The organism is Mesorhizobium sp. WSM2240 (assembly GCF_040438645.1).
Taxonomy (GTDB): Bacteria; Pseudomonadota; Alphaproteobacteria; order Rhizobiales; family Rhizobiaceae; genus Allomesorhizobium.
Genome location: NZ_CP159253.1, coordinates 284,314 through 341,061 on the forward strand (window position 1 = coordinate 284,314; position 56,748 = coordinate 341,061).

At 61.9% G+C, this 56,748-nt stretch carries 53 protein-coding genes and 3 pseudogenes (1 of these 56 only partly in view); 29 read left to right on the plus strand and 27 right to left on the minus strand.

The genetic code is table 11. The features are described 5' to 3' along the window. On the plus strand, window positions 1-1,185 hold the 3' portion of the coding sequence (locus tag ABVK50_RS01375) for a trimethylamine methyltransferase family protein (protein ID WP_353643146.1). Its footprint begins 417 nt before the window's first position; only the last 1,185 of its 1,602 coding nucleotides appear in the window; its start codon lies beyond the left edge, outside the window; it ends in the stop codon at window positions 1,183-1,185. Between the two features lie 9 nt (window positions 1,186-1,194). On the opposite strand, the gene ABVK50_RS01380 is transcribed toward ABVK50_RS01375, so the two are convergent. Then, window positions 1,195-1,734 carry a helix-turn-helix domain-containing protein gene (locus tag ABVK50_RS01380; RefSeq protein WP_353643145.1) on the minus strand — a complete coding sequence of 180 codons (540 nt, stop codon included), beginning with the start codon at window positions 1,732-1,734 and terminating at the stop codon, window positions 1,195-1,197. Window positions 1,735-2,011: 277 nt separating this feature from the next. On the opposite strand from ABVK50_RS01380, the pseudogene ABVK50_RS01385 reads away from it, so the two are divergent. The 5 genes and pseudogenes from ABVK50_RS01385 to ABVK50_RS01405 form a co-directional block, all read left to right on the plus strand. Further along, window positions 2,012-2,377: pseudogene (locus tag ABVK50_RS01385) on the plus strand (alpha/beta hydrolase); the annotation flags it as partial. Then, window positions 2,371-2,757 carry an alpha/beta hydrolase gene (locus ABVK50_RS01390; protein ID WP_353643144.1) on the plus strand — a complete coding sequence of 129 codons (387 nt, stop codon included), beginning with the start codon at window positions 2,371-2,373 and terminating at the stop codon, window positions 2,755-2,757. The pseudogene ABVK50_RS01385 and the gene ABVK50_RS01390, both read left to right, overlap by 7 nt. 22 nt (window positions 2,758-2,779) lie before the next feature. Continuing rightward, on the plus strand, window positions 2,780-3,247 hold the full coding sequence (locus ABVK50_RS01395; protein WP_353643143.1) for an SRPBCC family protein: 468 nt from the start codon (window positions 2,780-2,782) through the stop codon (window positions 3,245-3,247). Window positions 3,248-3,258: 11 nt separating this feature from the next. Beyond that, entirely contained in the window at window positions 3,259-3,885 is a 627-nt protein-coding gene (locus ABVK50_RS01400) for a glutathione S-transferase family protein (RefSeq protein ID WP_353643142.1), read from the plus strand. An 81-nt stretch (window positions 3,886-3,966) separates the two neighbouring features. After that, window positions 3,967-4,551 (plus strand): dihydrofolate reductase family protein, encoded by a 585-nt coding sequence (locus ABVK50_RS01405; RefSeq protein ID WP_353643141.1) that lies wholly within the window; start codon window positions 3,967-3,969, stop codon window positions 4,549-4,551. Between the two features lie 170 nt (window positions 4,552-4,721). Here the strand turns inward: ABVK50_RS01405 and ABVK50_RS01410 are convergent, their stop codons facing one another. From ABVK50_RS01410 to ABVK50_RS01425, 4 genes are all read right to left on the minus strand, one after another. Further along, on the minus strand, window positions 4,722-5,279 hold the full coding sequence (locus ABVK50_RS01410; protein WP_353643140.1) for a DUF308 domain-containing protein: 558 nt from the start codon (window positions 5,277-5,279) through the stop codon (window positions 4,722-4,724). Between the two features lie 72 nt (window positions 5,280-5,351). After that, window positions 5,352-6,122: an META domain-containing protein gene (locus ABVK50_RS01415; protein ID WP_353643139.1), complete on the minus strand. Its 771-nt coding sequence runs from the start codon at window positions 6,120-6,122 to the stop codon at window positions 5,352-5,354. Window positions 6,123-6,345: 223 nt separating this feature from the next. Further along, window positions 6,346-6,750, minus strand: a complete 405-nt coding sequence (locus ABVK50_RS01420; protein WP_353643138.1) for an MliC family protein — start codon at window positions 6,748-6,750, stop codon at window positions 6,346-6,348. A gap of 180 nt (window positions 6,751-6,930) precedes the next feature. Then, entirely contained in the window at window positions 6,931-8,631 is a 1,701-nt protein-coding gene (locus ABVK50_RS01425; RefSeq protein WP_353643137.1) for a long-chain-fatty-acid--CoA ligase, read from the minus strand. Window positions 8,632-8,650: 19 nt separating this feature from the next. Between ABVK50_RS01425 and ABVK50_RS01430 the strand changes: the two genes are divergently transcribed. The 6 genes from ABVK50_RS01430 to ABVK50_RS01455 all read left to right on the plus strand — a co-directional run bounded on the left by ABVK50_RS01430 (window position 8,651) and on the right by ABVK50_RS01455 (window position 14,895). Beyond that, window positions 8,651-9,313 carry a hypothetical protein gene (locus ABVK50_RS01430; RefSeq protein WP_353643136.1) on the plus strand — a complete coding sequence of 221 codons (663 nt, stop codon included), beginning with the start codon at window positions 8,651-8,653 and terminating at the stop codon, window positions 9,311-9,313. Window positions 9,314-9,583: 270 nt separating this feature from the next. Then, window positions 9,584-11,179: an ABC transporter substrate-binding protein gene (locus tag ABVK50_RS01435; protein ID WP_353643135.1), complete on the plus strand. Its 1,596-nt coding sequence runs from the start codon at window positions 9,584-9,586 to the stop codon at window positions 11,177-11,179. A 106-nt stretch (window positions 11,180-11,285) separates the two neighbouring features. Next, window positions 11,286-12,290: an ABC transporter permease subunit gene (locus ABVK50_RS01440; protein WP_353643134.1), complete on the plus strand. Its 1,005-nt coding sequence runs from the start codon at window positions 11,286-11,288 to the stop codon at window positions 12,288-12,290. Between the two features lie 13 nt (window positions 12,291-12,303). Further along, a complete protein-coding gene (locus tag ABVK50_RS01445; protein WP_353643133.1) occupies window positions 12,304-13,212 on the plus strand; it encodes an ABC transporter permease subunit in 909 nt (302 codons plus the stop codon). Between the two features lie 4 nt (window positions 13,213-13,216). Then, window positions 13,217-14,071: an ABC transporter ATP-binding protein gene (locus ABVK50_RS01450; protein WP_353643132.1), complete on the plus strand. Its 855-nt coding sequence runs from the start codon at window positions 13,217-13,219 to the stop codon at window positions 14,069-14,071. Further along, the gene (locus tag ABVK50_RS01455) at window positions 14,068-14,895 is read left to right on the plus strand and encodes a dipeptide ABC transporter ATP-binding protein (RefSeq protein ID WP_353643131.1); all 828 of its coding nucleotides are present in this window, start codon (window positions 14,068-14,070) and stop codon (window positions 14,893-14,895) included. The genes ABVK50_RS01450 and ABVK50_RS01455 overlap by 4 nt, the downstream gene beginning before the upstream one ends. A gap of 63 nt (window positions 14,896-14,958) precedes the next feature. Here ABVK50_RS01455 and ABVK50_RS01460 read toward each other — a convergent pair whose 3' ends face one another. The 3 genes and pseudogenes from ABVK50_RS01460 to ABVK50_RS01470 all read right to left on the minus strand — a co-directional run bounded on the left by ABVK50_RS01460 (window position 14,959) and on the right by ABVK50_RS01470 (window position 17,899). Further along, complete coding sequence (locus ABVK50_RS01460) at window positions 14,959-16,593, minus strand: MFS transporter (RefSeq protein ID WP_353643130.1); 1,635 nt, start codon at window positions 16,591-16,593, stop codon at window positions 14,959-14,961. Between the two features lie 205 nt (window positions 16,594-16,798). Next, window positions 16,799-16,960, minus strand: a pseudogene (locus ABVK50_RS01465) (polysaccharide deacetylase); the annotation flags it as partial. A gap of 87 nt (window positions 16,961-17,047) precedes the next feature. Continuing rightward, the gene (locus ABVK50_RS01470) at window positions 17,048-17,899 is read right to left on the minus strand and encodes a LysR substrate-binding domain-containing protein (RefSeq protein WP_353643129.1); all 852 of its coding nucleotides are present in this window, start codon (window positions 17,897-17,899) and stop codon (window positions 17,048-17,050) included. A gap of 391 nt (window positions 17,900-18,290) precedes the next feature. Between ABVK50_RS01470 and ABVK50_RS01475 the strand changes: the two genes are divergently transcribed. The 4 genes and pseudogenes from ABVK50_RS01475 to ABVK50_RS01490 all read left to right on the plus strand — a co-directional run. After that, window positions 18,291-18,827 carry a hypothetical protein gene (locus ABVK50_RS01475; RefSeq protein WP_353643128.1) on the plus strand — a complete coding sequence of 179 codons (537 nt, stop codon included), beginning with the start codon at window positions 18,291-18,293 and terminating at the stop codon, window positions 18,825-18,827. A 158-nt stretch (window positions 18,828-18,985) separates the two neighbouring features. Beyond that, window positions 18,986-19,411, plus strand: a complete 426-nt coding sequence (locus ABVK50_RS01480) for a hypothetical protein (RefSeq protein WP_353643127.1) — start codon at window positions 18,986-18,988, stop codon at window positions 19,409-19,411. A gap of 125 nt (window positions 19,412-19,536) precedes the next feature. After that, on the plus strand, window positions 19,537-20,289 hold the full coding sequence (locus ABVK50_RS01485) for a hypothetical protein (protein WP_353646992.1): 753 nt from the start codon (window positions 19,537-19,539) through the stop codon (window positions 20,287-20,289). Next, a pseudogene (locus ABVK50_RS01490) lies at window positions 20,288-20,554 on the plus strand (integrase); the annotation flags it as partial. The gene ABVK50_RS01485 and the pseudogene ABVK50_RS01490, both read left to right, overlap by 2 nt. A 439-nt stretch (window positions 20,555-20,993) precedes the next feature. Here the strand turns inward: ABVK50_RS01490 and ABVK50_RS01495 are convergent. The 9 genes from ABVK50_RS01495 to ABVK50_RS01535 form a co-directional block, all read right to left on the minus strand. Then, a complete protein-coding gene (locus tag ABVK50_RS01495; protein ID WP_353643124.1) occupies window positions 20,994-21,656 on the minus strand; it encodes a DUF202 domain-containing protein in 663 nt (220 codons plus the stop codon). 62 nt (window positions 21,657-21,718) lie between these two features. Continuing rightward, window positions 21,719-22,720 (minus strand): HAD family hydrolase, encoded by a 1,002-nt coding sequence (locus ABVK50_RS01500; protein WP_353643123.1) that lies wholly within the window; start codon window positions 22,718-22,720, stop codon window positions 21,719-21,721. A gap of 62 nt (window positions 22,721-22,782) precedes the next feature. Beyond that, on the minus strand, window positions 22,783-23,589 hold the full coding sequence (locus ABVK50_RS01505; protein WP_353643122.1) for a transporter: 807 nt from the start codon (window positions 23,587-23,589) through the stop codon (window positions 22,783-22,785). Between the two features lie 7 nt (window positions 23,590-23,596). Next, on the minus strand, window positions 23,597-23,983 hold the full coding sequence (locus ABVK50_RS01510) for a DUF1622 domain-containing protein (RefSeq protein WP_353643121.1): 387 nt from the start codon (window positions 23,981-23,983) through the stop codon (window positions 23,597-23,599). A gap of 1 nt (window position 23,984) precedes the next feature. After that, window positions 23,985-24,896, minus strand: a complete 912-nt coding sequence (locus tag ABVK50_RS01515; RefSeq protein WP_353643120.1) for a formylglycine-generating enzyme family protein — start codon at window positions 24,894-24,896, stop codon at window positions 23,985-23,987. 50 nt (window positions 24,897-24,946) lie between these two features. After that, window positions 24,947-25,843, minus strand: a complete 897-nt coding sequence (locus ABVK50_RS01520) for a bile acid:sodium symporter (protein ID WP_353643119.1) — start codon at window positions 25,841-25,843, stop codon at window positions 24,947-24,949. A gap of 30 nt (window positions 25,844-25,873) precedes the next feature. Further along, a complete protein-coding gene (locus ABVK50_RS01525) occupies window positions 25,874-28,240 on the minus strand; it encodes an arylsulfatase (protein ID WP_353643118.1) in 2,367 nt (788 codons plus the stop codon). A 95-nt stretch (window positions 28,241-28,335) separates the two neighbouring features. Continuing rightward, on the minus strand, window positions 28,336-30,666 hold the full coding sequence (locus ABVK50_RS01530; RefSeq protein ID WP_353643117.1) for an arylsulfatase: 2,331 nt from the start codon (window positions 30,664-30,666) through the stop codon (window positions 28,336-28,338). A gap of 117 nt (window positions 30,667-30,783) precedes the next feature. Next, window positions 30,784-30,912, minus strand: a complete 129-nt coding sequence (locus tag ABVK50_RS01535; RefSeq protein WP_353646993.1) for a hypothetical protein — start codon at window positions 30,910-30,912, stop codon at window positions 30,784-30,786. 494 nt (window positions 30,913-31,406) lie between these two features. Here ABVK50_RS01535 and ABVK50_RS01540 point away from each other — a divergent pair, with 494 nt between their 5' ends. The 4 genes from ABVK50_RS01540 to ABVK50_RS01555 all read left to right on the plus strand — a co-directional run bounded on the left by ABVK50_RS01540 (window position 31,407) and on the right by ABVK50_RS01555 (window position 37,703). Then, a complete protein-coding gene (locus ABVK50_RS01540; protein WP_353643116.1) occupies window positions 31,407-33,950 on the plus strand; it encodes a PAS domain S-box protein in 2,544 nt (847 codons plus the stop codon). Then, on the plus strand, window positions 33,832-34,566 hold the full coding sequence (locus ABVK50_RS01545) for a response regulator (RefSeq protein WP_353643115.1): 735 nt from the start codon (window positions 33,832-33,834) through the stop codon (window positions 34,564-34,566). The genes ABVK50_RS01540 and ABVK50_RS01545 overlap by 119 nt, the downstream gene beginning before the upstream one ends. 71 nt (window positions 34,567-34,637) lie before the next feature. Next, window positions 34,638-35,027, plus strand: a complete 390-nt coding sequence (locus tag ABVK50_RS01550) for a response regulator (RefSeq protein ID WP_353646994.1) — start codon at window positions 34,638-34,640, stop codon at window positions 35,025-35,027. 531 nt (window positions 35,028-35,558) lie between these two features. After that, window positions 35,559-37,703, plus strand: coding sequence for a mechanosensitive ion channel family protein (locus ABVK50_RS01555; protein WP_353643113.1), 2,145 nt, complete (start codon window positions 35,559-35,561; stop codon window positions 37,701-37,703). 89 nt (window positions 37,704-37,792) lie between these two features. Here the strand turns inward: ABVK50_RS01555 and ABVK50_RS01560 are convergent, their stop codons facing one another. Next, on the minus strand, window positions 37,793-38,602 hold the full coding sequence (locus ABVK50_RS01560; protein ID WP_353643112.1) for a hypothetical protein: 810 nt from the start codon (window positions 38,600-38,602) through the stop codon (window positions 37,793-37,795). Window positions 38,603-39,156: 554 nt separating this feature from the next. On the opposite strand from ABVK50_RS01560, the gene ABVK50_RS01565 reads away from it, so the two are divergent. From ABVK50_RS01565 to ABVK50_RS01585, 5 genes are all read left to right on the plus strand, one after another. Then, a complete protein-coding gene (locus tag ABVK50_RS01565) occupies window positions 39,157-40,539 on the plus strand; it encodes a DUF3300 domain-containing protein (RefSeq protein ID WP_353643111.1) in 1,383 nt (460 codons plus the stop codon). 22 nt (window positions 40,540-40,561) lie between these two features. Further along, complete coding sequence (locus ABVK50_RS01570; RefSeq protein WP_353643110.1) at window positions 40,562-41,557, plus strand: DUF2950 family protein; 996 nt, start codon at window positions 40,562-40,564, stop codon at window positions 41,555-41,557. A gap of 65 nt (window positions 41,558-41,622) precedes the next feature. Continuing rightward, on the plus strand, window positions 41,623-41,892 hold the full coding sequence (locus tag ABVK50_RS01575) for a hypothetical protein (protein WP_353643109.1): 270 nt from the start codon (window positions 41,623-41,625) through the stop codon (window positions 41,890-41,892). 84 nt (window positions 41,893-41,976) lie between these two features. Further along, window positions 41,977-42,183 carry a hypothetical protein gene (locus tag ABVK50_RS01580; protein ID WP_353643108.1) on the plus strand — a complete coding sequence of 69 codons (207 nt, stop codon included), beginning with the start codon at window positions 41,977-41,979 and terminating at the stop codon, window positions 42,181-42,183. Between the two features lie 517 nt (window positions 42,184-42,700). Beyond that, window positions 42,701-43,333 carry a tyrosine-type recombinase/integrase gene (locus tag ABVK50_RS01585; RefSeq protein ID WP_353643107.1) on the plus strand — a complete coding sequence of 211 codons (633 nt, stop codon included), beginning with the start codon at window positions 42,701-42,703 and terminating at the stop codon, window positions 43,331-43,333. A gap of 1,256 nt (window positions 43,334-44,589) precedes the next feature. Here the strand turns inward: ABVK50_RS01585 and ABVK50_RS01590 are convergent. The 9 genes from ABVK50_RS01590 to ABVK50_RS01630 form a co-directional block, all read right to left on the minus strand. Further along, entirely contained in the window at window positions 44,590-44,982 is a 393-nt protein-coding gene (locus ABVK50_RS01590; RefSeq protein WP_353643106.1) for a DUF3307 domain-containing protein, read from the minus strand. 77 nt (window positions 44,983-45,059) lie between these two features. After that, a complete protein-coding gene (locus ABVK50_RS01595) occupies window positions 45,060-46,904 on the minus strand; it encodes an adenylate/guanylate cyclase domain-containing protein (RefSeq protein WP_353643105.1) in 1,845 nt (614 codons plus the stop codon). Window positions 46,905-46,938: 34 nt separating this feature from the next. Beyond that, window positions 46,939-48,240, minus strand: coding sequence for an NAD(P)/FAD-dependent oxidoreductase (locus tag ABVK50_RS01600; RefSeq protein WP_353646051.1), 1,302 nt, complete (start codon window positions 48,238-48,240; stop codon window positions 46,939-46,941). 33 nt (window positions 48,241-48,273) lie between these two features. Continuing rightward, window positions 48,274-48,747 carry a DoxX family protein gene (locus ABVK50_RS01605; RefSeq protein ID WP_353643104.1) on the minus strand — a complete coding sequence of 158 codons (474 nt, stop codon included), beginning with the start codon at window positions 48,745-48,747 and terminating at the stop codon, window positions 48,274-48,276. A gap of 22 nt (window positions 48,748-48,769) precedes the next feature. Then, window positions 48,770-49,540, minus strand: coding sequence for a DNA-binding domain-containing protein (locus tag ABVK50_RS01610; protein WP_353643103.1), 771 nt, complete (start codon window positions 49,538-49,540; stop codon window positions 48,770-48,772). Beyond that, the gene (locus tag ABVK50_RS01615) at window positions 49,527-50,552 is read right to left on the minus strand and encodes a DUF692 domain-containing protein (protein ID WP_353643102.1); all 1,026 of its coding nucleotides are present in this window, start codon (window positions 50,550-50,552) and stop codon (window positions 49,527-49,529) included. The genes ABVK50_RS01610 and ABVK50_RS01615 overlap by 14 nt, the downstream gene beginning before the upstream one ends. Before the next feature lie 33 nt (window positions 50,553-50,585). After that, window positions 50,586-50,855, minus strand: coding sequence for a DUF2282 domain-containing protein (locus tag ABVK50_RS01620; protein WP_353643101.1), 270 nt, complete (start codon window positions 50,853-50,855; stop codon window positions 50,586-50,588). Between the two features lie 238 nt (window positions 50,856-51,093). After that, on the minus strand, window positions 51,094-52,161 hold the full coding sequence (locus ABVK50_RS01625) for a patatin-like phospholipase family protein (protein WP_353643100.1): 1,068 nt from the start codon (window positions 52,159-52,161) through the stop codon (window positions 51,094-51,096). Window positions 52,162-52,201: 40 nt separating this feature from the next. Beyond that, window positions 52,202-53,032, minus strand: a complete 831-nt coding sequence (locus tag ABVK50_RS01630; protein ID WP_353643099.1) for a 3-hydroxybutyrate dehydrogenase — start codon at window positions 53,030-53,032, stop codon at window positions 52,202-52,204. Between the two features lie 129 nt (window positions 53,033-53,161). On the opposite strand from ABVK50_RS01630, the gene ABVK50_RS01635 reads away from it, so the two are divergent. From ABVK50_RS01635 to ABVK50_RS01650, 4 genes are all read left to right on the plus strand, one after another. Then, the gene (locus ABVK50_RS01635) at window positions 53,162-54,076 is read left to right on the plus strand and encodes a LysR family transcriptional regulator (protein ID WP_353643098.1); all 915 of its coding nucleotides are present in this window, start codon (window positions 53,162-53,164) and stop codon (window positions 54,074-54,076) included. 193 nt (window positions 54,077-54,269) lie between these two features. Continuing rightward, a complete protein-coding gene (locus ABVK50_RS01640; protein WP_353643097.1) occupies window positions 54,270-54,770 on the plus strand; it encodes a cupin domain-containing protein in 501 nt (166 codons plus the stop codon). 116 nt (window positions 54,771-54,886) lie between these two features. Then, a complete protein-coding gene (locus ABVK50_RS01645) occupies window positions 54,887-56,086 on the plus strand; it encodes an MFS transporter (RefSeq protein WP_353643096.1) in 1,200 nt (399 codons plus the stop codon). 148 nt (window positions 56,087-56,234) lie between these two features. Next, window positions 56,235-56,720 carry a DUF302 domain-containing protein gene (locus tag ABVK50_RS01650; protein WP_353643095.1) on the plus strand — a complete coding sequence of 162 codons (486 nt, stop codon included), beginning with the start codon at window positions 56,235-56,237 and terminating at the stop codon, window positions 56,718-56,720. Window positions 56,721-56,748 lie beyond the last annotated feature (28 nt).

Below are 56,748 nucleotides of genomic sequence, written 5' to 3' on the forward strand. Positions count from 1 at the left end.
GGCACGGCGGGTGCCGCCGTGCATCTCGTCGATGTTGAAAAGCGCGAGTACCGTGAATCGCTGCTGCAGGACATCTACGACGCGGCGCGCATCGTCGACGGGCTGGACAATATCCATTTCTTCCAGCGGCCGATGGTGCCGCGCGACGTTCCCGACCCGCTCGCTATGGATTTCAACACACTCTACGCCTGCGTGATGGGCACGTCGAAACATGTCGGCACGTCCTTCACTGTTCGCGAGAACGTCGCGCCAGCGCTAGAAATGCTTTACGCCATCGCCGGCGGCGAGGAGAATTTCCGCGCCCGGCCCTTCGTTTCCAATTCGAACTGCTTCGTCGTGCCGCCGATGAAATTCACCGAGGACGCCTGTGGCGTGCTGGAAGCCTGCGTGGAAGGCGGCATCCCGATCCTGCTGCTTTCCGCCGGCCAAGCCGGCGCCACCGCGCCGGCTGCCATTGCAGGCGCCGTCGTGCAGGCGGTGGCCGAAGTGCTGGCGGGGCTTGTCTATGTCAACGCGCTGAAACCCGGCCACCCCGCAATCTTCGGCACATGGCCGTTCGTCTCGGATCTGCGCACCGGAGCCATGTCGGGAGGCTCTGCCGAGCAGGCGCTGCTCACCGCCGCTTGCGCGCAGATGGCGCAGTTCTACGACCTGCCGGGCGGATCGCCGGCAGGCATGGCGGATTCCAAGCTGCCCGACATCCAGTCGGGCTACGAAAAGGGCATCACCAATGTGATGGCCGGCCTGTCCGGCCTGAACCTCGTCTATGAATCGGCCGGCATGCACGCTTCGCTGCTGGGTTTCTGCCTGGAAAGCCTGATCATCGACAACGACATGCTCGGCCACTGCCAGCGCTGCGTCCGCGGCATCGAGGTGACCGACGCCGCACTTTCGATCGACACCATCGCCGAAGTCTGCCTCAATGGTCCCGGCCATTATCTCGGCAACGAGCAGACGCTGCGGCTCATGCAGACCGAGTATTTCTATCCCGCTGTCGGCGACCGCTTCTCGCCCAAGGAATGGAACGAGAAGGGCAAGCCGGACATACTCAGCAGAGCCATTGCCGAGAAGAAGCGCATTCTCGCCGAGCGTTTCCCGCGCCACGTGCCGAAGGCGATCGACGATCGCCTGCGCGCAAGGTTCGGCGAATTGATCAAATTGCCGCGGAGCGGCATGGGCGGCTGAAGGCGATCGTCAATTCGCGGCATCGGCGCGGGCTGCAGCTGATCCGCCGGTCTTGCGCCTGACGATCTCCTCGTAAGCAGCCTGCAATCTGGCGCGGACCGGAACCATGCCGGCATATTTGGGGTCCCGCGGCTCTCCGAGATGCTCTTCGCGCAGTTCGGACATGAACTGCTCCCACATGGCCGGTCCGCCCTCCTCCATCAGTTTCGCACGGATGCTCAACTCCTCGCTGACGGGCAGCCATCTGCTGCCCCACGCGCCGAGATGCGCCATGATCGGCACTAGCGCGATCGACATTTCGGTCAGGCTGTAGATCGCTTTCTGCTTGTGACTGGGATCGTCGGCCCTGGTCAGCATACCCTGCTCGACCAGCATTTTCAGGCGGTCGGCCAGAATGTTGGACGAGATCGCCTCCTCGGAACGCAGCATCTCGCGGAAGTGCCTCTTCCCGCCGAAGATCATGTCGCGGAGGATCAGTAAGGACCATTTGTCGCCAAACACCTCGACCGAAAGATTGATCGGGCATCCCGACCGGCGATCCGCATCCATTTTCACATTCCCCAAAAAACCGGTTGCATTGTCGCATCAGTCTTCATATAGTGCAACCGATTGCAAAATGCAATCGGATTTGTGATGGCGAAAGAGGTGAGGGATGGCGGACGCAGAAATCATTGCCGGCCGGCCAAATGGCAGGGCAGGACCATCTGAGAGGAAGTCGCCCTCGCGTGAACGGGTGATCCGCGACAGCGGTGTGGAAATCGCCACCGAAGCGTTCGGCGACCCCGCAAATCCTCGCGTGCTTTTGATCATGGGCGCGATGGCTTCAATGCTCTGGTGGCCCGAGGAATTCTGCCGGCGCCTGGCCGCACAGCAGCGCTATGTTATCCGCTACGACAACCGCGACACCGGCCTGTCGACTACCTACGAGCCGGGCCCGCCACCCTATACGGAAGATGACATGATTGCCGACGCCATTCGCGTTCTCGATGGCTATGGAACCCGGTCGGCCCATATTGTCGGCATGTCGGCGGGCGGCATGATCGCTCAATACGTCGCTCTTGAGTATCCGGGGCGCGTTACCTCATTGACGGCGATCAGCACATCGCCGGTTGGAGCCGACACTTCCGATTTACCGCAAACGACCGACGCCTATTCGGCGCATTCGTCGGCTGGCGCAGAAGTCGATTGGTCGGACCGGGCGCAAGTTATCGAGTTCATGGCCAGGGAAGCACAATGCTCGCCGGCACCACCCATCCGCACGACGAGGAGGATGCACGCAGGCTTATCGCCCACGACTATGATCGTGCGAAAAACTTCGCCAGTGCAACCAATCACTTCCTGCTGAGAGGCGGCGACCAATGGAAGGGCCGCCTGCGCCAGATGAGGGCGCCGCTGCTCGTCATTCATGGCACGGCGGACCCGATCTTTCCGGTCGAGCATGGCGTCGGGCTCGCCGAAGCCGTTGACGATGCGAGGCTCGTCCAGCTCGAAGGCGGCGGCCACGAGATCCACCGGAACGATTGGGGCGAAATCATCGCCGCAATTGTACAACACACCACCCGAAACAGTTAAGCGCAGACTGAAGGAGAAAGCCATGACCCATCGTTCCGTTACGCACTCCACCTTTGCAATAGAACGCACCTATGACGCGGCGCCGGAAAAGGTGTTCGCCGCCTGCGCAGATCCGGCAAAGAAGCGCCGCTGGTTTGTGGAAGGCGAGGGCTGGCACATCGACAAATTCGAAATGGACTTCAGGCCGGGCGGCATCGAATCGAGCGTTTTTCGCTTCGGTGACGGGCCGGAGGGCCGCAACGACACGGTCTACCTCGACATCGTCGAGAACCGCCGCATCGTCAGCGCCTACACGATGGTCATCGGCGGCAACCGCATTTCGGCTTCGCTCGGGACTATGGAGTTCGAGCCGGCTGGCGACGGGACGCGGCTGAAATACACCGAACAGGGCGCGTTCCTGGACGGCCACGACAATGCCGCGCAGCGCGAATCCGGCTGCCGCGAATTGTTGGAAGCGCTCGCCGTAGAACTCGGCCGGCAGGCCGCTTGAGGAGAATCGACATGCAGAAACTCGAAGGTATAAAACTCCACCAGGGCGACGGCCCGAACTCCTACCGAGTGCGCATCTTCCTGGCCGAAAAGGGCCTCGAAGTTCCGCTGGTCCGGATCGATTTCGGCGAGATGGAGCACCGCGCGCCAGAATTCCTCAAGCTGAATTCGCTCGGCCAGATCCCGGTGCTCGAACTCGACGACGGCACGGTCATCACCGAAAGCGTCGCCATCTGCCGTTATTTCGAGGCGCTCCATCCAACCCCGCCGCTGTTCGGCGCGAATGCGGTCGAACAGGGCAAGGTCGAGATGTGGAACCGGCGCGTCGAGATCGAGATATTCGGCACGATCGGCAACGTGGCGCTGCACACCGCCGAACTCTTCAAGCATAGGCTGACGCAGTTTCCGGCATTCGCGGAAACCCAGCGCGCGCTCGTGCCGCGCAAATGGGAATGGCTCGACCGCGAAATGGCCGACGGCCGCCCGTTCATCGCCGGCGACAAATTTTCGGTCGCCGACATCACCGGCATGACCGTCTCGTGGTTGGGGGAGTTCTTCGGCATGCCGATCCCTGACGGCCTGCCCAATGTCGGCCGCTGGAACGAGCGCGTCCGGGCGCGGCCGAGCTGGAATGCGTAGCGCAGACCGAACAGCGGCGCCTTCGCCGACAGCGCAACTGAATCGGACTTCAAACGCCGCGCAATGTGGGAGGAGGTATTCGTGACAAAAGTAGTGCTGTCGTTTTCGATGTCGCTGGACGGCTTCGTCGCCGGTCCGGATGTCGGCATAGACGAGCCGATGGGACGCGGCGGCGAGCGGCTGCACGACTGGCTGTTCAAATCGTCGAGTGAAATCGACGCGGAAAAAGCGCGGGATATTTCGCAAAGAGTCGGCGCGACGATCATCGGCCGCCGCACTTTCGATGTCGGGATCGGGCCGTGGGAGGACGCGCCCTACCCCGTTCCGAGCTTCGTGCTCACGCATGAGGAGCGCCAGCCGCTCGCCATGAAGAGCGGTACGTTCATTTTCGTCAGTGACGGCGTTGAGAGTGCGCTGAGGAAAGCGCGCGAGGCGGCGGGTGACAAGGACATTGTGGTGATGGGCGCGGACATCGCCCGGCAATATCTGGCTGCCGGGCTCGCAGACGAGATCGTCATCCAGTTGGTGCCCGTGCTTCTCGGCGCCGGCACACGGCTGTTCGACCGACTGAACGATGGGACGATCGAGCTTGAACAAACCGGCGCGGTCCAGTCGCCGTCCGTCACGCATCTGAGATACGCAATTCGACGGAATTCTGAACAATAAGAATGATCTGGAGGCGGCACGTTCCTCCCACAAGGGGGCCCAGCGAGGCATCGCCGACGCCCGAGCCTTTCCGGGCCAAAAAGTAAACTGTCCCCCATCGCTCTGACGATGTTCGGGCGGATGGCCTGGCACTACCAGAGATTTCGTGGCTGGCGATCGAACAGGCGCTTTTACGCGCTGGTCGCCGCGCGCATCGCCCGGGCCCGATAGAACAGGAGCAGCGCGTAAACGACCATCAGCGCAGTGACGATGCGGACTAGAACGACCGCGCTGGAAAGCGGAATGAACAGCAGGGCCAGGCCGAACACTATGTAGAGCCCTCCACCGATCATTGCGGGCCACAGCCTCGAGCCGCGCTCATGGCCGATGAAGCCGGATAGAAACTCCATTATCCCGACGAGGATGGCGAGCAATCCCACCAGGCTCGTCATGAAGCCCAGGCTGAAGATGCCGAGCAGCACCGGACTGAACAGCACGATCAGACCGGCCGCGATCGAGAGGCCGTTGCGTACGAGTTCGAACCAGAAAATGCTGGTCCTCGGACCCGAGAATTTCATCGCCGCCAGGCCGAGCGCGCCATCGATCAGCAGCAGGCCGCCGCCCGCCAGAACAAGGAACCTGACCGCTTGGGCGGGATAGATGAATGCAAGCAGCGCCGCCACCGCCATAAGCAGTCCGCGCAATGCCGTGAGTAACGCATCGATACGATCGGATTCCCCCACTGCCATGATGCTCTCCCGAGTTGCGCCGTCGCGACCATCGTGCCGGCCTCTTTGCAATTGCTATCTCTCCAGCTGTACTCACGGCGCCGCCTTCAGCGTGGCCAGGGCAGTTCCGGAGCCGTCGAGCAGGGTAAGCGTGCCGTCCTCGACGGTGTAGGACGCGGTTTTCGCCAGCGCGGCCAAAAACGCCGCCTCCTGTTTCACCTTGGGCTGTTCGCAGGCCATCATGGTGGAAAACACGTCGCTTATCTTCAGCTTCGCGCCATCGAAACTCGCCTGGCCGCCGAAGCTGTTGCAGCCGCCATTGCCGCTGATCTTGCCCTCCTCGTCGAAGGTAAGCGTCGAAGCTACGCCCGCGGCCGTGTCGTCGCGCCCGAGGCTGGACAGGCGCCAGCTTGTGCCCTTGAGCGATCCTGTCCCGGTCGAGTTTTCAGGCGCGGATTTTTCGGCTACACGGACCAGCAGCACGGATATGGGTGTAGCCGGCTCCTGCGCATCGATTGGCGCAGGCGTTTCGTTCGCGAACCAGGTCGCGCCGTCGACCTCGATGCGGGCCATGAGCCCGTGCGCCTTTTCAGGCATCAGACGTGCGGCATCGACGACAAGAGAGAAAGCGATCGGAACCTGGCCGGTTGGATGGACCGAAGCCTCGCCGATCACGTCGGGCGGCGTTTGCGTCGTGTCCACCAGTTGCAGCACCAGGGTGGTGTCATCAGATAGGGCCATGCGTTCGCGATAGAAAACGCTGCCGCCGATGGTGAGGTCCGCCGCCTGCGTTGCCGAAGGCAGGAAGGCGGCGACCACGGCGAAATCGAATGCTGCAAGGCGGCGACGGTCGATCAAAGCCATCAGCTTCCTCCGCTCCAGGTGAGATGCCGCCTGCGTCGTTCCGTACCGGAGGGATGTTGCGGAGAAAACCTGCCGCCGGCTCTCTATACCGTCATCGCTCAAATTTCTGTCGCGACATGTCCCTCAAACACCGTCGGCACGCATCCGGCGAACAGGATACCAAGCTTTCCCGGCTCCACAAGCCGCAGGGCCTGCTGTAACGGTTACGGTTGCGCCAAGCAGTCTAACCCGCAGGCTCGGCCGTGCAGGCCTCGATCTCGACAGCCTCGGGCGCGGTGTGATCCATCAGCATCTCGCTGAGCGTCGCATCATCTCCCTTGGTCCACCATTGCAGGCCCTTGTCGGGCGACAGGCCCTGCTCGGTAGCGTAGCGCGCGCCCGAAGCCGCACGGACATTGTACATCTCGAAGGTGCGGCCCCTGTATTGGAGCCGCGCGGTCGGCGCGTCCGGATCGGTGTTGTCATAGCGGGCGATGACGGTCTGGCTGCTCTCGCACCGGTACGTCACCATGATGACGTCTTCGGCCGCAGCCGGCACGGCCGGCGTATCCGGCTGATCGGCGAAAGCCGCCGATGCAGCAAGCGACAGCGACAGGCAGAGCGAATGGCGCAAAACGGCTCGGGGCATATCGGTGTCCTCCTAGTTTGGCGGGCCGGTCGTCGCCGGCGACCGATCCGCCCGACAGCAGCACCGCCATCCAGCGGCCGGACGGGTCCTGAGCGCAATAGACGATGAAGACCATCAGCATCGGCACGCCGCTGGCCGGCAATCTCGGCCAGCGGGCGCGGGATCGCCCGCCGCTCGCTCCTATTGCCTCAGTTCCCGGCGCAGGATCTTGCCGACCGGCGTCTTGGGCAGTTCGGTGCGGAACTCGATGAATTTCGGCCGCTTGTAGCCGGTCAGGTTCTGCTTGCAGTAGGCGAGCAGGGTTTCCTCGGTCAGGCCGGCGTCCTTCTTGACGACGAAGAGCTTCGGCACCTCGCCGGAATGCTCGTCCGGAACGCCGATCGCCGCGACTTCCAGTACGCCCGGATGCGCCGCCACGACCTCTTCCAATTCGTTGGGATAGACGTTGAAGCCGGAGACCAGGATCATGTCCTTCTTGCGGTCGACGACCTTCACATAGCCGTTCTCTTCCATGAAGCCCATGTCGCCGGATTTGAAGAAGCCGTCACTGGTCATCACCTTGCCGGTCTCGTCCGGGCGGTTCCAGTAGCCGGACATCACCTGCGGCCCCCTGATGCAGATCTCGCCGACTTCACCGAGCGGCAGATCATTGCCGTCCTCGTCGCGTATGGCGATTTCGGTGGAAGGGAGCGGCAGGCCGATCGTGCCGGTGAACCGCATGTCGCTGACCTTGTTGGCCGTCGCCACGGGGGAGGTTTCGGAAAGGCCGTAGCCTTCGGTGATGCCGCAGCCCGTGAGCTTTTGCCAACGGTCGGCCACACCCTTCTGCACCGCCATGCCGCCGCCCAGCGTCAGGATCAGTTGCTTGAAGTCGAGCTTGCGAAAATCCTCATTGTTCAAGAGCGCGTTGAACAGTGTGTTCAAGCCCGGGAAGATGTGGAAGGGCTGCTTCTGCAACTCCTTGACGAAGGCCGGAATGTCGCGCGGATTGGGGATCAGAAGGTTATGGCCGCCCTGCTGGATGCCCATCAGCGCGTTCACGGTGAGCGCAAAAATGTGATAGAGCGGCAGCGCGCAGACATAATTGATGTTGGCCGGCCGCGGCTTCACCGTATAGGCGTCCTCGACCCATAGCGCGAGCTGCGCGACATTGGCGAGCACATTGCCGTGCGAGAGCGTGGCGCCCTTGGAGACGCCGGTGGTGCCGCCGGTATATTGCAGGAAGGCGATGTCACCCGCCTCGACCTTGGCCGGCTTGAAGTTCATGGCTGCGCCGGCTTTCAGCGCGGCGTTGAAGGCGGTGTGGCCGGGCAGCGACCAGGCAGGCACCATCTTCTTCACCCGGCGCACGACCAGATTGACAATCATGCCTTTCAGTCCGCCGAGCAGGTCGCCCATCGTCGCGACCACCACATGCTTAATCGGCGTTCGAGCGATCACCGCCTGCAGGGTGCCGGCGAAATTCTCCAGGATGACGATCGCCTCGGTGCCCGAATCCTTGAGCTGATGCTCGAGCTCGCGCGGCGTGTAAAGCGGGTTGATGTTGACCACCGTATAGCCGGCGCGCAGGATGCCCATCATCGCCACCGGATATTGCAGAACATTCGGCATCATGATGGCGACGCGCGCGCCCTTGGCGAGCCCCTTCGACTGCAGCCAGGCGCCGAAATCCTTCGACAGGCGCTCGAGCTCGCCATAGGTGATGCTCTTGCCCATGCAGGTGAAGGCCGGCCGGCCGGCATATTTCTTCGCGGCTTCGGTCGCGAGATCGCCGATCGAGGCGACGGCGAGCGGAGTGATCTCGGCCGGAACGTTTTTCGGATAGCTTTTCAGCCAGGGCTTGCTGGCGCCGGTAGGCAGGCCAGACGTCGCCTTCGGCATTGCGGGCTTGGATTTGGCCTTGGCGGACGGTTTGGCAGCAGACGCTTTGGCGGATGAAGGTTTTGCCGTGGGTTTCGCGGCGGCAGCCGGCTTGGCCGACGTTGACTTGGCCGCTGCCGGCCTCGCGGAGGTTTTGCCATCCGGCTTGGACGCGGAAGTCTTGGCAGCCGGCTGCTTGGGTGCCCCGGGCGTTGCGGCTGATTTTGCGGGCGCGGATTTTGCCGCCTTGGCTGTTGCAGACTTTGCCGCGGGCTTGGCCACAGCCTTGGCGGTCGACTTCGTTGCCGGCTTGGATGCGGCGGGTTTCGAGCTCTTTGCCGCCGTCGGTTTTGCGGCTGCGCTTTTCGCTCCGGACGCAGCCGGCTTGGCAGCAGCTTTTGCCCGCTTGGCAGGAGCCGCCTTGGCTGGCTTTGTGGTGCCGGCCTTTGTTGGCTTTGCCGGGTTGGATGAAGCCGCTTCCGGCTTTGCTTTGGGCGCTGCCGTCTTGTTCGTTGTCTTGGCCAATTGTGCCTCCCTCGTGTTTCCGTTGCCGGATTATTATCGCCTGCAGCCGCCCCCTCGCGGCTGTTTTCGCCCGCCCGCAAAAAATGCTGCGAAATCGAGCCAAAAACGATCGCGACGACTATGTATTGTGACAAAGCGGCGGTGCGCAAGCCTTGCCTCTGCGTCAGCTTCGGAGTGATTTTTCTTGTGGAGCGGCGTCTGAACAGCCGCGGCCAAAGTATCGCCGGCTCCCGAGTAAAATAGGCGCTTGCGCAAAGCCTTGGCGTCTCCACCGGCCCCGCAAAGGACTATCCAGAAAGAAAATCCGGAAATTCACTATCCGGAGGCAAAAAATTCTCGTTACCAAGCGGAATGCAAACGGGGAGTTCCAAAGCCCGGTAAACGGTGCTTATATGCGCCCTCACGAGCCCGCCTGAAAAGGGCTTGGAACAATCTCAGGGGAGTAATCATGAAAAGAAAACTGATTTTCGCGGCCGCGCTTATGGCTGCGACCGTGCTTAGCGGCGCGGCAAGCGCGAAGACGTTCGTCTTCTGCTCGGAAGGATCGCCGGAAGGCTTCGATCCCGGGCTCTACACGGCCGGCACGACGTTCGACGCCGCAGCGCACACTGTCTATAATCGCCTGCTCGAATTCAAGCCCGGCACGACCGAAGCCGTTGCCGGCCTGGCGGAAAGCTGGGAGATTTCCGACGACGGCCTGCAATACACTTTCAAGTTGCGTCCGGGCGTCAAGTTTCAGACCACCGAATTCTTCACGCCGACCCGCGACCTGAATGCCGACGACGTGGTGTTCTCCTATGAGCGCCAGCTCAAGGACGACCATCCGTGGAACAAATATGTCGCCGGCACCGCCTGGGAATATTTCAACGGCATGGGCTTCCCCGACCTGATCGCCTCGATCGAGAAGGTCGATGATCTGACGGTGAAGTTCACGCTGAAGCAGAAGGAAGCGCCGTTCCTCGCCAATGTGGCGATGCCCTTCGCCTCCATCATGTCAAAGGAATACGCCGACAAGCTGGAAGCCGAAGGCAAGATGAACCAGCTGAACCAGATGCCGCTCGGCACCGGCCCGTTCGCCTTCGTCGCCTACCAGCAGGATGCGGCGATCCGCTACAAGGCCCATCCGGACTATTGGGGCGGCAAGCAGAAGATCGACGACCTGGTCTTCGCCATCACCACCGACGCAGCGGTTCGCTACCAGAAGCTGAAGGCCGGCGAATGCCACCTGATGCCTTATCCGAACGCGGCCGACGTTGAAGCCATGAAGGCCGACCCGGCGCTGACGGTGATGGAGCAGGAAGGCCTGAACGTCGCCTATCTCGCCTACAACACCACCCAGGCTCCGTTCGACAAGGTTGAGGTGCGCAAGGCGCTGAACATGGCGATCAACAAGCAGGCGATCGTCGATGCTGTGTTCCAGGGCGCGGCCACGCCGGCCAAGAACCCGATCCCGCCGACGATGTGGTCGTACAACGAGGCCATCCAGGACGATCCGTACGATCCGGAAGCCGCCAAAAAAATGCTCGAGGATTCCGGCGTCACGGGTCTGTCGATGAAGGTCTGGGCGATGCCAGTCGCCCGTCCCTACATGCTGAATGCACGCCGCGCCGCAGAACTCATCCAGTCGGATTTCGACAAGATCGGTGTCAAAGTCGAGATCGTGTCCTATGAATGGGCCGAATATCTCGAGCGTTCCAAGGCCAAGGACCGCGACGGCGCGGTGATTCTCGGCTGGACCGGCGACAATGGCGACCCGGACAACTTCCTGCACACGCTGCTCGGCTGCGACGCTGTCGGCGGCAACAACCGTGCGCAGTGGTGCAACGAGGAGTTCAACAAGCTCGTCGTCCAGGCCAAGACCACGACGGATCAGGCTGAGCGCACCAAGCTCTACGAAGAGGCGCAGGTCGTCTTCAAGCGCGAAGCTCCGTGGGCGACGCTGGATCACTCTCTGGCTGTCGTGCCGATGCGCAAGGAAGTCCAGGGTTTCGTTCAGAGCCCGCTGGGCGACTTCGCCTTCGAAGGCGTTGACCTCGCCGAGTAACACCAACTAGAAGACCTGGAATTGGGGGCGCTTGTAATGCAAGCGCCCCCAAGCACATTTGTGCTATCGTTGCCCGTGGTCTCGAAAAACCCACCGAAGGTCTGATATGCTCCGGTTCCTTCTGGGGCGGCTTGCCGTCCTGATCCCGACATTCATCGGGGTCTCTATCATCGCATTTTCCTTTATCAGGTTGCTGCCCGGCGATCCGGTGGCGCTGCTCTCGGGCGAGCGGGTCATGTCGCCCGAGCGCCACGCGCAGATCACGCACGAGCTCGGATATGACCGGCCTATCGTCATCCAGTATTTCGATTATTTGTGGGGCGTGCTGACCGGCGATATGGGCACCTCGATCGTCACCAAGCAGCCGGTGCTCGACCAGTTTCTGACACTCTTTCCGGCGACGCTGGAACTCTCCATCTGCGCCATCGTCGTGGCCGTCGTGCTAGGTATCCCGGCCGGCATATTCGCTGCGCTCAAGCGCGGGACGCTATTCGACCAAGGCATCATGGGCACAGCGCTCGTCGGCTATTCCATGCCTATCTTCTGGTGGGGTCTGCTGCTGATCATTTTGTTTTCCGGTATATTGCAGTGGACGCCGGTGTCCGGCCGCATTTCGCTGCTGTATTTCTTTCCGTCGGTCACCGGCTTCATGCTGATCGACTCGCTGCTCTCCGGACAGGCTGGCGCATTCAAGTCGGCGGTTAGCCATCTCATCCTGCCGACCATCGTTCTCGCTACCATCCCGCTCGCTGTCATTGCCCGCCAGACCCGTTCGGCGATGCTCGAAGTTCTCGGCGAGGATTACGTACGCACGGCCCGCGCCAAGGGGCTGCCCCCGTTCCGCGTTATTGGCGTGCATGCGCTTCGCAACGCAATGATCCCGGTCATCACTACGATTGGCCTGCAGGTCGGGGTGCTGCTTGCCGGCGCGATCCTGACGGAAACCATCTTCTCCTGGCCGGGTATCGGCAAATGGATGGTCGACTCGGTGTTCCGGCGCGACTATCCGGTCATCCAGGCCGGCCTTCTGATGATCGCGGGCATCATCATGATCGTCAATCTCATCGTTGATCTGCTCTACGGCCTGATCAACCCGCGCATCCGGCACTGAGGAGGAGCGGACCATGGCAGATACAACGGCCATCGAGAACATCTCGCTCGACCCATCCCGCCGCGCCCGGCTCGCGGAGTTCTGGTATTATTTCTCCGAAAACCGCGGCGCCGTGATCGGGCTGTGGGTATTCGTAGCCTTGGTCGTCATCGCCATCCTGGCGCCGCTGATCGCGCCGCACGTGCCCTATGCGCAGTATCGCGACGCGACGCTGTTACCGCCATTCTGGCAGGACGGCGGCCGCGCCGCCTTTCCGCTGGGCACCGACGCGGTCGGCCGCGACATGCTTTCGCGCCTGCTGTTCGGCGCGCGCTATTCGCTGTTCATCGGCGTCTTCGTCACCACCATAGCGCTGATCGGGGGCATCGTCATCGGCGTCATCGCCGGCTATTTCGGCGGCTGGATCGACACCGTAATCATGCGCATCATGGACATCATCCTGGCGTTCCCGTCGCTGCTGCTGGCGCTGGTGCTCGTGGCAGTGCTGGGGCCCGGCCTGACCAACGCCATGATCGCGATCGCGCTGGTGCTGCAGCCGCATTTCGTGCGCCTGACGCGCGCCGCCGTGATGGCGGAAAAGGGCCGAGAATACGTCACCGCAGCAAGGGTCGCCGGCGCCGGGCCGCTGCGGCTGATGTTCAGGACCATCCTGCCCAACTGCATGGCTCCGCTGATCGTGCAGGCGACGCTGTCGTTTTCGAACGCCATCCTCGATGCGGCCGCCCTCGGCTTCCTCGGCATGGGCGCCCAGCCCCCGACGCCGGAATGGGGCACGATGCTTGCCGAAGCGCGCGAGTTCATCCTGCGCGCATGGTGGGTCGTCACCTTCCCAGGCCTCGCGATCCTGATCACCGTGCTGGCGATCAACCTGATGGGCGACGGCCTGCGCGACGCGCTCGATCCGAAACTGAAGAGGTCGTGAGGCGATGGCACTGCTCGAAATAGAAAATCTCGTCGTCGAATTCACCACTGCCAGCGGGCCGTTCCGCGCCGTCGACGGCGTGTCGCTCTCGGTCGAGCAGCGCGAGGTTCTGGCGATCGTCGGCGAGAGCGGGTCCGGAAAATCGGTCTCCATGCTCGCCGTCATGGGCCTGCTGCCCTGGACGGCGAAGGTAACGGCCGACCGCATGGTGTTCGCCGGCACCGATCTCCTGAAGCTCAGCGACGCCGACCGCAGAAAGATGGTCGGCAAGGACATGGCGATGATCTTCCAGGAGCCGATGGCGAGCCTCAACCCCTGCTTCACCGTGGGCTTCCAGATCGAGGAGGTGCTGCGCGTCCATATGGGCATGGACCGCACCCGACGCCGCGCCCGCGCCATAGAACTGCTCAAGCAGGTCGGCATTCCCGACCCGGAGCAGCGGCTGTCCTCCTTCCCGCATCAGATGTCGGGCGGCCAGTGCCAGCGCGTGATGATCGCGATCGCGATTGCATGCAATCCGAAGCTGTTGATCGCCGACGAGCCGACCACCGCGCTCGACGTGACCATCCAGAAGCAGATCCTCGACCTTCTGATGCGGCTGCAGGCCGAGCACGGCATGGGCCTGATCATGATCACCCACAATATGGGCGTTGTGGCCGAGACGGCCGACCGCGTCATCGTGCAGTACAAGGGCCGCAAGATGGAGGAGGCCGACGTGCTGTCGCTCTTCGAGAGGCCGAAGAGCAACTACACCAAGGCGCTGCTTTCGGCGCTGCCGGAAAACGCTACCGGCGACAGGTTGCCGACCATCGCCGACTATGTCGCTGAAGAAGCGCCCGCCGAGGGAGCCGCCCAATGACCGAGAAAGTCCTGGAAGCCAGAAACATCGTTCGCGACTACCATGGTGGCGGCGGGATCTTCGGCAAGTCGCGCACGCTTCGCGCCGTCAAGGGTGTCAGCTTCTCCGTGGAGAAGGGCAAGACGCTGGCGATCGTCGGCGAGAGCGGCTGCGGCAAGTCCACGCTCGCGCGCATCATCACGCTGATCGACGCGGCGACGGCTGGCGAACTCTTCATCGAAGGCAAGAAGGTCGACATCGCCAAGGAAGGCTTGACGCCGGAAATGCGCCGGAAGGTGCAGATCATTTTCCAGAACCCCTACGGCTCGCTCAACCCACGCCAGAAGATCGGCGACGTGCTCGGCGAACCGCTTCTGATCAACACCAACAAATCCGCCGCCGAGCGGCGCGACCTCGCGATGAAGATGCTGTTGAAGGTCGGGCTGGAGGCAAAGCACTTCAACCGCTATCCTCATATGTTCTCGGGCGGCCAGCGTCAGCGCATCGCCATCGCCCGCGCGCTGATGCTCAACCCGAGCCTTTTGGTGCTCGACGAGCCGGTCTCTGCGCTCGACCTCTCGGTGCAGGCGCAGGTGCTCAATCTGCTCGCCGACCTGCAGGACGAGTTCAAGCTGACCTATGTGTTCATCAGCCACGATCTCTCGGTGGTGAAGTACATCGCCGACGAGGTGATGGTGATGTATTACGGCGAGGCGGTCGAATATGGCAGCCGCGACGAGGTGTTTTCAAACGCGCAGCACGACTACACAAAGACGCTGTTTGCCGCGACCCCGCGCGCCGACGTGGCGAGCATCAAGGCGAGGCTGGCGAAAAAGGCGGCCTGACGATTTCAGGTGATGCCGGCCTGCAAATGGCGGTTGGTCCGATGCGGCTGCTGCCTGACTAGACTAGTGATGCAGGTCGATCATGTTCTTCGGTTGCGGCAAGACCGCCGACCGGATCGTCGGGCGCTCGATCATCCGATGCACGCGAGGCGGCTCGGTCCCGCTGTGCAGCCGCCTGATGCGGTCGGTGACGATGGCATCCGCATGGGTCATGCGGCGGTTGTGGCGCACATATTCGAGCCAGGTCGGCGTGTGATAGGTCTCCATCCAGCTTTCCGGGTTCTCCAGATCGCGCGCCAGTGTCCATTGCCGCGCGCCGTCGCGCCGGCGAATCCGCCTGCGCTCCGTCATCACTTCGAGGAATTCGGCCGTGTCCTCATCCTTGATGATATATTCGATCATGATCACGATCGGTCCTGAGCGCGGTTGCAGGTCGAGCGCAAGCGGCGGCTCCTTGAAGCGGTTGAGCGGGTCGAGGTTGAGGGACGTCTGGTCGGGCAGGGTGAACCGCCAGAGCCCGAGCGCCGCGCCGGCGACCATCAGCACGGCTGAAGCAAGCAGCGCGTTGTCCGGCCCGTATTCGTCGGCCGCCAGGCCCCAGATCCAGCTGCCCAGCGCCATGCCGCCAAAGGTGGCCGTCTGATAAAGGGACAGCGCGCGCCCCACCACCCAGCGCGGCGTCGACAATTGCACAGTGACATTGAAGAGCGACAGCGCTATCACCCAGTTTGCACCGCCGATCATCAGCGCCGCCGCGGTGAGCCAGGGGTGCGTGCTGAGCCCCACGGTGGCGGCGCAGACGGCAAAGCCGATGAATGCGACGCGGACGCACCATTCCGTCGAAAGCACCTGCCTCAATCGCGAACTGACCAGCGCGCCGGCAACTGCACCGACGCCGAACGCGCCGAGCAGAATGCCGTAGAGCAGGGGGCCGCCATTGACCAGATCGCGCGCGACCAGCGGCAGCAGGGCGAGAACCGAGATCGCGGTGAAGCCGAAGACGAAGCCGCGCAGCAGCACTTTCTCGATGTTGGGCGACATGGCGATGTAGCGCAGTCCGGCAGCCATTGCCGGCCCTATCGCCTCGCGCGGCAGCGCATCCGGAGCGATCGCCGGCTTCCAGCGGCCAAGCACGAACAGCAGCGCCAGATAGCTGACGGCGTTGACGGCGAACGCCGCGGCCGCTCCGGCCGCCGCCACGATGGCGCCGCCGATCGCCGGGCCGACGCTGCGCGTCAGGTTGAAGCCCATGCTGTTCAACGCGACGGCCGCCGGCAGGTCGGTGCGCGGCACCATATCGCCTACCGACGCCTGCCACGACGGATTGTTGAGCGCCGTTCCGCAGCCGATGAGGAACGTGAAGGTGAGCAGTATCCAGGGCGTCAGCAGTCCCATATAGGCGGCGACGGTGAGCGCGACGGATGTGACGAGCATGAATGACTGCGCGACCAGCATCACCCTTCGCCGGTCGAAATTGTCGGCGATCGCTCCCGACGGCAGGGACAGAAGCATGATCGGCAGCGCCGTCGACGCCTGCACCAGCGCCACCATGTTGGCCGAGTCCGAGATGGCGGTCATCATCCAGGCCGCTCCGACACCCTGGATCAGCGATCCGAAATTCGAAGCCAGGCTTGCGACCCAAACGTAGCGGAAGATATCGTGCCGGAACGGGGCCAATGGCGAGATGCGTTCAGTCACGGAATCATTTCTCAATACGGTGCAGCGAGTGTTTTCAAGCCGCAGCACGACTACACCAAAATGCTTGTCGCCGCGACCCTGCGTGCTGACGTCGAGAGTGTCGAGGGTTCGCGAAAGGACAGCGTGGAGGGGCAAGGCTGGGCTGAAAGATACCAGATGGCTGACTTCGACCCAGGTGAACATCGTTCCGGCGCCGGATGCCCGTATCCGTTCGGCCACCGCAGGCGTCCAGCGTCAACGCGACCCGAACGACACCCGATGCCGCTGGATGCGGCAGGCGCAGGGTGGGCTCAACCAGCTTGCCCGAATCCGCGGATGCCGCCGTCGCGGCGAGCAGAAAGGTAGCGAACGAAAGAGCAAGCCGCATCCGAATTCGATCCGCGAGGGGATACCGCCGGCCAATGCGCGCGTGTTGCGGCGGAACTGCGACCGAGCAGCCATATGCTATCCTTGGTCACGCGATCGCGTGAGCCTTCGGTTCGAACGACGCGACCGCTGCGAGCTGCTCGCGCAGCCAGACGTTGCCGGCGTCGCGGTCCAATCGGCGGTGCCAGTACATTGTGACGTCCATTGCCGGCGACTCCATCGGCGGCATGAAAATATCCAGTTCGAGGCGGTCGGCCACCAGATGCGCAAAGTGAACCGGGATGCTGCCGAGCAGGTCGCTGGTCGCCACGGCAAGCGCAACGGCCTGGAAATGCGGAACGGTGATGACGACCTTGCGCGACAGGCCGAGCCTTTGGAGCGCTGGATCGATGGTCCCGGTCCTGCTCCCGTCGGCCGAGCGCAACACCTGCGGGGTGGCGCAGAAAACCTTGGCTGGAAGGGCCTCGCCGGGCCGGATGCCCCCTCCGCTCATCACGGGATGCCCGCGGCGGGCGATGCAGACAAGCCAGGAACGGAACAGCTTCTGGCTGGCGATCCACTCCGGGGTTTCCAACGCCCGGTCCAGCGCGATGTCGGCCTTGCGGTCGCTCAGTAGGCCGAAAACGTCGGCCGATGGGTAGTCCATCATCTGGAGAACGGTCGAAGGCGCGATCAGCGTGACCCTCGCCGCTAGCTTCGGCATCAGCAAGGTTGAGAAATAGTCCGACCCGATCAGCATGAAGGAGCGGGTCGACGAACCTGGGTCGAAGGCCGAGCTTGCCGCAAGGGCCTCTTCGATCTGCAGCAGTGCCCGGCGCACCGGCTCCTTCAGCTGGAGCGCGCGCGGTGTCCGCCGCTTCCTGGAATCGTGCCGTCGCCTGTCTCGACCGTCTATATCGATGGGGTGTGCAGGAAGGTTGGTCACGGAAGCGCCGTTCACGCATCGATCCGTCTGGAGGCAGGGATAGGCCGGCCGGCGGGCACAGGTCGCGGCGCGTAACGATGCCTATGAACCGGCCGCGCGGCGATCGGATGTCAGCTTCGTCACGCTCGATGATTATCGGAGATTTCGGGATGTTGGTCTCAGAGGGTTCCTGCCTGACGGCGGCACGCGCCCCGGTGCGGAATCGCAACGGGATTCGGAATGCGTTGTTTTCCGACCTCCTGGTAACGACGGGCCTTCGCTTGGAGGAGGCCTCATCTCTCTTCGCATTCGATGTCGTTTCACCGGTCGGCATACGGGCCGTCAGATCTGACTGGATTTGCCGAGTGCCCAAACGAAGGGCGATCGCGGCCGCCAGATCCTTGTTCCCGCTCGACTGGTCGAACAGGTGCGTTCCTATATCGACGTCGAACGTGCCCATGCGGTCGCGAAGTTCCAGCGGCGTTCGGGATGGCAATCGATCGACCGACCGATCTGCGTTCACCGAGCGCGTTTCGGTGCCCGGCTGCAACGAGTCGGCCGTGGCGATATTGCGCTCGACCTGCTTAGCCCGGAGGAACGCATTCGAATCATTGTCTGCGACGGCAACGGCACTCCGGCCGAACCGGCAGTGTTATGGCTCTCGGAGATTGGCTTGCCCGTGCAGCCGAACACCTGGGAAGTCATCTTCGCCCGTGCCTCCAGCCGGTGCAGATCCTTCGGATACTATGTCAGCATCAGCCCGCACCAGCTCCGCCACATCTTCGCCCTTCATATGCTGGCGATGCTCATCCAGCATCGCCTCCGCGATGCCGCGTTGCCCGCAGGTTCGATGGAGGGATACCAGCAGATTCTTGGCGATCCTCTCCAGCAGGTGCAACGGCTCCTTGGTCACGCCAGCTTGACCACCACCTACGTCTACCTCGCCCGCCCATCTGCGCGCTGAGGACATCGAGGGATACGAAGCTTTTCTCGAAGCCGACGGGATGAAGCCTATTCACCGGCACACGGTTCTCGCCAAAGCCATTCTCGCTCTGCGCTCGATCGACGCCGACCGGCCTGATCTTCTGGACAAAGGCGTCCGCCATCGCCTGACCTATACCATTGCACGATCCGTCGGCCGCCCGCAGCCACGGGACGCTTACAGCCCGTTTGTTGCAAGGCAGCTTCGCGACGCGGCTTGCGCTGACATCGCCAAGATTTTTCAGACGGATCGGGAAGCCGCTCGATGGTGATGACGGCGATGCCAATCTCCGCAGAGTGACCGACGAAGCAAACGCCCGGATTGATGCCGCCGGCAGGCTCAGCAGCGGGGACCGTGCCTTCAAGAGCCCCTATTTCATGAGGCTGCGCCGCGGTCTGCCTGTCTCAACCTTGGCCGACGATATCCACGGCCACTATCATCTGCGCGCCTTTGACATTCCGCCCCTCCTGACCTTCCTTTCCCTGGAGACCGGCCTGGAGATCGAATGTTGCAAGACACTAACGATCGACTGTCTCCAGAACCCGGACCCGGCACCATCGAGATAGCCTATGTGAAGCGTCGCGCTCGTGGCGCCGAGCACAAACATAGGCGCGTCCGCGATGGCGGGATCGGGACTCCGGGTGGTCTCGTCCGTAACCTGATCGAAGTCACTGCCTTCACGAGGCAGTCTGTGTCGAGCGACTGCCTTTGGCTCTATTACTATACTGGCCGGAAGCAGCTCCGGGCGGGTATTGGCCATCCGCATCAACTTGTTGATCGATGGACCGCAGGCCATGGGATCGTCGATGACGATGGTGAACCTCATCGACTTGTTCTTTCGCGCCCGCGCAAGACCCACAAAGCGCTTTGGTATCTGAAGACCGAAGGCCATATGGCGCGCTTCGCGATCGGACATACACCTGAGATCGCCGCTTGCCACTACGCCGACATTCCCTCGCTGCGGCCGCTTCACGAAGCTACTGTGGCAGAGGCGTTTTCCGAGGTCGCCGCGGCCGCCGGCCCGATCGTATTAGCGCCTGACGACCAGGATTCCTGGCGCCTGAGCGAGGCCGCTTCCGAAGGGAACAGCGATGTTGACGTTCTTCTGGACGGCGAACAGGATGTTTGGCTGGCGGCATGCTTAGGCTTTGACCGCAGCCCCTTCGGGGACGGCGGGGCGCCTTGTCCGCAACCCTTCTGGGGCTGCCTCGAATGCCGTAACGCAGTCATCACCGCGCGCAAGATGCCGGCGATCATCGCGTTCCTGCGGTTTATCAAAGAGCAACGGGCGGGTCTCTCCGCCGCAGACTGGGCAATGAAGTTCGGCCGCGCGCATGATCGCATCGTCGGGCAGGTTCTCCCTGCTTTCCCCGAGAGCGTGATTGCCGAAGCCGTCGCGAGGCGGAGGGGCATGCCCTTTATCTGCCGCCGGAGGCCCGGCTGAGCCGAAGATGCACATTCAACTGACCAATGGTGCGCTTCGCCAGATCAAGGCTGCGGTGCGCGAACTTGGCGTGGAAGCGGGCGAAATGGATACACCAATTTCCATCCTGCCGGAGACCACCAAGCCCTGGCGCCACCGCTTCGACGTCAAAGCCCTCGCCCAGGAAGAGAGAATGCTACAATCGGCAGCCTATATCCTTTGTGCCTATCTGACCGGCATGCGGGACTGCGAAGTCCAGGCGATGCAGCGCGGGTGTCTTTCCCTGAAGCAGGTTGCGAAGAAGCGGTCGACGCCGCCCCTGCTTGAAAACTGTAAGATTCGGGAACTGCGCCAGGGCGGCGGGAGAGTTCGCTGATTCGTACCTTTTGGACGGATAACCGACCGCGGCGCTTCTAGCGAAGCCGCGATCTGCAACTGAATTCGAGCGGATGCTTGAGGGCGCGATCAAATGGTTGATCATAAATCACCAATGATAGTCCACCCCAACACAACTTGAGGTGGATCGTTTAAATTTGTCAGCCGCATACGAACAGCGGCAATTAAAGGGCGGAACGGATGTATCATCCATGCAACGTTCATTGCTCCGTCGGAAGCGATTCTCAGCGAGCGTCCCCGGCCGGCGCAAATCCTCCGCCACTGCGGTCGGCCGTCATGGCGGCCTAATTTGCCTCCCGTTCGGCCTGGTCGTGCGAGGTCGAGGCCGCTCATCCGAACGGACCGATCTGGAAGACCATGCTGACGATCACAAAGAGCCCGATGACGAGCAGGATCACGGCTGTAATCAGCGTGACGGATGGCGGGAAATGGCTTTCGCCATAGATCAGACCGGCTGCGCGCATCGCGTTTCTTTCGTGGCGCAATCCCATCATGAACTGCAGATGATAGAGTATGCCGACGGTCAGCATGATGATGCCGAGGATCACAAGCGTGATGCCAAAATTCAACGGCGCACCGGCATGAGTGATGGTTCCCGCATCCCTCAATTTCTCGAACACCTGGTAGATGGTGAACCCGAAACCGATCAGTGACAGCGAGGTGCGGATCACCGACATGAGCGTGCGCTCCGCACTCATTCTCGTGCGCTGAAATGACATGCCGGTGCGACGCATCGACATGTCGGTGCGATCAGTGGAGAGGTCTGTCCGGTGCGTCGATAGATCGGTCCGGTACTCGGACAGCGAGGTTCTGTGTTCCGACAGGCCCGTCCTGTGGTTGGACAGGCCGGTTCGGTAAGCAGAATATTGCGTCGACGCCAGCTCTGACGTTTCATCGATCTTGGGAATCGGCGGAACCGGCGTTTCCGGAAGCCGCTTTGGCCGCGCAAGCTCGTTCTTCTTCGCGACTGCCTTGTCGTTCGGATCGCTCATGGCGTATTCCCTTTCAACCCGCGAAGAGCCTTCTCCAACGCCCCAGTGCCTATCCAGCGCATTCAATTTTCAGCCGGGTAGATCGTCAGCCAGTCGTCCTTCATATCGACAATGGTCCAGCCCTTCTGCCTGCCTTCATCGAGCGCCTTGTCGAGCTTCCCGAATTTGGACTCGCGGTCGTAGGCCCATTCGCGATCGGCGTCGGTATGGTGAACGACCCCCATGAAGCGAGCGCCATCCCCGGCCGCCGTCCACTCCAGCATCTGCTTGTCGCCATCGGAATTGCCGAATGCCAGGATCGGACGCCTCCCGATGAAACGATTGATGCCTAGCGGCTTACCGGGGCCGTCATCGATAAACTCAACCTTGGCCTCCTTGAGGAGCACAGGCTTCCCGTCTCTTACGTCGAGCTTCACCACGCCGGACGAGCCGACCACCTGTTCTGGCGGAATTCCGTAAACCTCTTCTGCAAAGACGCGCATGAACTCCACCCCGCCTCCCGATACAATGAAGGTCTTGAAGCCGTTGGCGCGCAGATGAGCCAGCAATTCGAGCTGCGGCTGATATACGAGTTCACTGTAAGGCCGGTCGAAGCGAGGGTGGCGCGCGCTGGCCAGCCAGTCGGCTACGATCTTCGAGAACTCCTCAGTCGTCATGCCTGCATGGGTCGACGCTATGATTTCCAGGAGCCCCTTCTCACCGGACACCGCCAAGCCTTTGAGATCGCCGGCGAGCACCGATTTGAAAGGTTCGGTGTCCTTCCATTCGGGATGGTCGGGCGCCAAGGCCTTGATGCGGTCGAGTGCGAAGGCGAGTTGGAAATACATTGGTTGCTCGGACCACAGTGTGCCGTCGTTGTCGAAGACGGCGATACGCTCCTTCGGCTCCACGAAATCGGCGCCCCCTTCCTGCGTGACCTTGGCGACAAAGTCCGTGATGGCCGATTTGACCGGCCCTTCCTTCCACGAAGGCAGCGGATCGGACTGCGCGAAGGCCAGACAGGAAAGGGAAGCCAGCAGGAATATGGCTGCCGCCAGAACTCTAGGTGATTCCACAATCTTCATTTTGATCAACCACTCGCTCGGGTGGATTGTCGTTGCCGCCGGTCGCACTTTCTTGATCCAGTTCAGCCCTTCGGGAAAAGCAGCGTGACCACTCCACGAAAGCCCCAACCCTCCGGACCGTTCTCGGGGCTCTCCGCCCAGTAGCGCGTGCCGACCGTAAAGCTCACGGGCTGATTGCCGAACTTCACAAGCTTCGCGGCGGTCAGGTTGATCGGCACCGACCACTCGCCGCTCGTCCAGTTATAGGTGGTTTCGGTATTGACGCCGAAAGTCCAGGCATCGGGGGTAGTGTATGAAACGAACGGCTGCAGGAACGTTGCGTTGATCTCGCCGCGATCCTCGTCACCCGCAAAGGACCAGATATGGTTGGCAAGCATGCCGAAGGTCCATGGCCCGTCCTGCTTGAGAGCAACGGCTGTCGGACCCGCTCCCCACTTGCCTCCACCGAGGAGGTCGTCGGTCGCGGTCGGCAACAGAATGACCGGCCCGGCGCCCCAGATGACACCGCCCGGCCCAGGCGCCTTCGGCGAGAAGAACAAGCTCTGCGTGATGTCGCCCAGACCCGACTGTGATCCCGAAGGTCCGGCGATGTCTTCCTGTGTGATGATCGGCAGGATCGTGCGCGAGATTAGGTTCCAGTCATCGTTGAGCGAGATCGGGATCACCGGCTGTATGTTGAGGGTCGCGCGATAACCGTCGTCGGGTCCATACCCGGAATCATAGTTGAACTGGAAAGGAACACTGATCAGCGAAGCGATCGGGTTACTGAGCTGCTTCGCGAGATCGGCGTCGTCGGAAAGGGCAAGACCCGGCGCGCCGACGGCGATTGCTACAGTACCACTAAGGAAAAGTGAAAGCTGCTTAGCCATTATCGTCTTATCCTTTCCTCGTTTCGATCGGCTCGAGGCCTGCTTCTTCCGTCTGTTCCTCCTCGGTCACCTCGACCACGTCGCGGCCAAGGAAATAGTTGAGGAAGGTACGAATCACGGCGATGGCCGCCAGGCGCCCGATGTCCTCCCAGGTTGGTGCAAGTGCCGACTCGATGATATCGGCGGCGAGCTGAAACGTCAGACCAGCGACAAGCCAGCGCGCGTAGCGCAGCCAGATCTGGTGATACACGGGCCGCCGATGAACAAAGGCAGCCCTAACGGCCCCCCAAAAAGCCTCCAACGTCCCGTAGACGACGATCAGTAGAGCCATGAAGTCGATCAGAAGTATCGAGACCTCGGTGAGCCGGGCGAAAATTTCCCGAAGGACGTCCATATCAATCGACCTTCGGGCGCGCGATGAGACGAAAACCGAGATGCGACACCGATGTGTCGATCGGTTGCGCCATTCGCGCCGCAGGACGATATCGCTGGCAGTAGTTTGGGGCGCACAGGTGTGAACCGCCCTTGGTGACCTTGCGGGGGATTCTCGCCGGATCGCGCGGATCCTGACTTGCCTCGCGATCGGCGCCACGAGGGTTCGATATGGTGCAACACGGGCTGTCGATCTTCCCGTGTTCCTGGTACCAATCGGTGGTCCACTCCCAGACATTGCCGATCATGTCGTGGAGGCCATAGCCGTTGGCCGGAAATGAGCCGACGGACGCGGTGTATTCGAAGCCGTCATCCAGTGTGTTGCGATACGGAAATTCGCCCTGCCAGGTATTGGCCATATGGACGCCATCGGGCGTGAGGTCGTCGCCCCAGGCAAATTCTGCGCCTTCCAGCCCGCCGCGGGCGGCAAATTCCCACTCCGCCTCAGTTGGCAAATGCATTCCGGCCCACTGAGCGTAAGCTTCGGCGTCCTGATAGGCGATGTGGACTACAGGGTGGTCCCTCAGCTTTGCGATCGAACTTGCCGGACCCCTGGGATGGCGCCAGTTCGCACCAGGAACGTATGCCCACCAGGAGTAAGGATTGCGCATGTCGACCGGACCCGTGGGCTTCCGGAATACTGTCGATGATGGCGCGAGCAACTCGGGCAAGGCGTCTGGATAGTCCTCCGGATTGGCCGGTCTCTCGGCCAGCGTTACATACCCTGTGTCCGATACGAACTTTTCGAAATCCCTGTTGGTTACCGCGAACTTGTCGATCCAGAAGCCGTCCACTTTTACACGATGCGCCGGTGCCTCTTCCGGATAGTGACTGTCGGAGCCCATCTGGAACTGGCCGCCGGGTATCCAAATCATGTCCCTTCCCGAAAGGGCGACACCGGAAGCGTTCGGATGAGTTCTGGCGTTCATTTACCACCTGCATGGGTGCGCTGGTTCGGTTCGACGGCGGTGGCTTTTTCATGCTGCGCCCTCTGCCACCGGACATAGGGAATCGATACAATCGCTCCGATGATCAGATGCCACAGCATGACTGCCAATGCCGCCTTCTGGTCGGGAAAGTTCAGACTCGCGATCGCCATGGCAACGCCAGGATGCCGGGTGCCTGTCGCCAGGGCGAGGACGGTTCTATCGTCGGATTCGGGCCCACCTAGAATGTGACCGACGAATAGGCCCAAAGCCGTGAACAGGATGAGGAAGACAATCACGCCGTTGCCTACCTGTGTCCAGAACGTCATCCCGCTGGTGACGACGACCGGAATGCAGGCAACAAGCAGGAGTATCACCGCGAAATGCGAAATCGGCTGGGCAATGCGCTCCGCGGTTGAAGGAAGGAACCGGCGAAAGGCGACCCCGAGGAGAAGGGGTACGATTACAGTCACGGCAACGGCGGGCACCACGCGCGACGCCGGCATGTGATACTCCGCGCGAAACACCCGTCCCACGATCTCGATCGACAGCGGAACTAGTGCGATTGCCACGACTGACGCGACGACCAGAAGGCTGATGGCGAACGATTCCGTGCCGCCGGCCTTGGTTTGCTTGCCTGGAAGAATTGGAGGCACCGGCGAAACCGCCAGGGCAACGAGCGCGATCTTGACCTCAACGGCAAGTGGAAAGATCAGCGCAACCGCCACAGCGAACACGAGCATGATGATGTTCATGGACAGGACCGAACGGACAAGTTTGCCCGGTCGCCTGATCAGATAGAACAGATCGTCTACCGTCGCCTTCAGCCCCAGCGAGAAGACCAGCGCAAAGAGGCTGACTGTGACCCCAAGTGTGATCAGCTGTTGGACTGTCATTGTCCTGCTCGTTCTGCGATTCGCGATGCGTCAGTCCATCTTTGTCGCCATTTCCAGCCGTTCCATTCCCGTGGGCTGCTTATGCTTGCCGAACTCGAACGTCACGCGCTCGATAACGCCGGTGAAGGGAAACAGGCCTTTCTCGCCGTAGTCGTGACAGACGGGCGAGACACAATCCATTCCGACGTCCATGGTTTCGGTTCCACAGCGTTGCGGCACCTGTTCGTCAATGTGGCCTTTGGCGACCGCCTTCCCGTCTATCGAAAGGACGACGTCCGCCGGCGAACCCGGCTTCGGTGATACCGGCGTGAACGCGATGCTGATCGTGTGCTTGCCCGGCTTCAGCACCTCCGGCGAGGTCACGTCGTAGCGGCGGATAGCGAAGAAGTTGTAGTGGAAGCGAACCTTGCCTTCCCAGAGGAACAGCGACCAGCCCGCCGCATCGCCTCCAAGCGCGAAGATCACCCCTTCCGCTCCACCTTTGGGGATATCGACTGGAACGGTCAGCGTGAATGGGACGCCTACAAGCTTCGGTCCGCTGCCTTCCGGCAGGCGGGTAAGGCCCGGATAGAATGTCACTTTGTCGCGTCCGGCGAAGTAGCTGGGCCGTAGCGTGGTATCGAGCCGCTCGGCGAAGCGGTCGTCCAACGGCAGGACATTGTACTTTGCCGCCTCGGCCATAAACATATCCTGCAGCAGCCTTAGCCGTGCCGGCTCTTTGTCAGCCAGATCGACCGCCTGGCTGAAATCATTCTCGATGTTGTATAACTCCCACTTGTCCTCATCGAAACTGAACGATCCGGACGTTTCCCACGGCAATCGACCGTGGCGACAGGAGGCGATCCAGCCGTCGGCGTACATCGCGCGGTTGCCCAGCATTTCGAAGTATTGATGCGTGCGCGTGCTGGGCGCCTTCGCGTTCTTCGCATCGAAGGTATAGGCGAAGCTGATGCCTTCGATCGGGCGCTGAATGTAGCCGTTGACCTCGCGGGGTTCGGCAATGCCGACGACCTCCATAAGGGTCGGCATGACGTCGATGCAGTGGTGGAACTGCGAGCGCACCTTGCCTTGGTCTTTTATGACTTTCGGCCAGGAGACGATCATGCAGTTGCGCGTCCCTCCGAAATGCGAGGCGACCTGTTTCGTCCACTGGAAGGGCGTGTCACCAGCCCATGCCCAGCCAACCGCGTAATGCGGGGACGTGCCTGGCATGCCCCAGCGGTCCATAAAACCGATCGATTCCTCCATGGTCGGCTGCCGACCGTTCAGGCTCATGATCTCGTTGGGCGTCCCGACCAGCGAGCCTTCACCGCTCGAGCCGTTGTCTCCGATGATATAGATGACCAGCGTATTTTCGAGTTCGCCCATTGCCTCGATCGCATCGACGATCTGGCCCGTCTCGTAGTCGGCGTGCTCGAGAAAGTCCGCATAGTTCTCGGCCTGGCGCGCGAACAGCTTGCGATGTTCTTCCGGCTGGCTCTCCCAGGAAGGGATCTGTTCGGGGCGAGGCGTGAGCTTGCTTCCCTTCGGGATGACGCCCAACTTCAACTGGTTGGTGTGGACCAGTTCGCGGTACTTGTCCCAGCCCATGTCAAAGCGGCCGGCATTCTTGCCGCGCCAGTCAAGCGGCGGCTGATGCGGCGCATGGGCCGCACCGGTCGAGAAATAGGCCATGAAGGGGCGATCGGGCGCGATCGCCTTCTGCTTGCGTATCCAGCCAACGCATTCCTCAGCGAGGTCGCGCGTCAACTGATAACCTTCTTCCGGCTTCTTCGGAGGCTCGACGGAATCGGTGTTACGAAGGAGCGACGGGTAGAACTGGTCTGTCTCGCCCGAGATGAAGCCGTAGAAATAATCAAACCCTTGGTTGGTGGGCCAGTTGTCGAACGGTCCGGCCGGGCTGGTCAAATTGTCGGGGACGTTATGGTTCTTGCCGAACCATGCACACGTGTACCCAGTCTGCTTGAGCAATTCCGCGAAAGTTGCGCAGCCTTTCGGAATGATGCCACAATAGCCGGGATAGCCGGTGGCCATCTCCTGAATGACGCCGGTCGCTACCGAATGGTGATTGCGTCCCGTCAGCATCGCGGCCCGCGTCGGCGAACACAGGGCGGTCGTGTGGAACTGGTTGTAGAGAAGGCCGCTCTTGGCGAGCCTCTCCGCGGTCGGCATGCGGACCAGTCCGCCGGTCACGCTTCCCCATCCGAACCCGACGTCGTCCAGCAGAACCAGCAGAATGTTTGGCGCACCTTTGGGCGCTTGCTTCGTCGGAGGGAAGTCAGGCGTCGACTCTGTAGCGTACATCCCGATCTTGGCGTTGGGAAAGCCCCACTCCGGCGTCGGGAGGTGATTGCGATCCAGATGAACAGGAAAGTTCTGGTTCTCTTTCTTTGGCATCGTCGGCTCCTGAGGCTGGTCCCGACAACGTTCGGGAAACTGGGGCTGGAGGACGGCGGTGTTATTCCGCCGACCTCGTGGTCAGAAGCTGGTGACTAGTCGACTGCCATTGCCGCCGCCGCCAGTTTCTCGAGGTCGAGATACTGGGTCTCCTCGACCGTCACTCCGACGAACTTGATGGTGCCGCCCTTGAATTCGCCGGGCGACTTGTAGCCTTCGCTCACCGCGTCACCGCTATCGCGGCCGATGCAAAGACCGTCGCCGGAGAGCGTGAACTTGCCCAGCTGGGTCTTCATGTCGCCTTGCGCAACGACCTCGTCGTTCACGTAAAGGGTCGTCTTTCCGTGAGACTCGCCGTACTTGCCCGTCTTTTCCCGGATGAATTCCATGCCGAGTGTGTACTTGCCGGGCTTGAGGTCTTTCGAGACGAAGGTCTGCTCGGGCTTGATGCCGAGGAAGTTGTAAACGTAGTGCAGCTTCTTGTCCTTGATGAACAGCGAGTGTCCACCAAAGCGCGAGCCGTGGGCAAATATGACGCCTTCGCACTTGGGATCGGTGATCTCGACGTCGGCCAGGATCTTGTAGGACCGCCCGCGCACATTGACCGCGACGCCTTCCGGCACCGGGGACGTGCCTGGGTAGTAGATGTAGCGATTCCTTGGCGCTTCCTCGCTGGGGCGTTCCACACCAAGCAGTTCGGCGGCGCTGCGATCGTCGAGCGGAAGCACCTTGTTGGTCTCGGCTTCCTCGAACCACGCCTTGATCAGGGCTTCGAGCTTGTCTGGGTGCTTGTCTGCAACGTTCGTCGCTTCGGAGCGATCCTTATCGACATGGTAGAGTTCCCATTTGTCTTTGTCGAAGTTGCCCTTGCTCGTCAGCGGGGCATGCAGGGCAGCCGCCTTCCAGCCGTTCTCCCACATTCCGCGCGTACCCAGCATCGCGTAGTACTGGCGCTTCTTCTTCGTCTTGGCGTCGGGCGTGGCGTCGAAGGTATAGCGCATCGACACACCGGATAGCGGGTATTGCTCGACGCCGCGATAGGTCTTCGGCATCTCCACGCCGCAAACGTCGAGGATCGTCGGAACGATGTCGGTGCAGTGGTGGTACTGGTTCCGTACTTCGCCCTTGGCCTTGATGCCCTTGGGCCACGAAATGACCAGCGGGCAACAAGTGCCGCCGGCATATTCGGAATACCGCTTGAACATCTGGTAGGGCGTGGAGAAGGCGACGGCCCAGCCGGTCGGATAGTGGTTGTATGTCTCGGGACCGCCGAGCACCTCGAGATACTTCATGTTCTCCGACAGCTCGTCGGGATAGTTGTTGAAGAACTTGTTTTCGTTGACCGAACCGTTCGGGCTGCCCTCGCCCGAAGCGCCGTTGTCGGAGCAGTAGAACACGATCGTGTTTTCGAGCTGTCCACTCTGCTCCAGATAGTCGATGAGCCTGCCGATCTGCACGTCGGTATATTCGGAGAATCCGGCATAGACTTCGGCCATGCGGGCGAACAGTCTCTTCTCGTCCGCGCTCAGGGAGTCCCAGGGCCTGACGGCGTCGCCGGGGTTGGAGACATTATCAGGAACAGGATTGATTGGGGTAAGCTTGGTATCCTTTGGAAGAAGGCCCTTCTCAATCATGCGCGGCAGGACCCACTCGCGATACGCCTCGTAGCCGTCGTCGAACTTGCCTTTGTATTTGTCTATATACTCCTTCGGCGCATGGTGCGGCGCGTGGTTGGCGCCAGGGCACAGCCACATGAACCAGGGTTTGGACGGATTGCTGGCCTTCTGATCCCGGATCATCTGCAGCGCCTGGTCGACGAGATCCTTCGACAGGTGATAGCCGTCCTCCGGGCCATAGGGCTGGTCGATGAACTTGTTGTCGTCGACTAGGTCCGGATACCACTGGTTCGTCTCGCCGCCGATGAAGCCGTAATAGCGATCGAAACCCTTTTGCAGCGGCCATTCGGAACGATTCCCGCCCGCGCAGATGTCCTGTTCAGGGACGTTGTGTTGCTTCCCGAGCCAGTAGGTGCTCCAGCCAGACTCCTGCAGCACCTGACCGATCGTTGCGCATTCCGCGGGTGTGCGCCCACTCCACCCCGGAAACCCCTGAGCTCCTTCGGTGATGCACGACATGCCATTGAGGTGGTGATTGCGCCCGGTTAGAAAAGTGGAACGCGTGGGCGAGCACAACGCCGTCGTATGCCACTGCGAATAGGTCAGGCCGTTTTCGGCAAGCTTCTCCAGGGTCGGCATGTTGATTGCGCCACCGTAGGGCGCCCAGGCCGCCTGGCCGGTGTCGTCGTAAAGGATAATCAGGACATTTGGGGCTCCCTTAGGTGCACGAGGCGGGAGGTACGGTTCCCAGTCCGGCTTGGAATCTCTGACGTCGAGCTTGATAACGCCTTTGAATGGTTTCTTCGACATGATTTAGCTCCGTTGTTCGCCGCTGTTCATTTAGGGACGTAAGAGACGCCGGACTTTGCCGAAGCGATCGCGATCCTGCTGTTTCCTTCCCCTCGGCGCTCGACCTCGAATGGATCGTCACCGATCCGTCGCTGTTCGTCTGATGTCGTCCTTCGATTTGATCGAGAAGAAGGGGTGGCCGTTATCGAGCCTGGCCGCATTGGTGGCATTATTGGCCGCCACCGACCGGAGCAGCCTGGCAGACATAGGACCGAGCCTCCCACGAGCAAATCGCCGTCGTGATTCTCGCGAAACATCGCGGCGGCGCTAGTTGGACCAAAGGGCAAGTTTGACGGTGCGTCCGACAAAGCTGATGCCGTGCGACTTGTTTGCTGTGCAAGGGAACCGGAAAGAGCCGACCGTGTTTGGCACGACGTGACAAATCGGCTGCCTGATCGGGTCTAATCAAACTTAGTGGGTGGTCACGTTTGATTTTGCCGGCACTTCCGCAAGCGGAAAACGAGACGTCGGTACAATCACGGGGTGAGTTGTTCGGGTTGCTCTTCTCAATCGCCAATGTAAGAATGACGATTGGCGGAGGGATGACACGGCTATGCTTGCATGCGGCTGCAAGGATTCGGCACGATTCTCCCAATAGTGGTTGTGGCCACGGCGATCGTATGCGTTTTCTCAGCCCTACTGCTCCCCCCGGGACAACGGGGGTTCAGTCAAATGCACTCGCACAGCAAGCGACCAAGAGCGTGCTCGTCCTGTCGTCGAGCCACAGCGCTCTTCCCGCCGGCATAGAGATCACGAAAGGTATTCTCACAGCACTTCCAGCGGATGTGGGCCTCTATAACGAGTATCTCGATTCCGAAAGATTCTCTGGGATAGAGCATCTGGAGAACATGCGCCGGTTCATCGGCGAGAAGTACGCGGACAAGCCGATCAAGGTCGTTATGGCTCTTGGTCCGCAGGCGCTGGAATTCATGCGCGAGTACGGCGACGAGATCTTTCCCAGTGTCCCGGTTGTCTATTCGGGAGTCCGCAAAGAGCGTATCCACGACAATCCGCCACCGCCGAACTACGTCGGTATCGAAAGCCGGTTTGACCTGGCGGCGACGGTGGAACTGGCATTAGCTCTTCAAGCGGAAGCGAAGGAACTGGTTGTCGTCACTGGCGCCGCCGAGTTCGACAAAGCGTGGGAGGCGACAGCCAAAGCAGAACTTGGAACCTTCGCGAGCAGGCTGAAATTGCGCTACCTGTCTGGGCTGGCGATGGATGACCTGCTCACTACGGTGGCACAATTGCCGACAGATTCCATTGTTCTCTATCTGACCGTCTACCAGGACGGGTCGGGACGCCGTTTCATCCCGCGCGATGTCGCTGCGCGCCTGTCCCAGGCAGCCGGCGCGCCTGTCTACAGCGTTTACGATACCTATCTCGGCCTAGGCATCGTCGGCGGCTATATGGACACGTTCGAAGCAGTGGGCGTCCAAGCGGGCAGCATCGCGCGCCGGATCCTTGAAGGCGAAAATCCGGCCGAGATGACCATCGATCCAAATGCCGGGCACTCGTACAGGATCGACTGGCGGCAACTGCAGCGCTGGGGCCTTGACCAGGCAAATCTACCGGCAGACGCGGAAATCCGATATCGGCCGCCGTCGTTGTGGGAGCAGTATCGCGAACTGGTGCTGGCGGCGGTGATTGTTTTCGCGCTTCAGTCCATGCTGATCACCGCCTTGTTGATCGAGCGGCACCGCCGGCGCCGAGCGGAGGGAAGTTTGCGTGAAGGTGAGGAGCGCATTGCACTTGCTGCCCAGTCAGCCAATCTTGGCCTCTGGCAATGGGACCTCGTGCGAGACCGCCTCTGGGTCACCGATCTTTGCCGAGCACTGCTCGGTATTGCGCCGGATACGGCTCTTTCGATGAGCTCTTTGCTTGACGTGGTCTCTCGAGAGGATCGAAAAGGGCTTCGGAAAACGATCGAGAAGCTCAGATCGACTGACAAAATGTACGAGTCCGAGTTCCGCATCACCTTGCCGGATGGCGAGATCCGGTGGATCGGAGTCACTGGCCGCTCAACGTTCGACGCCCGCGGCAAAGCGTTGCGCATGACAGGCGTCTTGACCGACTTGACCGAGCGCAAGCGGATTGTGGAGAAGCTGCGGGAAAGCGAGGAGAGATATCGAAATGTCGTGGAGACGCAGACCGAGCTCATCTGCCGGTATCTGCCCGACACCACGTTGACATTCGTCAACGATACCTATTGCCGCTATTTCGGGAAGAGCCGTGAAGAACTCATTGGCAATAGGTTCATCGAATTTGTTCCGGAGTCGGCGCGGCTCGCTGCGCTCCGGTATGTCGAGTCCATTGGGAGCAAGGCGCCCATCGAAACGTACGAGCACGAAGTGCTGCGCCCGGACGGCAGCGTTGGCTGGCAGCAATGGGTCGACCGTGCAATTTTCGATTCGACCGGAAAGACCGTCGAGATCCAGGGTATCGGGCGCGACGTCACCGAACTTAAGAATGCCGAGAGCGAGGCACAGCAACGTCGCGAGGAGGTGATGCATCTCACTCGTGTGGCTGTCCTCGGCGAGCTTTCGGGTGCGCTGGCACACGAGTTGAACCAGCCGTTGGCCGCCATTCTCAGCGACGCGCAGGCCGCGAGGCGTATGATAAGCGGGCATGCACTGGACCTCGGCAACCTGACGGAAATTCTGGATGACATCGTCGCCGACGACAACCGTGCCGGGGCCGTCATCAAGCGCCTGAGGGCGCTCCTGAAAAGAGGGGATCAGCAGTCGGCGCCCCACGACATCAATGAAATCGTCACGGATGTGCTTCAGTTTGCAAACCCGGAACTGGTCGCGCGGCGTGTCGCCGTGCAAACCGATTTCGCGCCTTCGTTGCCGAGCATCCTGGGGGACCGCGTCCAACTCCAGCAAGTGCTCCTCAACCTGATCCTCAATGGCTGCGAGGCCATGTTCAGTCTTGAGGCGGCTGCACGGCGCTTGAAGATCACGACGTCCAGCAATGGCAACGGTCTCGTCGAGGCGAGGGTGTCGGACCACGGCACGGGCATAGAGCCTTCGACGCTGGAACGGATTTTCGAGCCGTTCGTAACGACGAAGAAGAGCGGCCTTGGCCTGGGACTATCGATATGCCGGTCCATCATCACTTCGCATGGCGGTCTCATATGGGCGCAAAACAATCCGGATCGGGGCGCAACCCTCGGTTTCGCGATTCCGGGAACAGTGGGAGAAAGCATTGCCGATCGACGCTCCGGTAGTCTTCGTCGTTGACGATGACGCGGCCATACTGCGGGCCTTGACGCGGCTTATCGCGGCGAACGGGCTCGAAGCTCGACCATTCTCATCGCCGGCGGCGTTTCTCGACACGCACGACGCACAGCAACCCGGCTGCGCGATAATCGACATCGCGATGCCAGGTTTGAACGGCCTCGAATTGCAGGAGAGGATGGTCGAGCAAGGGTCACATCGACCAATAATTTTTCTCACCGGGTATGGGGATGTCCCGACGAGCGTGCAAGCGATGAAGGCCGGAGCGGTGGATTTTCTGATGAAGCCCGTCGATGAGGAGGCTCTGCTGTCGGCAATCGCCGTCGCGATTGAGGAGGATGCAGCGGCACGGGAGGACCAGGCCGAGCTCGAGCCCCTCCAGCGGCGCTACGCCGGCCTCACTTTACGCGAATGCCAGGTCTTTGCCCATGTGGTGTCGGGTCGGCTCAACAAGCAGATCGCTGGCGATCTTGGCATCGTCGAAAAAACGGTCAAAGTGCATAGGGCCCACGTGATGGAAAAAATGGGAGCGGGGTCGCTGGCCGAACTCGTTCGGATCGCAGAGCGTCTAGGGCTCGATCGACTGCCCGGACGTTATTCCGCGGAAAAAGTCGATTAATGTTGGACCAAGGGGCAACTACGATTCCGTTTGTGGGACTGCGATAAATATTCAGCGCCTAGTTCTGGATCATGGCAAACCCCACTTTGCGCATAGCCGTCGTCGACGACGACGCCTCCATCCGAAGGGCGCTCGCGCGTCTGCTGGCCGCACTCGACTTCGAAGCCGCCACGTTTGCCACCGGAGCCGAGTTCCTCGACTCGCTGTCGGATAGGGTCCCGGATTGCCTGATGCTCGACCTGCATATGCCTAGCATGACGGGTCTCGAAGTTCAGGAGGCGCTTACTGAAGCGGGAATCGAGCTGCCAATCATCATTATTACGGGGCACGACGAGCCGAAGGCGATCAGGCAGTCGCTGGAAGCGGGGGCAGCAGTCTGTCTGTCGAAGCCGCTCGACGACGAGCTCCTGCTCGAGACCATCAACACCGCGGTTTACAGCACACCGAGATCATCAAAATAGTTGCGCATCCGCTCACGTCGATGCGAGCCGGTTGACCGCCTAGCAGAGATCGTGACGGGGCTGTTGCTCCCGCTCGAAACCGCCACAACGCTTGCGCGGGTGCGGATCGATGCGTCGCTGCCCGTTTTGGCTTGAGCGGCAATGTACATCGTTCAATCCGCGCGTGAGCGATGATGGCTGCGGCGTACGGAACACGATTATCAACTCACTTCTTCGCATGGACCAAGGTCCAACTGGCCCCGTCATCTGTCCGGCTACAGGATCGCCGAAGCAACGGCGGCGCTGGAGCGAATGGCGATCAGGTTCGACACAACTCTTCCTCTCCGCGACGCTCCGCCTCACGCGTCCCCGCCGCCTTGGACGGACGGGCCTGCCCATCCCAAAGGAATCCGAATCTGAGACTTGAAGGATTGGTCCATATTTCAGAAATCGTCGGCGACTGGCTGAAAACTCGGGGCCGGCCATTTTTGAATAATCAGGCCGGTTACGAACAATGTGTACTGGCTAGGTAGGATGACAGGAGTTCGTCCGGTGAACAGGCCTGCAACAACGTCCGGTTTGAGATCGTGGTTTCTCCTAGCGGTGCTGTCCTTCATCGGTCTTGTCGCCATTTGCAATCCCTCAGCCGCGCAGACCACCCACCCGTCGGCGGAAGTGGCGCCGCCCGAGAAAGCGCAACAGCTCATCGAATTGCTCGACGATCCCGAGGTTCGGGCGTGGCTGGCGGGGGAAGCGCTGCCGTCCGACCCACCAGCGGCGGTGCAGATCGCCGGCTGGGAGCAAAGAATCCGCAATCATATCGGTGCTATGCGCAACGCGGTTTCGCACATTCCTGGCGAGATTGCGGAAGCCGCCCAGATTGTGAGAGTCGAAATCAACAATCGGGGATTTGCCACGATATTTGTTCTGTTTGCCGCCGTGCTGGCTCTCGGTTTCGGCGCGGAATGGCTGTTCAGGCGGGCGATAAACGGAGCGCATCTGGCCGGCCGCGGACAGGCAGCCACTACGGGCTTGTCACCTGAAAGCAGCCGTGTCGACAAATCCCTTTCGGAGTTGGCCCCGCTCGCAGTGTTCTCCCTCGTCAGCGCCGGGGTCTTCCTGGCGTTCGAATGGCCCGACGTGCTGCGGCTGGTCATCCTGACCTATCTGGTTGCCTTCATCATCGTACGACTGGTGATGGCCATGAGCAGGATTTTGCTAGCCCCAGATGGTGAGCATGTTTTAACAGGACCGGCAAAGCCGCGTCGGCTCATTCAGGCGAGCGACGCGGAAGCCAATTTCTGGTACCGGCGAGTGGCGATCTTCGCCAGCTATCTGATGGCCGGCTGGGCGACGGTCAGCCTGCTTCCGACGCTGGGGTTTTCGCCGGACGGAAGGCGCTTGGTCGCCTATCTGCTGGGTATCGGGCTTCTGGCCCTCGCCGTCGAGATGGTCTGGCGCCGCCCAGGCCGCGCGGCTAGGCAGCGCACAAGCGCAAAGGAATGGCTTCTTACCATTTACTTGGTCATTCTCTGGGGGCTCTGGGCCGCCGGCCTCAACGGTGTCTTGTGGCTCGGAATCTACGCCCTGCTGCTGCCAACAGCCTTGACGATAGCCGGTCAAGCGGCAGAGGCGTTCGCTGGGCGGCCAGACGAAGCCATCTCGGCGAATTCTGTTCGGACCGTGATTATCGTCCGCGGTGCGCGTGCGCTGGTCATCCTGCTTGCGGTGCTGTGGCTTGGTATGATCTGGCGCCTGAACCCGGGCGCAATAGCGGAAGGAAACACGGTCTTGACCGAGATACTGCGCGGCCTGCTGCAGGGTGTGATCATCCTGCTCGTCGCCGATCTCGTCTGGCAACTGGCGAAAGCCTATATCGGCCGGAAGCTCGAAACGGCGACCGTGGATGGCTCAGTCAGCCCGGCTGAGGCGGCGCGCCGGGGCCGCTTGCGGACATTGCTGCCGATTTTCCGCAACATGCTCGGCGTCTTTATCGCGGCAGTGGCGATCCTCATGGTCCTTTCGGGATTGGGCGTGCAGATAGCTCCGCTGATCGCCGGCGCCGGCATATTCGGCGTGGCGATCGGCTTTGGCTCGCAGACCCTGGTCAAGGACGTGATCAGCGGCGTGTTCTACATGCTGGACGATGCGTTCCGCGTGGGCGAATACATCCAGAGCGGCAGCTACAAGGGAACCGTCGAATCGTTCAGCCTGCGCTCGGTCAAGCTGCGCCATCATCGCGGTCCGGTGTTCACTGTGCCGTTCGGCTCCTTGGGCGCGGTGCAGAACATGAGCCGGGACTGGGTGATCGACAAGTTCATGATCCGCGTGCCGTTCGATACCGATATCCAGCAGGTCAAGAAGTTGGTGAAAGGCATCGGCGCGGAACTGAAAGCCGACCCGGAACTGGCCCCGGAAATACTGGAAACCGTGAAGATGAAGGGTGTCGAGGAGATCGGCGATTTCGGCATCCAGCTGAGCTTCGCCTTCATGGCCAAGCCCGGGCACCAGTCGGTGGTGCGGCGTCGCGCTTACACGATGATCCGGCAGGCGTTCATAGAGAATGGTATCGAGTTCGCCCAGCCCACGGTTCAGGTGGGAGGTGACGAGAAGCAGGCGGCCGCTGCCGCCACCACGACCGCGATGATGCGCAAGAAGGCTGCCGAAGGCGGTGCAGGCCGAAAGGACGTAGCGTAATTTGGGCGGAGAGTTCGATAAAGTTGTCGCGTCTGGGCGGCAATGCCGAATCGGTCCGGGCCCCCGGAATTCGTTAGGGCATACGATTGTCAAAACCGCATGACCGCCCCGAAAAACCACCCATGCTGGACAATGTCGTAGACGAAGCCGTCATCTTGATAATCGACTCCGAGCGCGCGATAGCCTCCTACGGTCGCAATGCGGTCATTCCATTGATATCCGACGCCACCGAGAACATCCCATTCCAGATCCGCACTGGCGCCGAAACCGCCGATCATTCCCCACGCCGTGAAATACCAGGGCGAATTGGTGTTGATGCGCGCCTTGGCCCCGATCATCGGATCGACCCACGTCGCACCGTCGCTGCCGCTAAAGGCAGCAATCTCCGGTCCGCCAGCCGCCAGCGCCGCCGATATCTCGTTGTCAACGCTCCAAATACGCGCGCCGGCCATCAGGTCGACAGTGGCATATTCTCTGGCGAAGGCCCGATATTCGCCCATCACAGTGGCCGTGAGGCTCTGTGTCTCCACTCTTGCGGACAGTGTGGCAGGTGCGCCGAGGACGGTTCGGGTAATGGATTGATCAGCCTCGGTCGACACGTAGATAAGATCGCCGAACAAACCCCAGGTTCCGTTGTGCAGTTCGCTCACCACCATGCCGCCGAAACGCAGATTGCTGAAAACGTCGCTGAAGCTCATATCGACGTCCACCGGCTGGCGTCCAAACAGGCCAACGTCGCCGTTCAGACCGGCTGCCCAAAGATAGGGGGCGATGCTGAATGTCCATTCCTTCGCCTGGGGCGGCGGCGCCTCCTGTGGTAGATCAAGCGCGACATCAGCAGCGGATGCCGCCGAAGTCCATGCCAGGGCGGTGAGAAGGGTAATCAGACTGCGGGTCATTATTGCTTCTCCATTGCGCAATGTGTCTTATTTCTTTGGAAACAGGAAGCTGATGGAGGAACGGCCGAAGGCTTCCGGTCCGCCTTCCGGACTTTCGGCCCGTGGCGCAGGCCGACCTGCAGATTGATCGGCTGCTTGTCATGGTCACCAGCTTGCTGCCTTGAAATTGATCGGTGCTGACCAGGTTTCGTTCTCCCGGTCATGTGCCGATTCCATCTTGAGCGCAAAGATTGCCCTGCGTCATGCATTCCGACGCCTCGGCACCTTCAGATGTCTCGATAGTTTGCGTCTTTCCCCGGTGCGGCAGCGTGTTTTCCTCCCCTCCGGTGATAGGGAATGGGCCTAACTATCCGACGTAAGCCGACGCTAGGGAAGTTGGACCAAGGGGCAATCCAACCGGATAGGCAATTGCCAATTTTCACAACGACAAGTCTCGCAATGGCTTTCATTTCCGGCTTGTGTTGCCCCAAGGTCCAACTTTCCCCGCCTACCCTTGGCTGCCATCCTCTTCGAACTGGTCGTGAGACGCCTACAAGCCGAAGCGGAGGATCATCATGGCAAGTTGGACTTCACTGCCCTTGGCTGCAGCAGTCGCCCTGGCCATGACGTTGGCGGGACCTCTCAATCATAGCGTTTTCGCTCAGGAGCAGACGGCGGCGGCCGACCCCGGCGCGCCGGCTGCGCAGGCGCCCGAACCGCTGAGCGCCGACGAACTGGAAGTGTTGGTGGCGCGCATCGCGCTCTATCCGGACGAGCTGGTCGCGCTGATATCGAGCGCCTCGCTCTACCCGCTGCAGATCGTCGAGGCGGCGCGGTTTCTCGACGACCACGCCAAGGATAATAGCCTGCAGCCGAAGGAGAGCTGGGACGGCAGCGTCATCTCGCTGCTCAACTATCCCGAGATCGTCAAGATGATGAGCGACGACCTCGACTGGACGCAGGCGCTCGCCGACGCGCTCGCATACCAGCAGAAGGATGTTCTCATCGCCATCCAGCAGCTGCGTGAGGAGGCGGTGGCCAAAGGAATCATCAAGACCGACGACAAGGTCAAGGTGGAGAACTCGGGCGGCAACATCATCATCCAGCCGGCTAGTCCGGAGACAGTCTATGTGCCGCGCTACGAGCCGAGGATGCTCTACGAGCCGAACTACGTTGCGGCGCCGATTGCCTACTACCCCGACCCTTACCCGACTTACTGGTACCCGACCGCCCCGTTCTTTGCCGCAGCGGTGACCGGCGCGATATGGGCGGCGGCGGTCGACTGGGACGACTGGGACGTGTGGGGCGGCCACTGGGACGGCAGCGACATCGATATCGACTGCAACGACTGCTTCAACGATCGCGATTTCGACGGCAAGATCAATTTCGACGACGTCGACTGGAAGAATGTCGACCGCTCGAAGCTCAACATCGACCGCGACCAGTTCGCCAAGTTCGATCGCACCGACATCAAGAACAAGCTCGAAGCCAACCGCACCAATTCCATCCGCGACAGGGCGAAGCAGATCAACCGCGACCGTACCATCTCCAACAGGACCGCCAAGGCTCACGACATACGCAAGAGCACGTTGGAAGGCCTGCAGAACAGGCCCGGCGGCGATCGGGCAAGGGCGGCCCGTCCGGACCGCCAGAGGCCGGCAGCACGCCCGGGCAGGGACCGGCGCGAGGCCTCGCGGCCGAACGTCCAGCGGCCAGCCACCGCCCATCGCCATGCCGGCAAGCCGAAGATGGCTCACAAGGTCGATCGCAGGCCGAAGCAGCACTCGGGGCTGGGTCATGTCGATCGCGGCAAGATATCGAAGGTGCATTCAAACCGTGGCCACAAGGCCATGGGGGGCGGTCACCGCGGTGGCGGAAGAGCTGTCCATCACGTCGGGGGCGGCGAACGACATTTGCATCATGGCGGCGGACGTCGCGGCGGCGGCCGCAGGCGTTGAACGCGGGGAGAGGAGCAAAACGATGGGCACGATCCTTCACAAGATGCTGCGTACGCTCCCGACAGCCGCTCTGGTGGCGGGACTTGCGGCAGGGCCGCCTGCACCATCGGCCGCCCAGGAACAACCGGCCCAAGCGGCGGCAGATGCGGAAACAGGGGCCGAAGACATCGGCATCTTCGCCTTCGAGTCCGAGGACGAGCCTCCGCTGTTCGACGATCCGGCTCCAGCGATTGATGCCTTCAAGAAAGCCTTGGCCGACAACGACTTCGACGGTTTGGCAAAGTTGCTCGGCCTCGATGCCGCCAGACTTAAGGGCGCGGAAGGTGTTATGGACACCTTTGAGCAGATACGCGAGGGCGCGGCCAGGCAACTGGTTGTCGCCGACATCGAGAACGGCAAGGCGTTGCAGATCGGCGACAAGCTGTGGCCGTTCCCGTTTCCGCTCCTGAAAGGCGAGGAAGACGGCAAATGGGCCTTCGACACGCGGGCAGGCCTTGAGGAGATCGTCAACCGGCGCGTCGGCGAGAACGAACTGGAGGCTATCGCCGCCATGCGCGCTTATGTCGAGGCGCAGAAGGACTATGCCGGACAGGACCGCGATGGTGACGGGGTCGAGGAATTCGCGCAGAAGCTGATCAGCACCGAAGGCACGGCCGACGGGCTCTACTGGCCGACTGATGACGTCAACGGCGAAAGTCCGGCGGGCGACCTCAGCCAGGCTGAGCTGGACGACGCCGCGCAGGGCGACGGCTATTTTGGCTACCGCTTCAAGATCCTGGCCGGCCAGGGCGACCGGATCGCAGGCGGCGCCTACGACTACGTCATCAACGGCAACATGATCGGCGGCTTCGCACTGATCGCCTGGCCAGTCAAATATGCCGAGACCGGCGTGCACACTTTCGCTGTCAACCAGCACGGCATCATCTATGAAGCCGATCTAGGCCCCGCGACCGAGGCCATCGTCAGATACATAGATCGCTTTAATCCCGACGAGAGCTGGAGCGTTGCCGCCGACTGAGGAGAGCCGACGCCCCCTTATCGGATGCAGACCGTGCAGAACCTCCCGATGAGCCGGTGCAACTCATGATCCAACTGGCGTCCTTTCTTGCAAGGCCTCTTTTGGGCAAGCTGCCGGTTTCCAAGGGAGCGAAGGACAAAATTTCTGCAGTTAACGCCCTGCTGACCGGCGGTTCGGGCGAGACGTGGATTCCGCTTGCCAGGCAGCAGGCGACCCTGCCGGTCAAGACCCAGGTGCGAAGCCAATCCGCAACCGGCGAACAGGGGGAGTGCGACCACGAGGGCAAGCCGCTGCGCTGGGCGCAGTTCGACTGGCCGGCGCAGCAGGTCGACTAATGTACCCTGCACAAGCTGAGCTGGCGTTTCTACCGGAATGGCCTGATCTGCCTCGAACTGGCAGCCAGCAAGGATGAGGCGGGCTTGGACACGCGCGATCTGGTCGGCCACTGCATCGAGCTTCGCGCCACCAGCGGCTTTCTCATAGGTGTATGGTCGGCCGCATTCATCATTTACAAAGGAGACGACCACACGGTCTTTCATACGGCGGCAACGGATGACTTCCTGCCGCTCAAGCTGCATTTCGATGAAATCGCCGACTCGCAGGACGGATTCGGTTTCAGGATTTGAGTGTCGAGCGGCTTGCCAGATTGACCTCTCGCCTGTCCGCTTGCCGTGCAGCGGCGTCCTGCATTTCTGACACCGCGGCTAAAATCATCTCGGGCAGAGACAATGCTTTGCGATCCTTTAGCGATACCTCTTGTCGTGGCCGGATTCGAAATTCGATTTTCGACCGTGAGACCCGCAGGCCGCCGCCGATCTCCTCAACCTGCGGTTATGGGCAACGGCACCTCAGGGTCGGGTGCACCAAATTCCGTTGAAGGCCAGCTTTTCGAGAGCCAGTGGCACTTGCGTATGACCGGTTCGGGTCATGAGTGTCGGTTGCGCCCGGATGTCCGATTTCGGGAAGGAAAATCCGGCGCGGCAATTTCCGGATTCGGGGTCACGTCACGACGATACTCGCACCGACCTGAAGGTCCGCTATTGAAGATCGGAGGCCCGAAGCTGCCAGGCCGCTTCCGGCCCCCCGAGCGGTAGTGCCCTGCGCCGTTTCTCCTGCGGCCAATCAAGGCCGAGGAGAACTCATATGGGCCATTCAAATTTCGATGACGCTAGCCGAGAACGCGGCGCCTGGAACGCTGGAAAGAAGGTGGGAACGAAGCGGCCGCTCACACAAAAGCAAATCTGGGCCGTTCGCTTCTTCCTCGATCGAGAGCGACGCATTCGTGACCGTGCATTGTTCGACCTTGCGATCGACAGCAAGCTTCGCGGCTGCGACCTGGTCAAGATCAGGATTCGGCAACTGGTCGCCGGGCCGGAAATCAGAACCCGTGCGATCGTAGTTCAGCAAAAGACGGGTCGTCCGGTCCAGTTCGAGATCACCAGCGACGTGAGAGCCAGCCTTTTAGCCTGGCTCGAACGGCGAGGCGGCACGGTCGACAACTATGCATTCCCCAGCCGGGTCGATCACGCCCACCACATCAGCACGAGGCAGTACGCCCGCTTGGTTGACGAATGGGTGATCGCGTTTGGCCTGCGTCCGGAGGTATATGGCACTCACTCACTTCGTCGCACGAAAGCATCAATGATCTACAAGGCGACGGGAAACCTCCGCGCTGTTCAGATCCTGCTCGGCCACTCCAAGATCGAAAACACCGTTCGGTATCTTGGTGTCGATGTCGAGGATGCGCTGCTCTTAGCTGAGCGGACTGAAATCTGACATTGAAGCGGTCACCCGATGCATCGCGGATGACCGCTTCGGCTCCCAAGATACTTTGCGGTTCGGTCTGTCCTGGGTGGATTCCTGCCCGACCGCTTCTGGCCGGCGCAGCTGGGAAAGCGGCCATTCAGATGGCCGCCGCACGTCGACCGCAACGCGCCCCCATCTCAGCCGTAGAGATCGGCTTCGCAGCTTCTTGAAAGCGGACCTTGCCGGCGATCACGCTGGAGATCGTGGTTACGCCATTTCCTGCCATTCCCGGCGCATCTCCAAAGCCGCCGTTCGTCCGACCGCTTGAGTCGACCCAGAGCAGTCGTGGATGTGCTCGGCCCAGCTGTCTGTGCTCACTGCACGAGGTATCTGATCGACGTGGTGCAGTCGCAGTCGGAATGATGCAAAACTGCGAGGCAGCCGATCATGCGTCGGCGTTGGCCTTGTGCTGCCCGCATTCGCGCTCTGGCGGCCTTCCATACCACCTTTGCTTCTCGCCGCCGCTGCGAATATCGTGGCGGCATATGTAGCCCTGCGGATGCTCACCGAGTGCGTTAAAAATCTCACCCGTTTCCAGTACTTCGTATCTCCATGAAAGCATTCGCCAAGAGCCTACCAAACCTGCGGGCAACGCACTCAATTGTGATCTCCACAACCAAGGAAACTGTCATTACAGCCCTCATCAGTAACCGTAGCCCCTGGCGTGGTGTAACCGACGGCGCGGTCGCCGCGCTCCCCCGACAAGGACCGGCAAGATCAGCATGTCACGGCCGACAGGCTGATGAGATGGTCATCACTCATCTGGCTGATGGTCTCAAGCGTCATGCAGCAGGCGATCGAGCGATTTCACGCGACGCGCGCAGGCCGGCCCAGGGCCACGCATGTAGTACAGTTCGGGCCGGTACTGCGGAGCAACGAATTCGCGAAAGGCTGATACCAGCTTAGCAATGAGAGCCCATGATCCCATGACACCGATCCCCGTCCGACACACTTCGTTCCAGTTCTATTCACCGCGTGAGGTCACATGTTCGGAGCTTGCCTGACGATCTCTGACCGATGAAATGCCGTATGACGATCGATACAATGCGCGAGCCGCATGGGTGACGCGCTCAAGCGAGCGCAAGGTGCTGAGAATTGTGCCTCGGGGCCCCGTGAGCAGAAGGTTCGCCGTGGATCTCGCGATCGGCGAGGTCATCCTCGCACACTTGCCGACATCCGCTGCCATTTCCCGAAGCGGCCGTTCACTTGTCTCGAGCGGCGCTACATCAAAATCCCCGCGGCAAGGCAACCGCAAAGAAGATCAGACCTACGTAGGTCAATTGATGCACGAATTGATCGGCGCCATGAAGTGCCCAGTATGCGCGCGTGTTGGGACCCGCATGGCTCCGCGCCGATAACCCGGCCTTGGTGTAGTCGGTCGCGTAGTGGACCGCGAATTCTGCGGCGGACAGGAGCACGATCACAGCGGGCTCCTGTCCGGCAATGAGGAAGGCCGGCAGCGAACCCAAAGCATGTAGGCCCGCATGGGCATAGCCGCCGGCGCAGCGCAGATCGCCCTTGCCGCGCAGCATCCAGCCCGGCTGAAGCAGATAGTCGGCGACGAAATGCTTGAGCTGGAAGCATAGAAGCATTGCGAGCGTCAAAGTCATCATCTGCATGACCATCCTCCATGGCCGCGTTGTTCGATTGCTGGAGCATGCTCCGAAAGTCCCAAGGCTGTCGGAATAGGCTGCAGCTAGTCGGTAACTCCGGGTTCCATTCCGACTCCATCGGAATGGAACTCCAGCGTGTGCACCAGGACCGGGACCGCCTTGCCGCGAACGTTGGCAACGCCGAGCGGCCGCAAGGGCAATCCTTCGCCCGCCTGTGCGACGGTCATGTCGCTGAGCACAATTTCAGCGCCGTGTTCCTTGGCGACCCCTACAAGGCGGCTGGCGAGATTGACTGTGTCGCCGATGGCCGTGTAGCTCAGCCTTTCAACCGATCCGACATTTCCGACGAGCGCGATCCCGCTGTTGATGCCGATCCGCACCCTTATGTCGCGGTGATCCGGCGAGACGGCAGGAAGCGCATGCATTGCCGCCCGGATCGCTAACGCCGCGCGGCATGCCCGACGAGCATGATCGGGCACCGGCGCCGGCGCATTCCAGATCGCCATGACTGCATCGCCGATGAATTTGTCTACGGTGCCGCCCTCCGAATGAATGGCCTCGACAGCAAGCGTCAGAAAGTTGGTGAGATGCGGCTGGACGTCCGGCCCGAGCCGCTCGGTGAGCTCGGTGAAGCCCGGCAGATCGGCGAACATGACGGTGACCTCCACCAGCTTGCCGCCGGGCGCGGGTTTCAATCCGCCGGCGACGAGCGGCCTGACGACATCGAGCGGCATGTATTTGGCGAAGGCGGACAGGCCGGCGGCCATGCGCTTCAGCGCTTCGGAGAAATCGTTGAGTTCGGCAAGGAATGTCGGGACGTGGCGGACCTGATCGAGCGAGAACCGCTCGATTTCGCGGAGCTGGGCGGCAAGCGCACCTATCGGCCGCGCGAACAGCAGGTTCGAAAACAGCACCGCCGCCGCCGCCGCCAGCACGACCAGGCCGACAACGACGAGCAGCACGCGACGCGTGTTGCGGTCGATCTCTCCGGCGAACGCCGAACGCGGGATAGCCGTGAGGAGCCGCCACTGCTCGAAGGGAAGCGCGAAGGATGAGACATAGACCGGGCCGACTTCGCCGCCATCGGCCAGCGTGCGGAACTCCTTGCCGCTGGTCCGGGCAATCGCCGCGCTCGCCGCGGCCGCCAGCGCGTCGTCGCGCGGAAAGTCGGCGAGATGCGCCGGCATGAGGCTGTCCGGTGCGCCCGATGCCGCCAGGACCTTGTCGTCGCCGCCCAACATGAAAGCGCGGCCGTGGCCGGATATCTGCAGGCCGCGCAGCGTTTTCGACAGATTGGAGAAGCTGACGGCCACCATGACGACGCCCTGATACCGGCCGTAGAGTTCGACCCGTTTGGACACGACGACCGAGGGTTCGAAACCGTCGGGCAGAACGTCGATCACACTCCAGACCGGTTCCGCCGCCGCCATCGCCCGGCGATACCAGGGCGCTCCAAGCGCGACATAGGCCGTCTCGCTGTGGATGCGCTCCTCGAACATCACGTCGCCGGGTATCGGGTGGTAGATGTCGCGCCGCAGGGGCCGCGGCATGCCCGGCGTTCCGGCCCCGATCTCCACCATCTCGATCTTGCCGCCGGCTGCAGCGTGCGAGCCGAAAAACCGCCCGTCGGGAAAACCGAAGCCGATCCAGCCGATCGCCGGCTGCTCGCGCATCAGCGACAGGAACAGGAATTCGCGCTTTACTTCGTCGTCGGCCTTGATCGTTCCCTGAAAAAGGATCGAGCGGATAATCTCGGCCGTCCCCGCCACGATGGCGAGCGTGGATGTCAGTTCGCCGCGCACGGTGTCGGCGCTCTGCGCGTCGAGGCTGGCGACGATCTTTTCCACGTTGCGCGTCGCCGTGTGCTCCCAGATGAGATGCACCGACGCAGCGGTGGAAATGACCGCGACCAGAAGCAGGGCCGTCATGGCCCGCCCCAGCGCGATGCGCGGCAGGTGCGGGCTAGCGGTCGCGGCGTTCGGTAATGAGGCGCGCGCTGCGGTCGAATGTTGCATAGGCCCAGGCCCAGTCGAGAAACACGACGATGCGGTTGCGGAATCCGACAAGGAACCACAGATGCGCGAAGCTCCAAAGCAGCCAGGCGAGGAAGCCGCCGAACCGGAAGCGGCCGAGATCGGCCACCGCGGCCTTGCGCCCGATGGTGGCGAGATTGCCGTAATCTGCATAGCGGAACGGTGGCACCTCGCTTCCGGCAAGCCGCGCCTTGATCAGGCCGGCCACATAGCGGCCCATCTGCTTGGCGGCCGGCGCCACGCCCGGCACAGGGCGGCCATCCCCTCCCTTTACGGATGCGGTATCGCCGATGACATAAACGCCTTCGCGGCCGGGCACGTGCAAATGATCGTCGACGACGACGCGGCCGGCACGGTCGGACGGGACGCCAAGCCATTTCGCTGCGCGCGACGCCATGACGCCCGCGGCCCAGAGGACGCATGCGGAGCTGATCCGCTGTCCGTTGGAAAGGGTCACGCCATGTTCGTCGCATTCTGTGACGGCGGCGCCGAGCCTGACCTCTGCTCCCAGCTTTTCGAGCTGGCGCCTAGCGGAATCGGAGAGATTCTCCGGAAACGCGGTGAGCAGCCGCGCGTCGGCTTCGACGAGCACGACCCGGGCAGTGGAGGAATCGATCTTGCGAAAGTCGTTCACGATTGCCTTGCGTGCAAGTTCGACGATGGCGCCGGCGAGTTCGACGCCGGTCGGCCCGCCGCCGACCACTACGAAGGTCAGAAGCTTTTGGCGAAGCTCCGGATCTTCGGTGACTTCGGCCTTTTCGAACGCGGTCAGGATGCGGGCGCGGATTTCGGTGGCGTCGGCGATCGTCTTGAGGCCGGGAGCAGTCTCTTCCCAGTCATCATGGCCGAAATAGGCATGTCGCGCGCCAGTGGCTATGACCAGATAATCGTATGGCAAGCGCCTGTTGGCGGTCAGAACGGTCTGCGTCGCAGTGTCGACGCCTTCCACCTTCTCCATCAGAACGGTCGCATTCTTCTGGCCGGCGACGATGCGCCGGATGGGCATGGCTATCTGGGCCGGCGAAAGGCCGGCGGTCGCGACCTGATAGAGCAGCGGCTGAAACAGATGATAGTTCCGGCGGTCGACGATGGTGACGTCGACGGGAGCGTTGCGCAGCCCAAGCGCCGCGTTGAGGCCGCCGAAGCCGCCGCCAAGAATAACGACCCGCGGCCGCAGCGCCGGTTCAGCGCCCGCGCCGGTTTGCGGCTCGTCCAGTTCAGCGACCGTCATGACGACCTCGCCGGCGGATTGGCGCAGCATCGGTCACGCTCCGCGACGGAAGTAACTGGCAGCCAGGTGATCCAACGATACAACGCCTGCGCCGCGCGCGAACACCAGAAGAAGCAGCGAGGCCCACATGAGATGCTCGGCCCAGTGCCCCGGGAAGACGAAGACCTGGATCACGGCGACAACGCCGAGAAGCATCAGCGCACCGATGCGCGCGAACAGGCCGAAGAACAGCAGAGCGGCGCCGGCGATTTCGGCGGCGGTCGCGAGCGGCGCGGCGATTGCCGGGCTGATCAGCGGCAGATTGTATTCGAAAGCGAAAAGCTGCAGCGTCACCGGCCAGGAGGCGAGCTTGGTCTGTGCCGATTGCCAGAACACGACAGCGACCGCGACGCGGCCGGCCAGCTGAACGAGCGAGAACGGCAGGCGGCCCGCCAGGTTAAGCGCGTTGCGGTAGGTAGCGATAAGGCTGCGGCTGCCGCTTGCGGGCATGTCTTGCGTCATAGTCATGCGATTCTCCATTTTTTGCTGGTCAGCGGTTAAAGCGGATGCCGGTCACCAGACCGTCGCCGAAAAGGCTGACGAGTGCGCCAAGAACATCGAACATCGGTTCATGGGTAAGGGAGCGGGAAACCGCCTTCTCCAGGCCGAGCCCCATCTTCAGCGAATAGCGGAAGGAGAACTGCGCGCTGCTGAGGCCGAGGAAGCGGATGGTGTCGCCCTGCCGCCAAAGCGCGATGCGCTCGGCGCGGCGCTCCCAGCTTTCGGTCATAGCCGGGCTGGCGCCGTTCTGATGCGCCGACCAGATGGACAGCACCGGCCAGTGGGAGATGACGAGGCGCAGCGAAGGCTGAAGCGCGAGTTCCGGGGCAGCCCCTGAAGCATCGCCGTCCAGAGTAGCAAGTGTGAGCGGTGGCAGCGACGCCGCGTCCAGCGCTTCGGCGATCGCCCATTCCAGCCGCGCCGTTTCCGCGACGAAGGGCATTTCGGCCAGGCCTTCAAAAGTCCTCAGAAAATTCGGGAAGTCTGCGCCGTAGCGGACCAGCCGCGGCTCGCTCGGCGGATCGCGGCGGATGAATTCGCTCGCCGCGTAGCGGAAGAAGCGCTCGTCGACCATCCGCACCGTGACGGGGAAAACCGCTATCAGGGTCGCTGTCAGCGAGGCGCGCGTATTGTTTTCGTAGATTCGAAGCCGGCGGTAGGGATTGCCCCGTCCGGCGGAGACCAGCGACGAAACGCCGGAATGCGGCCTGCCGAGCACGGTTTGTGCGATGGTGTTCTGCAGGCGTTCAAGCGACGACATGGCGGGTCCTCCCAGATGCATGGTGCGTGGACGGGCGCACGGGCTTCACCGCCTCGAATGCGGCGAGCACAGGCATGCCGCGCTGCAAGGGATCGCGCTCGAAGGGCAGGATGATGCCGGGAGCGCGGCGCGGGGCCGCCGAGCTTTCGGTTTCCTGGCGCTTGCCGAAAGCGATCGAAGCAGCGAGCATATCCGCCCACATCGCCTCGCCCAGAAGCACGTCGAGCGCGGGGACCTCCGTATCCCATTCAATAAGTGTCGGACGCGGGCCGAACTTCTCTATAGCGCCGGCATAGAGCGCCCAGACCGCGGGCGGAACGCGCGATCCGTGATCATCGATCAGAACGATGTCGTCGCCGACGTCGTTGACGGCGTGGCCGGCCAGATGGATCTCGCCGATGGCGTCCGCGGGCAGCACGTCGATGAATTGAGCGGCGTCAAAGCCAATATTGTGTGCGGAAACGTAGACGTTGTTCACGTCGAGCAGCAGACCGCAGCCGGTGCGCTTGACGAGCTCGGCGAGGAACTCGGCCTCGCTCATCGTCGATCCGCTGAATTCGATGTAGGCGGAAAGGTTTTCTATCAGGATGCGGCGCTGAAGCGTCTCCTGAATGAGATCGACGTTGGCGGCGACGATCGCCAGCGCCGCTTCATCGTAGCACAGCGGCAAAAGGTCGTTGAGGTAGGCGCCGTCGGCGACGCTCCAGGCAAGGTGCTCGGATACGAGATCGGGTTCGAAACGTTCGCAGACCCCGCGCAGCCGTTGGAGATGCGCGCGGTCTACGCCTGCGGCGCTGCCGAGCGACAGGCCGACGCCATGCACCGACAGCGGATAGATCTGGCGCAGCTTCTCCAGCGCCGAAACCGCGGCGGAATCGCCCATGTAGTTTTCGGCGTGCACCTCCAGCCAACCCGCCGACGGACGGCGGCTCAGCATTTCGGCGATATGCGCCGAGCGAAGACCGATGCCCGCGGCCTGCGGGATCGGAAGGTTAGGAAGCTTGTTGGGCATCGGTCTTCTCTTTCGGGTTGGCTGGAATGGCGGTCAGGCCTTGGGTTCGGTGGAACCGCCGGCGAGCTTTCCGCAGGTGCCGGCCGGCACGTAGATCCAGGCGTCCGCCTGGTCGTCGGCGGTAGAGGTGCCGGCGCAGGAATGCGTCGCCGTCTGGCAGTCGTTCTGGCCGGCTTTGACGACGCCGTAGCATTTCTCGAACGAGAAATCGGGCTGGGCGGCCGGGCCTGCGAAGGCGGCGCTCGCGCCGAGCGTCGTCATTGCCGCGAAGGCGGAATAGATAAGCGGTTTGGTGTCGATCATGATGTCATCTCCTGGTTTGTGGTTGGTCAGACCGGCATTCGGCCCGTCCGACGCCAACTCTCCCCGATCGCGGCGCTCGACTGAAATGCTCTCTCCGCATGGATTCGATAGGCGCGCCGAATGCGCCGCATGAAGCCGTGAAAACCCCTCCGGAGGGGCGGCCGGAGGGGTTGAAACCTGTGCTTGAGGAGGGTGCGAGCACAGGCTCGAGAAACCGTTTGCTGGAGCGGGAGAACTCCTACAAATAGCGGCTCTCTACATCGACGGTGGACTGTTCTCCGATCTGGCCGTAGTGGCGCTCCAGCCATTCGTCAGCCTTCTCGCGGCCCTTGTCGCGCAGCTCGGTCAGGGCGCCCCAGTCGGCGTTGAGTTTGCTGGCGACGCCGAGCTTCTTCATCGTGCCATCGTCGGATATTCCGTGGATGTAGACGCGCTTGAGGTCGAGCCCTTTGCCGGCTTCCGAGTCGATCAGCTTGGTGACAAAGGCGATGGCGCGCATCTCGCGCAGCAGCGAGGAGTTGAAGCTTATTTCGTTGATGCGGTTAAGGATCTCGATTGCGCTATGCGGCAGCTCGGCGCGCTCGATCGGATTGATATGAACGATCAGCACGTCGGGCGTCTCGGCCGAATAAATAAGCGGAAAGATTGCCGGATTGCCCATGTAGCCGCCGTCCCAATAGGCCTCGCCGTCTATCTCGACAGCCTGGAACAGGAAGGGCAGGCAAGCCGACGCTATGATCGCGTCGACCGACAGCTCGTCGTTCGAGAACACCTTGACCTTGCCGGTGCGCACATTGGTGGCGCAGATGTTGAGCTTGAGCGCGCAGCGGTTGCGGCGCACCGCTTCGATGTCGATCGACTGCTCCAGCACCGATTTCAGCGGATTGAAATTCAGCGGATTGAATTGGTAGGGCGACATCAGCCGCGTCACCAGATCGAACATCAGGAAAGCCGGCGAGTTCTCCAGTGAACGCGTACCGGTGACGCGGTCGAACAGGCTCGGCTGCAACGGGCTGAAGGAGGACGCATGGCTGACGCGTCGCCAGAAATTGGCAAGTGCGGTCTGCGCGCCCTTTTTGCCGCCCTCGGCCAGCCCGTAGGCCATGACCGCGGCGTTCATGGCGCCGGCGCTGGTCGCCACCACGCCTTCGAAGGAGAGGTTCTGCTCGTCGAGCAGACGATCCAGCACGCCCCAGGTGAAGGCGCCGTGGGCGCCGCCGCCCTGCAAAGCAAGGTTGAGCGTTTTTTGCGGGCGCGCCACCGCGGCGGCGGCGCCCAGCTTCACGACATCGGCGTGGGTGTTCATCTTTCCCTCCCGGGACGGCTGCGGGCAATTGCGCGGCTGGTCAGTGGGCGGTCCAGCCGCCGTCGACCGGCAAGGCCGTTCCGGTGATGGATGCGGCGCAGTCGCTGCACAGGAACACGGTAAGCGCGCCCATCTCCTCCACGGTGGCGAAGCGCCGGGTCGGCTGGTTCTTCAGGAACACGTCGCGAATAACGGCGTCGCGGGCGATGTTGTGAGACTTGGCCTGGTCCTCGATCTGCTTCTCGACCAGAGGTGTCCAGACGTAGCCAGGGCATATGGCGTTGGAGGTGACGCCGTGTTCGGCGCCCTCGAGCGCGACCACCTTGGTCAGGCCGACGATGCCGTGCTTGGCAGCTACATAGGCCGACTTGAAGGGCGACGCAATCAGCCCGTGAGCGGAGGCGATGTTGACGATGCGGCCGTAGCCGCGGCCCTTCATCTGTTCGAACGTCGCCTGGATCAGGTGAAAGGCTGAGGAAAGGTTGATCGCCAGTATCTGGTCCCATTTGGCGGCGGGGAACTCGCCTATCGGTGCGACATGCTGGATACCGGCATTGTTGACCACGATATCGATCTGGCCGAAGCGAGCGATGGCGCGTTGCACCATCATGCGGATGGCGTCGGCGTTCGACATATCGGCGCAATCATAGGCGACGTCCACGTCGTTCTCCGTGGCGATCGCCGCGCGCTGCGTCTCGATCTCGACGGGATCGCCGAAGCCGTTCAGCATCACCGCCGCTCCGTTCCGGGCGAGAGCCTGCGCGATGCCCAGGCCGATGCCGCTGGTCGAGCCGGTCACGACAGCCGTGCGGCCTTCCAGGGGACGGCGAAGAGCCAGTTCGTTGGATTCAGATATGTCGACGTTGAGCATTTCGGTCTCCGTTGATGCGTTTCGGAGACCCTGGGCGATGGCCGCTCAACAATAAAATGCCGGTGTGCTATCAAATCCATACGCGTATTGCATTGGCTGAACGGCACGCGTGCGCACTAGGGGATGGGCATGGACATTCATCACATCCGATACTTCCTCGCCGTCTGTGAAACACGCAATTTCACGCGCGCCGCGGAGAAGTGCAACGTCACCCAGCCGGCGCTGAGCCGCGCTGTACAGCAACTCGAGGACGAGGTCGGCGGTCTCCTGTTCCGGCGTGAGCGCAACCTCACCCACATCACCGACCTCGGGGCACTGCTCAGGCCGCGCTTCCAGCAGATACTCGATGAGCTGACCGGAGTGCGCCAGGAGGCGTCGCGCTTCCTCTGCTTGAAGGATGCGCATTTGAAGGTCGGCATCATGTGCACGATCGGTCCGCGCCGCTTCACCGGCCTGCTCACCGATTTCAATATGCGCCACAAGGGCATCCAGCTCCAGCTCGTGGAAGGCGTACCCGGCCGACTCTCGCAATTGCTAGAAGCCGGCGAGATCGACGTCGCGATCATGTCTTCCAGCGACAGCTTCCCGGAACGTTTCGACGTCACCTCGCTGTTTCGCGAGCGCTTCATGCTGGCCTTCCCGACTGGCCACAGGCTGACCCAGCACGATGTCGTGCCGATCACCGCGATCGACGGCGAGATCTATCTCAGGCGGGTCAATTGCGAATACTGGGATCACCTGTCGGAGATATGCACATCCAAGGGCGTACGGCTGCGCATCTCCTATTCAAGCGAGCGCGAGGACTGGATCCAGAACATGGTCGCCGGCGGGCTCGGCATCTGCTTCCTGCCCGAATACACGGCCGTCATACCGGGCCTGCAGATACGTCCGGTATCCGAGCCGGACGTTACGCGCGACGTGTGCCTGGTCACCGTCGCTGGCCGCCGCTTCTCGCCGGCGGTGTCGACCTTCGTCGGAGCTGTCAAATCCTATGGCTGGGCTGAAGGCGGATCGATCGCATCCCCACGTCGCAGTGCGGCGTGAGCTGAACCCGGATAGGCGGCCTCGTTTGTCGCCGCCCGCCGGGCAGCTCCGCCTATGCTTCCGGGCGCACGCGATAGCTTCAGGCTATAGAATTCAAAAGCAGGTGGCATTTCGCTAAGCCGCTGCAACCGGCCAATCTCCTGGCCATGCCCCGCACGTTCCCGCGCCGGGCTCAACAAAGGAGAAATCGCAAATGTTCCTGAAAACCATCGCTGTCCGCAACCCGGCGAAGCTCGCTCTGGCATTCGGCCTTTTGGCCTCCGCCGCGGCGTTTTCCGCCGCCCCCGTCCACGCCGGCGAATGCCCCGCCGATCAGGTCGCCGCCGGCGCCATGCAGCCGGGCGCGACCGCACCCAAGGATGTTGCCGACGAGGTTCTCGCCTCCATCGACCTCAGCTCGAAGGGCGCAGACTGGAAAGGCAACATGTTCCGGTTGCGCAAGCTTGTTGTGCAGCCCGGCGGCATCGTGCCGTGGCACGATCATAAGGCGCGCCCGGCGAACATCTACATCGTCGAAGGCGCGATCACCGAATACCGCAGCGACTGCAAGGTGGCCATCGAGCACAAGGCCGGCGAAGTCACCGAGGAGTTCGGTGATCTGGCGCATTGGTGGCAGAACAACGGCTCGGCGCCCGCCGTGCTGATCTCGGCCGATATCCTACCGCCGGAGATGGATGACGACCACACGATGTGAGGCCGACGAGACCCGTTCCAGCCAGCGCGTCTCCGAACCCGGCCGGTTCGGGGACGCCAACGCATCGGGCATGAAGTCGACGTTTACAAGCACTCCCGCCGCGCCAGGAGGCACTAATGACCAGCCATGAACAAACCGCTCCGACCCATCTCGGCATGATCGCGGCCGATTCCTTGCGCTTTGCGGTGATCGCTCTGATCGCGTTCCTCACCCTCGTCGACCTGTTCGCTGCGCAGGCGATCCTGCCTTCGCTGGTCCAAAAATTCGGCGTCAGCCGCGCGACGATGGGCTTTGCGGTCAACGCCAGCACTTTCGGCATGGCGATAGCGGGAATTGCCGTCGCGCTGTTCGGGCGCAACATCAACCGGCGCAACGGGATCTGGGTGAGCCTCGTGCTGCTTTCCATCCCGACCGTGCTGTTGTCGACGACCAGCGACATCACGACCTTCGCGATGTTGCGCGTCGCGCAGGGGCTCTTCATGTCGGCGGCGTTCACGCTGACAGTCGCTTATCTCGCGGAGCATTTTTCGCCGGCCCAGTCGGCCGGCGCTTTAGCCGCCTACGTCACCGGCAACGTCGCCAGCAACTTTTTCGGCCGCATCCTCTCCGCGGCCGTCGCCGACAATTTTGGCATCTCGGTCAACTTCCTTACCTTCGCCGCGCTCAACATCGCCGGCGCGCTGCTTGTCTGGCTGACGCTGAAGAAGACCGAGCGGATGATGACGGGCGGCGGCGCGCAGGCGACCGCCGGTCCGGCCTTGAAATATCACCTGATGGATGGCGAACTGAGGCGCGGCTTCGCCATCGGGTTCTTGATCCTGTTCGTCTTCATCGGCACCTTCACCTATGTGACCTTCGAGCTTGCTGCGCCGCCGCTGGCGCTCTCGCCGATGGCGCTGGGCCTCGTCTATTTCGTATTCCTGCCCTCAATGCTGACCACGCCGCTTGCCGGCCGGGTCGCGGGACGATTGGGCGCCGGCCGCGGCATCGGCCTGACGCTCGGCCTCGCCGCCGCCGGTCTCCTGGCGCTGCTTGCGCCGAATCTGCCGGCCGTGCTTGCCGGAATGGCGACAGTCGCAGTAGGCACGTTCCTCGCCCAGGCGATCGCGACCGGCCATGTCGGCCGAGCCGCGAAACACGACAAGGCGGCAGCGAGCGGCATCTATCTTGCCTCCTACTATACCGGGGGTCTGGTCGGCAGCTTCGTCATCGGGCAGGTCTACGATCGTCTTGGCTGGACCGCCTCGGTTGCCGTCATGGTCCTCGCCCTTGTGGCGGCGATCGCTCTGGCGAGGCGGTTGTCGCCGAATGGCTGAACGGCGTGAGCGCCTCCGCGCCCGAGTGCGCGCAGCCATAAGCCACGTTCATCAAATCAGGCAGCGAACGGCATTATCCATCCGCCGCACGCTCCAGCATCTTTCTCTAAGCCCGTCATCGGACGGGCCTCACTCACGGAGAAGAGAAATGATCCATTCAGTCAAATCGATACGGGCGGCGACAGGGCTCGCCCTGGCGCTGGCCGGTTCCGCCCTCGCCATCCCGGCAAACGCCGAAACGGCATCGGTCGGCGTCATCGCCGTCAAGAGCGACTATTCGGTCGCAGAAACCGTGGCGCGCATTAAGAAGGATGTCGCCAAGAAGGGCATCATGTTTTTCGGCGTCATCGACCAGGCCAAGCTCGGCAACGCAGCCGGCAACATGGTCAGGCCGTCGCGGCTCGTCATGTTCGGCAATCCGGCGCTGGGCACCACCTTCATAACCGCAAACCCGAAGGCGGCGCTCGACTGGCCGGTGCGCGTCGTCGTCTACCAGGGCGCCGACGGGTCGGTTTATGCCGCCTATAGCGATTTCGGCTACATCGCCAAGCGCCACGGAATCGAGAACCGGACCAAGGAATTCAATATGGCGACGGAGGTCATCCAGTCCGTCACCTCCAGCATCAGGAAATGACTATGAGCGATGCCGGGATTTTGCGATC

Excerpts from the sequence above, each read along its gene's own strand:
- ABVK50_RS01515 (WP_353643120.1), bottom strand. The coding sequence starts at position 24,896 with ATGATTTGGATACCCGGCGGCCAGTTCCAGATGGGCTCCGACAGTCAC.
- ABVK50_RS01455 (WP_353643131.1), top strand. The coding sequence starts at position 14,068 with ATGACCGAGAAAGTCCTGGAAGCCAGAAACATCGTTCGCGACTACCAT.
- ABVK50_RS01615 (WP_353643102.1), bottom strand. The coding sequence starts at position 50,552 with ATGCCCAACAAGCTTCCTAACCTTCCGATCCCGCAGGCCGCGGGCATC.
- ABVK50_RS01525 (WP_353643118.1), bottom strand. The coding sequence starts at position 28,240 with ATGCCAAAGAAAGAGAACCAGAACTTTCCTGTTCATCTGGATCGCAAT.
- ABVK50_RS01620 (WP_353643101.1), bottom strand. The coding sequence starts at position 50,855 with ATGATCGACACCAAACCGCTTATCTATTCCGCCTTCGCGGCAATGACG.
- ABVK50_RS01410 (WP_353643140.1), bottom strand. The coding sequence starts at position 5,279 with ATGGCAGTGGGGGAATCCGATCGTATCGATGCGTTACTCACGGCATTG.
- ABVK50_RS01415 (WP_353643139.1), bottom strand. The coding sequence starts at position 6,122 with ATGGCTTTGATCGACCGTCGCCGCCTTGCAGCATTCGATTTCGCCGTG.
- ABVK50_RS01565 (WP_353643111.1), top strand. The coding sequence starts at position 39,157 with ATGGCAAGTTGGACTTCACTGCCCTTGGCTGCAGCAGTCGCCCTGGCC.
- ABVK50_RS01545 (WP_353643115.1), top strand. The coding sequence starts at position 33,832 with ATGGCGGTCTCATATGGGCGCAAAACAATCCGGATCGGGGCGCAACCC.
- ABVK50_RS01595 (WP_353643105.1), bottom strand. The coding sequence starts at position 46,904 with ATGACGGCCCTGCTTCTGGTCGCGGTCATTTCCACCGCTGCGTCGGTG.
- ABVK50_RS01570 (WP_353643110.1), top strand. The coding sequence starts at position 40,562 with ATGGGCACGATCCTTCACAAGATGCTGCGTACGCTCCCGACAGCCGCT.
- ABVK50_RS01395 (WP_353643143.1), top strand. The coding sequence starts at position 2,780 with ATGACCCATCGTTCCGTTACGCACTCCACCTTTGCAATAGAACGCACC.
- ABVK50_RS01640 (WP_353643097.1), top strand. The coding sequence starts at position 54,270 with ATGTTCCTGAAAACCATCGCTGTCCGCAACCCGGCGAAGCTCGCTCTG.
- ABVK50_RS01600 (WP_353646051.1), bottom strand. The coding sequence starts at position 48,240 with ATGACGGTCGCTGAACTGGACGAGCCGCAAACCGGCGCGGGCGCTGAA.
- ABVK50_RS01380 (WP_353643145.1), bottom strand. The coding sequence starts at position 1,734 with ATGGATGCGGATCGCCGGTCGGGATGCCCGATCAATCTTTCGGTCGAG.
- ABVK50_RS01605 (WP_353643104.1), bottom strand. The coding sequence starts at position 48,747 with ATGACTATGACGCAAGACATGCCCGCAAGCGGCAGCCGCAGCCTTATC.
- ABVK50_RS01590 (WP_353643106.1), bottom strand. The coding sequence starts at position 44,982 with ATGCAGATGATGACTTTGACGCTCGCAATGCTTCTATGCTTCCAGCTC.
- ABVK50_RS01625 (WP_353643100.1), bottom strand. The coding sequence starts at position 52,161 with ATGAACACCCACGCCGATGTCGTGAAGCTGGGCGCCGCCGCCGCGGTG.
- ABVK50_RS01425 (WP_353643137.1), bottom strand. The coding sequence starts at position 8,631 with ATGCCGAAGGCGACGTCTGGCCTGCCTACCGGCGCCAGCAAGCCCTGG.
- ABVK50_RS01550 (WP_353646994.1), top strand. The coding sequence starts at position 34,638 with ATGGCAAACCCCACTTTGCGCATAGCCGTCGTCGACGACGACGCCTCC.
- ABVK50_RS01645 (WP_353643096.1), top strand. The coding sequence starts at position 54,887 with ATGACCAGCCATGAACAAACCGCTCCGACCCATCTCGGCATGATCGCG.
- ABVK50_RS01560 (WP_353643112.1), bottom strand. The coding sequence starts at position 38,602 with ATGACCCGCAGTCTGATTACCCTTCTCACCGCCCTGGCATGGACTTCG.
- ABVK50_RS01435 (WP_353643135.1), top strand. The coding sequence starts at position 9,584 with ATGAAAAGAAAACTGATTTTCGCGGCCGCGCTTATGGCTGCGACCGTG.
- ABVK50_RS01585 (WP_353643107.1), top strand. The coding sequence starts at position 42,701 with ATGGGCCATTCAAATTTCGATGACGCTAGCCGAGAACGCGGCGCCTGG.
- ABVK50_RS01635 (WP_353643098.1), top strand. The coding sequence starts at position 53,162 with ATGGACATTCATCACATCCGATACTTCCTCGCCGTCTGTGAAACACGC.
- ABVK50_RS01495 (WP_353643124.1), bottom strand. The coding sequence starts at position 21,656 with ATGAGCGATCCGAACGACAAGGCAGTCGCGAAGAAGAACGAGCTTGCG.
- ABVK50_RS01505 (WP_353643122.1), bottom strand. The coding sequence starts at position 23,589 with ATGGCTAAGCAGCTTTCACTTTTCCTTAGTGGTACTGTAGCAATCGCC.
- ABVK50_RS01535 (WP_353646993.1), bottom strand. The coding sequence starts at position 30,912 with ATGTCTGCCAGGCTGCTCCGGTCGGTGGCGGCCAATAATGCCACCAAT.
- ABVK50_RS01575 (WP_353643109.1), top strand. The coding sequence starts at position 41,623 with ATGATCCAACTGGCGTCCTTTCTTGCAAGGCCTCTTTTGGGCAAGCTG.
- ABVK50_RS01450 (WP_353643132.1), top strand. The coding sequence starts at position 13,217 with ATGGCACTGCTCGAAATAGAAAATCTCGTCGTCGAATTCACCACTGCC.
- ABVK50_RS01530 (WP_353643117.1), bottom strand. The coding sequence starts at position 30,666 with ATGTCGAAGAAACCATTCAAAGGCGTTATCAAGCTCGACGTCAGAGAT.
- ABVK50_RS01650 (WP_353643095.1), top strand. The coding sequence starts at position 56,235 with ATGATCCATTCAGTCAAATCGATACGGGCGGCGACAGGGCTCGCCCTG.
- ABVK50_RS01445 (WP_353643133.1), top strand. The coding sequence starts at position 12,304 with ATGGCAGATACAACGGCCATCGAGAACATCTCGCTCGACCCATCCCGC.
- ABVK50_RS01610 (WP_353643103.1), bottom strand. The coding sequence starts at position 49,540 with ATGTCGTCGCTTGAACGCCTGCAGAACACCATCGCACAAACCGTGCTC.
- ABVK50_RS01520 (WP_353643119.1), bottom strand. The coding sequence starts at position 25,843 with ATGACAGTCCAACAGCTGATCACACTTGGGGTCACAGTCAGCCTCTTT.
- ABVK50_RS01440 (WP_353643134.1), top strand. The coding sequence starts at position 11,286 with ATGCTCCGGTTCCTTCTGGGGCGGCTTGCCGTCCTGATCCCGACATTC.
- ABVK50_RS01630 (WP_353643099.1), bottom strand. The coding sequence starts at position 53,032 with ATGCTCAACGTCGACATATCTGAATCCAACGAACTGGCTCTTCGCCGT.
- ABVK50_RS01500 (WP_353643123.1), bottom strand. The coding sequence starts at position 22,720 with ATGAAGATTGTGGAATCACCTAGAGTTCTGGCGGCAGCCATATTCCTG.
- ABVK50_RS01400 (WP_353643142.1), top strand. The coding sequence starts at position 3,259 with ATGCAGAAACTCGAAGGTATAAAACTCCACCAGGGCGACGGCCCGAAC.
- ABVK50_RS01510 (WP_353643121.1), bottom strand. The coding sequence starts at position 23,983 with ATGGACGTCCTTCGGGAAATTTTCGCCCGGCTCACCGAGGTCTCGATA.
- ABVK50_RS01420 (WP_353643138.1), bottom strand. The coding sequence starts at position 6,750 with ATGCCCCGAGCCGTTTTGCGCCATTCGCTCTGCCTGTCGCTGTCGCTT.